The 57671-nt window shown below is 55.1% G+C and carries 55 protein-coding genes (2 of these 55 running past the window's edge); 26 read left to right on the top strand and 29 right to left on the bottom strand.

Translation table 11 applies throughout. From position 1 onward, the window contains the following. From M0Q23_00540 to M0Q23_00605, 14 genes are all read right to left on the bottom strand, one after another. Positions 1-473 carry the start of a dihydroorotase gene (locus M0Q23_00540; GenBank protein ID MCK9527135.1) on the bottom strand. It extends 832 nt beyond the left edge of the window, so only the first 473 of its 1305 coding nucleotides appear in the window; its start codon is at positions 471-473; its stop codon lies off the left edge, out of view. Beyond that, complete coding sequence (locus M0Q23_00545; GenBank protein MCK9527136.1) at positions 470-1396, bottom strand: aspartate carbamoyltransferase catalytic subunit; 927 nt, start codon at positions 1394-1396, stop codon at positions 470-472. Before M0Q23_00545 ends, M0Q23_00540 begins: the two co-directional genes overlap by 4 nt. A 101-nt stretch (positions 1397-1497) precedes the next feature. Then, a complete protein-coding gene (gene pyrR / locus M0Q23_00550) occupies positions 1498-2031 on the bottom strand; it encodes a bifunctional pyr operon transcriptional regulator/uracil phosphoribosyltransferase PyrR (GenBank protein ID MCK9527137.1) in 534 nt (177 codons plus the stop codon). Positions 2032-2398: 367 nt separating this feature from the next. Next, complete coding sequence (lepB, locus tag M0Q23_00555; protein ID MCK9527138.1) at positions 2399-3025, bottom strand: signal peptidase I; 627 nt, start codon at positions 3023-3025, stop codon at positions 2399-2401. A gap of 10 nt (positions 3026-3035) precedes the next feature. Next, a complete protein-coding gene (locus M0Q23_00560; GenBank protein MCK9527139.1) occupies positions 3036-3548 on the bottom strand; it encodes a DUF456 family protein in 513 nt (170 codons plus the stop codon). Positions 3549-3555: 7 nt separating this feature from the next. Then, the gene (gene secF, locus M0Q23_00565) at positions 3556-4479 is read right to left on the bottom strand and encodes a protein translocase subunit SecF (GenBank protein ID MCK9527140.1); all 924 of its coding nucleotides are present in this window, start codon (positions 4477-4479) and stop codon (positions 3556-3558) included. Positions 4480-4488: 9 nt separating this feature from the next. Next, positions 4489-6093 carry a protein translocase subunit SecD gene (secD, locus tag M0Q23_00570; GenBank protein MCK9527141.1) on the bottom strand — a complete coding sequence of 535 codons (1605 nt, stop codon included), beginning with the start codon at positions 6091-6093 and terminating at the stop codon, positions 4489-4491. Positions 6094-6126: 33 nt separating this feature from the next. Beyond that, entirely contained in the window at positions 6127-6477 is a 351-nt protein-coding gene (gene yajC / locus M0Q23_00575) for a preprotein translocase subunit YajC (protein ID MCK9527142.1), read from the bottom strand. Continuing rightward, positions 6474-7652 carry a tRNA guanosine(34) transglycosylase Tgt gene (gene tgt, locus M0Q23_00580; protein ID MCK9527143.1) on the bottom strand — a complete coding sequence of 393 codons (1179 nt, stop codon included), beginning with the start codon at positions 7650-7652 and terminating at the stop codon, positions 6474-6476. Before tgt ends, yajC begins: the two co-directional genes overlap by 4 nt. Before the next feature lie 41 nt (positions 7653-7693). Beyond that, positions 7694-8722 carry a tRNA preQ1(34) S-adenosylmethionine ribosyltransferase-isomerase QueA gene (gene queA / locus M0Q23_00585; protein MCK9527144.1) on the bottom strand — a complete coding sequence of 343 codons (1029 nt, stop codon included), beginning with the start codon at positions 8720-8722 and terminating at the stop codon, positions 7694-7696. Positions 8723-8800: 78 nt separating this feature from the next. Beyond that, positions 8801-8986 (bottom strand): DUF2065 domain-containing protein, encoded by a 186-nt coding sequence (locus tag M0Q23_00590; protein ID MCK9527145.1) that lies wholly within the window; start codon positions 8984-8986, stop codon positions 8801-8803. Then, complete coding sequence (gene mazG, locus M0Q23_00595) at positions 8983-9795, bottom strand: nucleoside triphosphate pyrophosphohydrolase (protein MCK9527146.1); 813 nt, start codon at positions 9793-9795, stop codon at positions 8983-8985. Before mazG ends, M0Q23_00590 begins: the two co-directional genes overlap by 4 nt. A gap of 193 nt (positions 9796-9988) precedes the next feature. Continuing rightward, positions 9989-11299, bottom strand: coding sequence for a histone deacetylase (locus tag M0Q23_00600; GenBank protein ID MCK9527147.1), 1311 nt, complete (start codon positions 11297-11299; stop codon positions 9989-9991). Beyond that, complete coding sequence (locus M0Q23_00605) at positions 11296-12969, bottom strand: hydantoinase/oxoprolinase family protein (protein ID MCK9527148.1); 1674 nt, start codon at positions 12967-12969, stop codon at positions 11296-11298. Before M0Q23_00605 ends, M0Q23_00600 begins: the two co-directional genes overlap by 4 nt. 335 nt (positions 12970-13304) lie before the next feature. On the opposite strand from M0Q23_00605, the gene gdhA reads away from it, so the two are divergent. Both gdhA and M0Q23_00615 read left to right on the top strand, forming a co-directional pair. Then, complete coding sequence (gdhA, locus tag M0Q23_00610; protein MCK9527149.1) at positions 13305-14654, top strand: NADP-specific glutamate dehydrogenase; 1350 nt, start codon at positions 13305-13307, stop codon at positions 14652-14654. Positions 14655-14699: 45 nt separating this feature from the next. Continuing rightward, the gene (locus M0Q23_00615) at positions 14700-15152 is read left to right on the top strand and encodes a YajD family HNH nuclease (protein MCK9527150.1); all 453 of its coding nucleotides are present in this window, start codon (positions 14700-14702) and stop codon (positions 15150-15152) included. Positions 15153-15189: 37 nt separating this feature from the next. Here M0Q23_00615 and M0Q23_00620 read toward each other — a convergent pair whose 3' ends face one another. The 5 genes from M0Q23_00620 to M0Q23_00640 form a co-directional block, all read right to left on the bottom strand. Beyond that, the gene (locus M0Q23_00620; GenBank protein ID MCK9527151.1) at positions 15190-15357 is read right to left on the bottom strand and encodes a zinc ribbon domain-containing protein; all 168 of its coding nucleotides are present in this window, start codon (positions 15355-15357) and stop codon (positions 15190-15192) included. Between the two features lie 132 nt (positions 15358-15489). Further along, positions 15490-15693 carry a hypothetical protein gene (locus tag M0Q23_00625; GenBank protein ID MCK9527152.1) on the bottom strand — a complete coding sequence of 68 codons (204 nt, stop codon included), beginning with the start codon at positions 15691-15693 and terminating at the stop codon, positions 15490-15492. After that, entirely contained in the window at positions 15690-17762 is a 2073-nt protein-coding gene (locus M0Q23_00630) for an NAD(+) synthase (GenBank protein MCK9527153.1), read from the bottom strand. The genes M0Q23_00625 and M0Q23_00630 overlap by 4 nt, the downstream gene beginning before the upstream one ends. 101 nt (positions 17763-17863) lie before the next feature. Further along, positions 17864-18415 (bottom strand): hypothetical protein, encoded by a 552-nt coding sequence (locus M0Q23_00635; protein MCK9527154.1) that lies wholly within the window; start codon positions 18413-18415, stop codon positions 17864-17866. Next, entirely contained in the window at positions 18415-19017 is a 603-nt protein-coding gene (locus M0Q23_00640; GenBank protein ID MCK9527155.1) for a recombination-associated protein RdgC, read from the bottom strand. The genes M0Q23_00635 and M0Q23_00640 overlap by 1 nt, the downstream gene beginning before the upstream one ends. 398 nt (positions 19018-19415) lie before the next feature. Between M0Q23_00640 and M0Q23_00645 the strand changes: the two genes are divergently transcribed. The 4 genes from M0Q23_00645 to M0Q23_00660 are packed head-to-tail and all read left to right on the top strand — an operon-like array spanning position 19416 to position 23697. Beyond that, entirely contained in the window at positions 19416-20261 is an 846-nt protein-coding gene (locus M0Q23_00645) for an NAD(+)/NADH kinase (protein ID MCK9527156.1), read from the top strand. Continuing rightward, positions 20243-21958 (top strand): DNA repair protein RecN, encoded by a 1716-nt coding sequence (recN, locus tag M0Q23_00650; GenBank protein MCK9527157.1) that lies wholly within the window; start codon positions 20243-20245, stop codon positions 21956-21958. Before M0Q23_00645 ends, recN begins: the two co-directional genes overlap by 19 nt. 16 nt (positions 21959-21974) lie before the next feature. After that, a complete protein-coding gene (locus M0Q23_00655) occupies positions 21975-22433 on the top strand; it encodes an N-acetyltransferase (GenBank protein ID MCK9527158.1) in 459 nt (152 codons plus the stop codon). A 10-nt stretch (positions 22434-22443) separates the two neighbouring features. Next, positions 22444-23697: an MltA domain-containing protein gene (locus tag M0Q23_00660; GenBank protein ID MCK9527159.1), complete on the top strand. Its 1254-nt coding sequence runs from the start codon at positions 22444-22446 to the stop codon at positions 23695-23697. Between the two features lie 48 nt (positions 23698-23745). Here M0Q23_00660 and M0Q23_00665 read toward each other — a convergent pair whose 3' ends face one another. Further along, the gene (locus M0Q23_00665; protein MCK9527160.1) at positions 23746-25269 is read right to left on the bottom strand and encodes an AMP-binding protein; all 1524 of its coding nucleotides are present in this window, start codon (positions 25267-25269) and stop codon (positions 23746-23748) included. A 606-nt stretch (positions 25270-25875) separates the two neighbouring features. Between M0Q23_00665 and M0Q23_00670 the strand changes: the two genes are divergently transcribed. Then, positions 25876-26148: an HU family DNA-binding protein gene (locus tag M0Q23_00670; GenBank protein MCK9527161.1), complete on the top strand. Its 273-nt coding sequence runs from the start codon at positions 25876-25878 to the stop codon at positions 26146-26148. Positions 26149-26261: 113 nt separating this feature from the next. Here M0Q23_00670 and M0Q23_00675 read toward each other — a convergent pair whose 3' ends face one another. Next, positions 26262-27752, bottom strand: a complete 1491-nt coding sequence (locus M0Q23_00675; GenBank protein MCK9527162.1) for a DegQ family serine endoprotease — start codon at positions 27750-27752, stop codon at positions 26262-26264. Positions 27753-28298: 546 nt separating this feature from the next. Here M0Q23_00675 and M0Q23_00680 point away from each other — a divergent pair. From M0Q23_00680 to M0Q23_00690, 3 genes are all read left to right on the top strand, one after another. Then, positions 28299-30086: an ATP-binding protein gene (locus tag M0Q23_00680; GenBank protein MCK9527163.1), complete on the top strand. Its 1788-nt coding sequence runs from the start codon at positions 28299-28301 to the stop codon at positions 30084-30086. Next, positions 30083-31435 carry a sigma-54 dependent transcriptional regulator gene (locus M0Q23_00685; GenBank protein MCK9527164.1) on the top strand — a complete coding sequence of 451 codons (1353 nt, stop codon included), beginning with the start codon at positions 30083-30085 and terminating at the stop codon, positions 31433-31435. The genes M0Q23_00680 and M0Q23_00685 overlap by 4 nt, the downstream gene beginning before the upstream one ends. 225 nt (positions 31436-31660) lie before the next feature. Next, positions 31661-32059 (top strand): secondary thiamine-phosphate synthase enzyme YjbQ, encoded by a 399-nt coding sequence (locus M0Q23_00690; protein MCK9527165.1) that lies wholly within the window; start codon positions 31661-31663, stop codon positions 32057-32059. Positions 32060-32294: 235 nt separating this feature from the next. On the opposite strand, the gene M0Q23_00695 is transcribed toward M0Q23_00690, so the two are convergent. The 7 genes from M0Q23_00695 to M0Q23_00725 form a co-directional block, all read right to left on the bottom strand. Further along, entirely contained in the window at positions 32295-33002 is a 708-nt protein-coding gene (locus M0Q23_00695; GenBank protein ID MCK9527166.1) for an endonuclease III domain-containing protein, read from the bottom strand. Beyond that, positions 32999-33817 (bottom strand): fumarylacetoacetate hydrolase family protein, encoded by an 819-nt coding sequence (locus M0Q23_00700; GenBank protein MCK9527167.1) that lies wholly within the window; start codon positions 33815-33817, stop codon positions 32999-33001. Before M0Q23_00700 ends, M0Q23_00695 begins: the two co-directional genes overlap by 4 nt. Next, entirely contained in the window at positions 33814-34563 is a 750-nt protein-coding gene (kdsB, locus tag M0Q23_00705; protein MCK9527168.1) for a 3-deoxy-manno-octulosonate cytidylyltransferase, read from the bottom strand. Before kdsB ends, M0Q23_00700 begins: the two co-directional genes overlap by 4 nt. Beyond that, the gene (gene rfaD / locus M0Q23_00710) at positions 34551-35525 is read right to left on the bottom strand and encodes an ADP-glyceromanno-heptose 6-epimerase (GenBank protein MCK9527169.1); all 975 of its coding nucleotides are present in this window, start codon (positions 35523-35525) and stop codon (positions 34551-34553) included. The genes kdsB and rfaD overlap by 13 nt, the downstream gene beginning before the upstream one ends. Before the next feature lie 17 nt (positions 35526-35542). Further along, positions 35543-36745: a DegT/DnrJ/EryC1/StrS family aminotransferase gene (locus M0Q23_00715; protein MCK9527170.1), complete on the bottom strand. Its 1203-nt coding sequence runs from the start codon at positions 36743-36745 to the stop codon at positions 35543-35545. Between the two features lie 202 nt (positions 36746-36947). Next, a complete protein-coding gene (locus M0Q23_00720; protein MCK9527171.1) occupies positions 36948-38105 on the bottom strand; it encodes an iron-containing alcohol dehydrogenase in 1158 nt (385 codons plus the stop codon). Positions 38106-38314: 209 nt separating this feature from the next. Beyond that, positions 38315-38677 carry a hypothetical protein gene (locus tag M0Q23_00725; protein MCK9527172.1) on the bottom strand — a complete coding sequence of 121 codons (363 nt, stop codon included), beginning with the start codon at positions 38675-38677 and terminating at the stop codon, positions 38315-38317. A 192-nt stretch (positions 38678-38869) separates the two neighbouring features. Here M0Q23_00725 and rsmG point away from each other — a divergent pair, with 192 nt between their 5' ends. The 16 genes from rsmG (at position 38870) to M0Q23_00805 (ending at position 57017) form a co-directional block, all read left to right on the top strand. Beyond that, the gene (gene rsmG, locus M0Q23_00730; GenBank protein MCK9527173.1) at positions 38870-39538 is read left to right on the top strand and encodes a 16S rRNA (guanine(527)-N(7))-methyltransferase RsmG; all 669 of its coding nucleotides are present in this window, start codon (positions 38870-38872) and stop codon (positions 39536-39538) included. A 97-nt stretch (positions 39539-39635) separates the two neighbouring features. Next, positions 39636-40406, top strand: a complete 771-nt coding sequence (locus M0Q23_00735; protein ID MCK9527174.1) for an AAA family ATPase — start codon at positions 39636-39638, stop codon at positions 40404-40406. Beyond that, the gene (locus M0Q23_00740) at positions 40406-41266 is read left to right on the top strand and encodes a ParB/RepB/Spo0J family partition protein (protein MCK9527175.1); all 861 of its coding nucleotides are present in this window, start codon (positions 40406-40408) and stop codon (positions 41264-41266) included. Before M0Q23_00735 ends, M0Q23_00740 begins: the two co-directional genes overlap by 1 nt. 171 nt (positions 41267-41437) lie before the next feature. Beyond that, on the top strand, positions 41438-42793 hold the full coding sequence (dnaA, locus tag M0Q23_00745) for a chromosomal replication initiator protein DnaA (GenBank protein MCK9527176.1): 1356 nt from the start codon (positions 41438-41440) through the stop codon (positions 42791-42793). A 126-nt stretch (positions 42794-42919) separates the two neighbouring features. Then, on the top strand, positions 42920-44053 hold the full coding sequence (dnaN, locus tag M0Q23_00750) for a DNA polymerase III subunit beta (protein MCK9527177.1): 1134 nt from the start codon (positions 42920-42922) through the stop codon (positions 44051-44053). 12 nt (positions 44054-44065) lie between these two features. Then, positions 44066-46474, top strand: coding sequence for a DNA topoisomerase (ATP-hydrolyzing) subunit B (gene gyrB / locus M0Q23_00755; protein ID MCK9527178.1), 2409 nt, complete (start codon positions 44066-44068; stop codon positions 46472-46474). A 117-nt stretch (positions 46475-46591) separates the two neighbouring features. Continuing rightward, positions 46592-49117, top strand: a complete 2526-nt coding sequence (gene gyrA / locus M0Q23_00760; protein ID MCK9527179.1) for a DNA gyrase subunit A — start codon at positions 46592-46594, stop codon at positions 49115-49117. A gap of 13 nt (positions 49118-49130) precedes the next feature. Further along, positions 49131-49556, top strand: a complete 426-nt coding sequence (locus M0Q23_00765) for an archease (GenBank protein MCK9527180.1) — start codon at positions 49131-49133, stop codon at positions 49554-49556. A gap of 1 nt (position 49557) precedes the next feature. Next, positions 49558-50991, top strand: a complete 1434-nt coding sequence (locus M0Q23_00770) for an RtcB family protein (protein MCK9527181.1) — start codon at positions 49558-49560, stop codon at positions 50989-50991. Between the two features lie 73 nt (positions 50992-51064). After that, the gene (gene trxB, locus M0Q23_00775; GenBank protein ID MCK9527182.1) at positions 51065-52030 is read left to right on the top strand and encodes a thioredoxin-disulfide reductase; all 966 of its coding nucleotides are present in this window, start codon (positions 51065-51067) and stop codon (positions 52028-52030) included. Positions 52031-52102: 72 nt separating this feature from the next. Beyond that, positions 52103-52342, top strand: coding sequence for a zinc ribbon domain-containing protein (locus M0Q23_00780; GenBank protein ID MCK9527183.1), 240 nt, complete (start codon positions 52103-52105; stop codon positions 52340-52342). 70 nt (positions 52343-52412) lie between these two features. Further along, entirely contained in the window at positions 52413-53249 is an 837-nt protein-coding gene (gene lgt, locus M0Q23_00785; protein ID MCK9527184.1) for a prolipoprotein diacylglyceryl transferase, read from the top strand. 154 nt (positions 53250-53403) lie between these two features. After that, positions 53404-54603 carry an FAD-dependent oxidoreductase gene (locus M0Q23_00790; GenBank protein ID MCK9527185.1) on the top strand — a complete coding sequence of 400 codons (1200 nt, stop codon included), beginning with the start codon at positions 53404-53406 and terminating at the stop codon, positions 54601-54603. A gap of 127 nt (positions 54604-54730) precedes the next feature. Continuing rightward, entirely contained in the window at positions 54731-55198 is a 468-nt protein-coding gene (locus M0Q23_00795) for a ferritin family protein (GenBank protein MCK9527186.1), read from the top strand. A gap of 65 nt (positions 55199-55263) precedes the next feature. Then, positions 55264-55659, top strand: coding sequence for a hypothetical protein (locus M0Q23_00800; GenBank protein ID MCK9527187.1), 396 nt, complete (start codon positions 55264-55266; stop codon positions 55657-55659). A 65-nt stretch (positions 55660-55724) separates the two neighbouring features. Next, positions 55725-57017, top strand: a complete 1293-nt coding sequence (locus M0Q23_00805; GenBank protein MCK9527188.1) for a 6-phosphofructokinase — start codon at positions 55725-55727, stop codon at positions 57015-57017. Between the two features lie 70 nt (positions 57018-57087). On the opposite strand, the gene M0Q23_00810 is transcribed toward M0Q23_00805, so the two are convergent. Next, on the bottom strand, positions 57088-57671 hold the 3' portion of the coding sequence (locus M0Q23_00810; GenBank protein ID MCK9527189.1) for a glycerol-3-phosphate dehydrogenase/oxidase. The gene runs 988 nt beyond the window's last position; 584 of the gene's 1572 nt are visible here — the last part of the coding sequence; its start codon lies beyond the right edge, outside the window; it ends in the stop codon at positions 57088-57090.

The raw sequence follows: 57671 nt of genomic DNA on the forward strand, positions 1-57671 counted from the left end.
TCATCTGAAAGGGCAACGGCACCGGCATCCTTCAAATCGGCGAACTCCGTAAGCTGCGTACCTTCAAGATTCATGCTGATGGCCGCCACGGGATATACCCGAGCCTTGTCCGCTCGGGCGGCCTGACGAAGAATAAATTCCGTAACGGACCTGTTGTCGTTGACGGGTTTCGTGTTCGCCATGCATGCAACGGCGGTGAAACCGCCGGCCAGCGCCGCCTCTCCTCCGGACAGGACCGTCTCCTTGTACTCAAAGCCCGGCTCCCTGAAATGGGTGTGCATGTCGATGAGCCCCGGGACAACTGTTTTCCCTTCCCCGTCATAGACTACGGCAACACCCTGACCGGATCTTCGGGGAGCAGGAATAGCCCGGGCGATTTTCGTGACGAGCCCATCTTCGATAAGCAGGTCCAGGGTTTCATCCATATCCTGGGAGGGATCAACGATTCTGGCGCCCTTGATAATCAGTTTCATTGGCTTCCTCCTGCCAGCAGATAGAGAAGGGCCATCCGGACGGCGACACCGTTTGTAACCTGGTCAAGAATAACCGACCACGGCCCATCGGCCACTTCAGGCGAAATTTCAATACCCCTGTTCATCGGACCGGGATGCATGACGATAACGTCTTCGGAGGCATGGTCGAGCATGGAGCGGGTCAGGCAGAAAAGCCTGGCGTATTCCCGGGCTGAAGGGAAGAAGGTCACCGCATGTTGCCGCTCCACCTGCATGCGGAGCATCATCACCACATCGGCATCCCTGAGAGCTTTCTTCATGTCCGTTTCCACCGTGACCCCCATGTTTTCCACTGCCCGGGGGATCAGCATGGCGGGTCCGCAGAGGGTAACCCGTGCTCCCATGGTCGTTAAACCGTAAATATTCGAGCGGGCCACGCGGCTGCAGGCGATATCGCCCACGATGACCACTTTGAGGCCTTCTATGCCCCCCTTTTTCTGCCGGATGGTAAGCATGTCGAGCAGGGCCTGGGTGGGATGTTCGTGGGATCCGTCGCCGGCATTGATAATGGACTGACTCAACAGACGCGCGAGAATATGGGGGGCTCCCGCACAGGCATGCCGGATGACAATGATATCCGGGCTCATGGCTTCAAGGGTTTTCGCCGTATCCACAAAGGATTCGCCTTTAACCACGCTGCTGGTTGAGCTGGATATGTTCACTGCATCGGCACTGAGACGTTTAGCCGCTATTTCAAAGGATGTCCGGGTCCTGGTGCTGGCTTCATAAAACAGGTTGATGACGGTGATCCCCCGCAGTGTAGGAACCTTTTTGATGGTTCGAGTTGATATCTCCCTGAACGATTCAGCTGTTTCGAGAACAAGATTGATTTCATCGGCAGAAAAATCTCTCAATCCCAGAACATCTTTTCTCGCGAGTTTCATCTGTTCCCCTGTTCGGCTTTGCCGACACCCGGAGAATCCACCTCCGGGACGGCTGTCAGGACCGTTTTCGTTTCAACGCCCCGTTCAATAAGATAATCCACTCAAAGGATAACGACTTCGTCGGATAAACCCGATTCAGAAAGGTTGACACTCACGTCTTCCCACAGGGCCGATGGAAGTCTTTCCCCGACGTAATCGGGTCGGATGGGCAACTCCCGATGACCCCGGTCAATCAGGACAGCCAGGCGCACGAGTTGCGGTCGGCCGAAGTCCATGAGCGCGTCCATGGCCGCCCGGATCGTTCGGCCTGTAAATATAACATCGTCCACGAGCACCACCTTTTTGCCGTTCAGAGAACAAGGTATATCTGTTTCTCCCATCTTCGGCATTTTCCCGGTCATGACGACGTCGTCCCTGTAGAGTGTTATGTCGAGTATTCCTGTAGGAATTTCAATGCCTTCAATACGGATTATTGCTTTCTGTATCCTCCCGGACAAAAGAATACCACCGGATCGTATGGCTACGAGAATCAGGTCCGAGGCGCCTTTGTTGTCCTCCAGCATCTCGTAGGCGATTCTCGTCACAGAGCGGTCTATAGCTTCCGCATCCATGACAACGCGCTTTGTGCCCCCCATGTATTCACTCCTGTTGCTTATAAGCCCCGGTCGACAACTTTCAGAAAATCATCAAAGATCAAAAAAAACCTTCCCGCCGACAGGGGGAAGGCTCACCAGGCTGGTACGAAGATGCGTGCCACAGACATGATTCCTATCGCTGTTACCTGTACTGACGGCTTCGATAGTTTTTCAAAGGTCTCCCTCCGGCCTTCGTCACTGCGGCGTACCCACAGGTACGCCGTATTTTCAGGGATGTGCGCGACCCACCTTAAGGAATTTTTTACAAAGCCGCCTAAAGTCGGACGTTTGTCCGAGTTTTTACGAACTCATCGACACTCGATTACATTGCTTGATGTATAACAACGGGACCCGGCTCTGTCAAGATTTACTTCAGTATGGTACCGATCCTGTTCCAGCGGACGCTGCTTTCTTCTCCGTTCCAGGACCAGTATATGAGGAAGGCCTTGCCGTGCAAGTCGTCGAGACCGACGAAGCCCCAGAAGCGGCTGTCGTAGCTTTCATCGCGATTGTCTCCCATGGTAAAGACGTGACCTTCGGGTACCCGTACGGGACCGAAGTTATCCCGGGGCTGAACCGACCGCGGGTAGACGATCTCATCCCGGTAGACGCCGTGGTTGTCCCTATAGGGTTTACCGTTGACAAAGATTTCCTTGTTCCGGATTTCCACCAGGTCTCCCTCAACGGCAATGACACGCTTGATGAAATCCTTGCTCCTGTCTTCAGGATAGATGAAGACGGCTATGTCGCCCTGTTTCGGCGTACCGAAAGGAATCAAGGTTTTTCTTATCAGGGGAAGTTTCACCCCGTAGCTGAATTTGCTGACAAGTACATGGTCTCCCACCAGCAGGGTGTCTTTCATTGAACCGGAGGGAATCTTGAAGGCCTGCACCACAAAGGTTCTCACAAAGAGTGCAATCAGAATGGCAATGATGAAAGTTTTCGCGTATTCCCTGAAAATGCTTTTTTTGTTTTTTCCCGTGTCGTTTCCCATGTTCTTTCCACTATGAATACAGGCGCGCCAGCATGAATACCGCCATCGCCATCGCCGCGGTACCTTTCCCGCATGTCGCCGCGATCCTGACGAGCATGGCCTTCGTGGGCTCCCGAAAAACCGGCTTTAATGTGTGTTGTTCGATCCGCTGCATCACAAACAGGCCTGCCAGGCCGCCGAGGAACATTCCCAGGAACGTCCCCGGAGCAAGAAGCAGGGGCGTCAGGACCACGGCGCCAATGGCCGCCCCGGCACCGGAGGCTACGATTCCGGCCCTGGAAACCGCGGGCCGCTTCGTGTTGGAAAGGCCTATGAGGGCATCGGCTGTTTCCACGGACAGAACGATAAGAGCGATGCACACCAGGTGCTTCCATTCGATTATGCTGAACCCGGTGGCGGCGGAAAAAACCAGGGCATCGATGAAGATGATGACCGTCCCCGGAAAACCGTAAATTATGGCGTAAACTCCCAGGAAGAGAACCAGTATAAACACCGTAAAACCTAACGTTTCAAAGGGAGACACGCCGGGATTACCTCTTTTTTTTCTTCGCCGACAAAGGCCACAGACGCTCCCAGGCAAGAGCGACGGGGCTTGCGATAAATATCGAGGAATAGGTACCCACAATAATGCCTATCATGAGCGCGAAGGCAAAATCATGAATAACGGCGCCGCCCAGGAAAAAGAGGGCGATTACGACCAGAAGCGTCGTGAAGGACGTGAGCAGGGTTCTGCTCAAGGTCTGGTTGATGCTGAGATTGACCACCTCGTGAAGCTGCTTCCCGCCGACGCCTTTTGCGTTCTCCCGTATCCGGTCAAACACAACGATGGTATCGTTCAGGGAATACCCGATGATGGTAAGCAGGGCCGCGATAACGGCCAGAGAGAATTCTTTGTCCAGGAGAGAAAATGCTCCGACGGTGACAAGAATGTCGTGAACCAGGGCCGTGATGGCCCCCACGGCGAAACGCAGCTCAAAACGCCAGGTGATGTAGATGAGCATGCCGATCATGGCGTACACGATGGAAAGCATGCCTTTCTGGCGGAGATCCTTGCCCACGGCAGCCCCTACCACTTCGACACGCCTGATATCCACATGTTCAGCTCCGAAATGCGCGGCCAGGGCACCTTCAACGAGTTCAGCAAGACCCTCGAGTTCAGTACCCGACATCTCGGTTCGAATGAGAAACTCGTTTTCATGGGCGGTGCCGAACTGCTGAATGAGGCTGCCGGCCATGTCGGTCTGCCTGAGGGCGCTTCGTATGTCTCCCGCCGTGGTGGACGTGTCGAACTTCACCTGGATCAGGGTTCCTCCGGCAAAATCGATACCGAGTCGTGGGCCGCCTTGAATGACGAGGGAAGCCGCGCCGATAACGATCATTACCAGGGAGGCGATGATGGCGATCCGCGAGTGGCGCAAGAAATCAAATTTCGTGTCGGGCCTGATGAATTCCATCGCCTGCTCCTATATGCTGACCCGCTGAACTTTGCGGTACCAGATGAAATAATCGAAAATGATCCTGGTGACGAAAATTGCCGTGAACATACTGCAGATAATACCCAGGCTGAGGGTCACGGCAAATCCGCGAACGGGTCCCGTACCGAACTGGAAGAGAACGAGGGCCGCGATGAGTGTGGTTACGTTGGCGTCCACAATGGTTAACAGGGCTTTCCCGTAGCCTGCCTTAACGGCGGCCCGGGGCGACTTGCCCAGGCGAAGCTCTTCCCGGATCCTTTCAAATATGAGGACATTGGCATCAACCGCCATACCGATGATCAGAACGATCCCTGCCACACCGGGCAGGGTCAGTGTTGCCTTGAAGGCCGCCAGGGCCCCGAAGATCAGAATGAAATTCATCAGAAGAGCAACGACGGCGATGATGCCCGAGTAATTGTAGTAAACGATCATGAGTGCCAGCACCAGGAGGGTTCCCACGACAACGGAAAGAAATCCCTTGTCGATGGAGTCCTGACCCAGCGAGGGTCCAACTCTTCGTTGTTCCAGTATGACGACCGGCGCCGGCAGTGCTCCCGCCCGCAGGACGATGGCGAGATCCCGCGCATCTTCCATTGAAAAATCCCCGGTTATCTGCGCCTGGCCTCCTGAAATCCGTTCCTGTATCACCGGCGCCGAGTGCACCACGCCATCCAGAACGATGGCAAGCCGTTTCCTTACATGCTGTGCCGTAATTCTTTCAAAATCACGGGCACCCTGGGTATCGAATTTGATCGACACGTAGGGCGCTCCGAAACGTCCTTCAATTGCCACCCGGGCGTCTTCGAGGGCATCGCCCGTCAGCAACGCGCGGGAATAGAGGAGGTAGGGGGTTCTGGTCCGCGCACCGGAAACGCGGTCAACCCCGGTTCCGTAGAGAATTTCATTGCCGGGAGGAACAGCACCCCGCAACGCCTCGTCCAGGCTGAATTCGTCATTGACCAGCTTGAATTCCAGGAGGGCCGTTTTCCCGATCAGGTTTATGGCGCGCAGCGGATCATCGATGCCGGGAAACTGGATAAGAATGCGGTCCCTGCCCTGGGGAATGATTTGAGGTTCGGTGACACCGAACTGGTCCACCCTGTTTCTGATGGTTTCGAGACTCTGCTCCAGGGCGAATTTTTTTATCGCTTCAACCTGTTGGGCATCAACCTTGAGCGTAACTCGCTCGACACCGTCGGCGATTTGCGACGAATCGATTTTAAGCGTGGGGAATTGGTCCGTGAGGATGATTTTAAACCGTCGCGCCGAGTCCTCATCGGGCAGGGCGAACACCATGGCATCGGCGTCCCGCGACTCAAGTTCCCGGAAACGGACCCGTTCTCCCATGAGCGCATCCTTGAGATTGCCTCCCATCCGTTCAAGGGAACTTTCCACGGCCCGATCGGTCTGGACTTCCAGAATAAGATGCATACCGCCCTGCAGGTCCAGTCCAAGGCGGACCGCTTCGCTGGGAAGGTTGTTTTTCCAAAAGGCGGGGAGACGGTCCGTCAACGAGGGCATCATGTAGAAGATCGCTACGAGGCTGACCACGACGGCAATGACTATCCTCAGCCTGATATTCTTGTCAAACATGGACAGGATCCTTCCTCAACAGACACAACGACTTCAAGAAGCCTTCGGGGTGACAGGCGGCTCACCACTGCGCTCGACAACGGCACCGATGGCGTTGCGGGCAAGCTTGATTTTCGTTTTTTCAGCAATTTCAAGCGTTACGGTCTGATCCGTCAGAGCTGTGATTTTACCATACATTCCGCTGGAGGTGATCACCTGGTCGCCGTGCTTGAGATTGGCGATCATTTCCTTCAGCTCTTTCTGCTTTTTGTGCTGGGGCCGGATCAAAAGAAAATAGAAAATGACGAACATCGCCACCATAAGCAAGATAAAGCTGAAATCCGCACCGCCCTGGGCCCCCCCGCCCTGGCCTGACGCGCCCATCGCATAGGCTAAACTGGTCATTGGACTGGATCCTCCTCGTTGTGTGTTCTGCAGCTTTCAAGAAAGGTCCTTCGAAAGGCCTCGTATGTTCCTCTCTGAATCGCCTCTCTGATTTCTTTCATGAGCGTCATGTAAAACGTGACATTATGGATCGTATTCAAAACAATCGCCAGGATTTCCCTGGCGATAAACAAATGTCTCAAATAGGCCCTGCTGTAATTGCGGCAGGTATAGCATCCGCACTGATCATCCAATGGGTTGCCGTCATCCCGGTATCGGGCGTTTTTTATAACAAGCTTTCCCTGCTTTGTAAACAACATTCCGTTACGGGCATTTCGCGTCGGCATGACGCAGTCGAACATGTCCATTCCCATGCCCACACACTCCAGGATATCTTCCGGCGTTCCCACGCCCATGAGGTAGCGCGGTTTGTCGGGAGGAAGGTACGGTGCTGAAAAATCAACGGTTTCGTAAAGAAGCTCCTTCGGTTCCCCTACGCTGAGACCTCCCAGGGCGTAACCGTCAAAGCCGATTTCCTGGAGTGCTTCGATCCCCTGCTTTCTCAATGCAGGGTAAACGACGCCCTGCGATATGCCGAAGAGCGATCTGCTGTGGTGCCGGCGTGCTTCGGCGCAACGCTTCGCCCATCGGAGCGTCATACCCAGGGATGTCTCGGCCTGCGTGAATGACACCGGGTACGGCAGGCATTCATCGAGACACATCATGATGTCCGATCCCAGAGCTTCCTGAACAGCGATGCAGATTTCGGGCGTCATGACATGGGATGAGCCGTCGATATGAGATTGAAAGGCATAACCTTCTTCCGTCCGCTTTCTGAGGGACCCGAGGCTGTATATCTGGAAACCACCGCTGTCGGTCAGAATGGGACCATGCCAGTTCATGAAGCGGTGCAGGCCGCCGAGCCTTCTGATACGATCATGGCCCGGCCTGAGGAACAGGTGATAGGTGTTACCAAGTATCATGGAGGCACCCGCTTGACGCACCATTTCCGGTGTGAGCCCCTTGACGGTCCCCTGGGTTCCAACGGGCATGAACACAGGTGTTTCGACGAAACCATGGGGCGTGCGGATGCGGCCCGTTCTGGCCCGCGATGAATGATCCACCCCGGTCAACTGGAAGCGGAATGTGTCCGGGGGTTGACCGTCCGCCCGGCGGCAGGTTCCCGGTTTATTCATGATAGCAACGCGCCCCCGTGACCACGATTGTCGTGCCGATGTTACAGGATGAGCATACAGTCCCCGTAACTGTAGAAACGGTAACCCTCATCGATGGCCTTCCTGTAGGCCCGCTTCATCAGTTGGGTCCCCCCGAAGGCACATATGAGAAGAAAGAGGGATGAAGCGGGGAGGTGAAAATTAGTCAGCAGACCCCCCGTAACCCTGAACCGAAATCCCGGGTAAATGAAGAGGCTCGTTTCGCCTGTCGCCGCGGTGACGGAACCGGTTTCAAGAGCCGCTGTTTCAATGGTTCTCACCGACGTGGTGCCTACGGCAATGACGCGGCGCCCCCGATGTATGGTCCGGGCGACCTTTTCGGACAGGGAGTACCGTTCCGCTTCCATAACGTGATCTTCCACCTGGGCTGTCGTCAGGGGTAAAAATGTTCCGAACCCGACGTGGAGCGTTACGAATACGATGGTAACCCCCCGGACCCTGAGCTCGTCGAGAACGTTCTCGGAAAAATGCAGCCCCGCTGTGGGAGCGGCTATGGAGCCCGGCTCGGAGGCGTAAATCGTCTGGTATCGCTCACGATCATTGACCGACCCGGGCCGGGCCGGATTCCTTTTTATATAGGGGGGGAGGGGGACGGATCCGCATTCCGTGAGAAAGTCATTAAAATCCCCCGCCACATTAAAATCAATGATCCAGGTCTTGTCGGTCGTCCTGCGGGCAACATCACCGTACACCCCGTTATCAAAGAAAATCCTCGTGCCGGCTTCCACCCGTTTCGCGGGCCGGAGCATCACGCGCCAGGAATCCGTCTCGTTCCACCGTTCCAGTAACAGTATTTCCACGCGGCCTCCGGTGGATTTCCGTCCCGTCAGGCGGGCGGGTATCACCCGGGAGTCATTCACCACCAGAACGTCACCGGGACCCAGAAACCCCGGAAAATCCGTGAAACGAAGATTTTTGATGGATTCCTCGTTTCTGTCCACCACCATCATACGGGACTGGTCCCGTGACGGGGAGGGCTCCTGGGCGATGCGATCCTCGGGCAGACTGTAGATGAAATCCTTAATTCTCATGGTGAAAAGTGGTCGAAGATAACCAAAAAGATTCTGTAATGTCAACGATAATGTGGAGGAGACCGTCGGCAGGCTCCGTCAGATCCGCCCAAAATAAACCAGGACCGCGCCGATAATTATGGAAAAAAAACCGACAGTCCGAAGCGTCGACGAAGGTGTTTCAATGATTCTGGTAAGATAGACCTTGATGCGATCAGGAAAGGTAAAGTAGGGAAGTCCCTCGATGATCAGAATCAGCCCGACGACGCAGAGTAGTAACTTCATGGAATGTCTCCAAGTATACCGTTCTCTTTTGATAACTTCCACAGCCGCTCCATGTCGTCCATGGTTGCGGTTTCCGGAGTTTTATTTTCCCGGGCGAGGCGGTCGACAATAAAGGAGAAACGGTCTTCAAACTTTCGAATGGAACCCCGCAGGGCACGGTCGGGATCGACCCGGGCATGGCGGCACAGATTGACCAGGGAAAACAGAAGATCCCCCAGTTCTTCTTCGATTCCACGGGCATCCCGATCTGACAGAGACGCTCCAAGCTCATCCAGTTCCTCCCTGATCGTGTCAATTACACCGTCACGGTCGCTCCAGTCAAACCCGACCCGTGCCGCTTTGTCTGTTATTTTCAAGGCTCGTCTCAGGGGAGGAAGGGAACGGGGAACACTCTCAAAGAAGGATTCCCTGTCACCTCTGCCCCGGCCTTCCCGGCGTTTTATCGCCTCCCAGTTTTCCCTGATGGCGCTTACCGTGTCCGCCTTCAAAGAGTCGAACACGTGAGGATGACGGCGAATCATTTTATCCCCGATACCGACCATAACGTCGGCCATGTCAAAGGCCCCCTCCTCTTCGGCAATACGGGCAATGAAAATAATCTGGAAGAAAAGATCTCCTAACTCCTCCTTCAGGTGATCCGGGGACCCTTCGTCTATGGCATCCAAAACCTCGCAGGCTTCGTCCATGAGATATCCTCCCAGGTCCGCCATGGTCTGCCGCCGGTCCCAGAGACAGCCTTCGGGGGAGCGCAGTCGCGCCATAATTCCCTGTATCCGTTCGAATGCCATCAGGGTGCGACTGGTTGTCACAGCATATTCCTTCCTGTATGAACACGTTATAAGATGCCGGGAACGGGTATCCTGATAAGCTGCGTGTGCATCAGGCAGTCTGATGCCGGTGCCGTCTCACGCAACAGGTTTTGCTCAGAAGGATTTGTTGTTACACGGCATTAGCATAAAGAGAACGTCCTGTCAAAATCATCGGGGGAGGGAGGCAGAGGGATCAGCGCCGCAGGAAGATGTCCCGGTCACGGTCCTGGAAATAGAGATAATTGTAGATGCCGCCATGGTGCGTCGACGCGAACATATCCTCACCTCTCCGCCTGCACTGTTCACATCCCCTGCCCGGAACGATAACGGCAAAAATGCGGGTACCCGTGTCCGCCATCGAGTCAATGGTGAGCAACCCTCCACATTCATCACACAACCTGACTCGTTCGATCTGCTCTTCGTGAATGTTGTCCGTGTCGTAAAAAATGACTCTTTTTCGCTCTTCGAATGAATCCGCCGCGGCTGACGATTCCTTTCGGGAGCGGATTTCCTTCCACTGGTTATGGAGAGCCGGAATGAGCCGTTCTATGTATGCCGTAACGTCGGCATCCTGTTTCAGCCGCTGCGGGTCATAGTCGGGCTCCCTCACAAATCCGTAGTCCACACCGGCCAGGGCCAGTATGATGCCCACGTTGATATAGGGAAGTGCCGTTTCAACAGAATATCCGCCCTCCAGAACGGCGATTTGGGGCTTCAGGCGGTCTGTCAGCATCGCGTAGCCCCGGGCGGTGAAGTTCATGTTTGTAATGGGATCGCTGTAGTGATTGTCCTGCCCGGCGGAGTTGATGATCAGGTCGGGCTTGAAATCATCCAGAATCGGCATAATGAGATTGTTCAGGGCAAACAGAAACCCTTCGTCCGACGTTCCCGGGGGCAGGGGAATATTGACGGTCAGCCCCCGGGCGTTCGGCCCGCCTGTCTCACGGGGAAACCCCGATCCCGGGTAGAGGGTTCTGCCGTCCTGGTGCATCGAAATGAAGAGCGTGTCGGGGTCGTGCCAGAATATATCCTGTGTTCCGTCCCCATGATGACAGTCCGTATCGACTATGGCTATTCTCCGGTGGCCATGGTGTTTGCGTATGTATTCCACCATGACGGCTTCGATGTTGATATTGCAGAAGCCCCGGGCACCGTGGACGACCCTCATGGCATGATGCCCCGGCGGCCGGACCAGAGCGAAGGCGTTGTCCGCATCGCCCCGAAGCACCCGTTCCGCGGCGGTGATGGCTCCACCTGCGGAAACAAGATGAGATTCGGTAGTGACGGCTTCAGAGTCGGGCACACAGATATGCACCCTGTTGATGTCATTGACCGTCGCAATCCCCGGTTTATATTCCGTTATGTTCTCAAGATCCAGCAGGCCCTCTTCAAAGACCTGGTCCTGCGTGTAGAGGAGTCGTTCCTCCCGTTCCGGGTGGGTGGGCGATATGGCCCAGTCAAGGGCGGGGAAAAAAACGAGCCCCGTTCTCCCGGCCCTGTTCATGAGCTCCTCCTTTGCTCGACACTTGCAATGAGTCCCGGTTTTATCTGGGCCCGTATCCGTATGTTGCGGCCCGTGGTGACAAATCCGCGAATCATGTTAAAAGACTGGTCTTCCGTAATCTCCATCACAAGGTCCTCTTTGCGGGCACCCATGGCCATGGCTCTCTTTTTCAGATGGTCCAGGCACAGGGAACGTGCCTCCTCCCTGCTGAAATCTGCCGGTATGGAACGCCGGATGCCCTCCTCCACGATCGTCAGGATTCTTTTTTCCGTATCCGCCAGCAGCGTCAACTCCGTCGTGGTTCGAGCCAGTGCGGCTCCGACGGCATTGGCCACCTCGGCATCGGGGGGAACGACGGCGGTACAGCTGATTAAGGCTCCGATACGCGGTGCCATGGCTGCCGCGGGCCCGCCTGCGACATAAAGCACTTTCGGTGCCAGAATCCGGCCCTCCAGGAGCTCATGAACAGTGTATACGGGCTGATTATTAACGGCACCTATCATTTCGGTCGCAGCAACGGCAATCTTCCTGCAGGCTCCGTCAAAGATTCCTTCAGCTGTTTTCTCCACAGAACATCCCGCTTTTTCGGCCAGGGGGCGAAGGGCATCCACGGCCTTCATTCTGTCGCCTCTGGAAACAAGACCCAAAACGATCATCGCGTCCGTGGGAGTCGGACCGGGGCCTCCGAAAGCGGCGGCAGGTCCGAGCCGTTCCGGACCAATGACGAACGTTCCCTGTTCATAGACGACGGCACTGTCTCCACCGACACCTATGGACCGCGTTCGAAGCCCTCGAATGAGCGTTTTGTGGTTCGCGATGGTGACGCCTTGAGGTTCCAGGAGAGGAACACCGTCGGCAAGGAGGGCAATGTCTGTCGTAGTGCCGCCGATATCAAGGGCAACGGCATCGTCCCGGCACTCCGAAAGGCTGAGAATTCCCATGATGCTCGCGGCGGGACCGGACAGGATCGTCTGTACCGGGTAATGCAACGATTGGTGTATGTCAAGGGTACCCCCGTCCGCTTTCAGAATATACAGAGGAAACTTCCTTGCGAAACGGCCGACAGAAGCGGTGATTATGGATATAAACTCCCGACAGATGTTCCAGACGGCCGCATTCAGGAAGGTTGTGGCGATCCGGCGGGGATAGTTGAGATTTCCCGACATGCGGTGACCAAGGGACACGTGCTTGAATCCCGATCCCGCGATTGCCTCTATGTCAAGCTCAATTCCCGGGTTCCGGGGAGAAAACTTGCCCACAATGCCGACATGGTGGATCCCCTGCTCTTGAAGATCACAAACGATGCTTTCCACCTCGCTCCGGTCGACGGGAACCACGGAAATACCCCGGTGGTTCACGTAGCCGGAAATGAACCGGCTGTGCTCGCCGACGGCAAGAAGCGACGGCGGGATCCCGGGACCATGAGCCAGAATCATGGCCACGGGACTTATTGTGTTTTCCACGATCGCGTTCGTCGATATGGTGGTGCTGAGGACCGCTCGCTCCAGGCGTGCCGGTTGCGCGGCGTCGATAATCAGGGTGGCCGCGTGAACAAGAGAACGACCGATATCCTCCCGGTCGGTGAGAACCTTCACCTTGTGGAGAATCGTCCTGCCCTTGATGAGGACGGCATCGGTATGCGTTCCACCCACATCGATCCCCAAGATCATGACTTTTCTCCCTTACCCCCTGATGCCGGGTACCGGCTGACTCTTCGGATCAAAACCGGCCGCGTGAAGCGCCCCGTCACGCTGTCCGGGGGAATAATAAAGCGCGGCACGGCAGGTCGCCCCTTTCCGACAGCACATCCGTTACCACAGGAATGACAGGTGAGTCAATGCGCTCCGCGAGGGACCGGGAAGAAACGACGCGATGGAACGCCGGCACGAAACAAAGTGTTGACCGGGTTTTGTTTCCTGTGATAGTTTCAATAGTTAATTTCTGTTGCCGGCGCAATCAGGCGCCCCGACGCTGATCAGGCACACGAGGGGGAGTGGGGGGAACAATGCTTGATTTCATTAAAATGTGCGAAGAATGTAACCCGGGAGAAATTGAATTTTTACAAGCCGTCACAGAACTTGTCGAGTCGGTTCAGCCTGTCCTGGAACGGCATCCCGAATATCGCAAGGCCAGGATACTGGAACGGATGGTTGAGCCGGAGCGGATGATCATATTCCGCGTTCCCTGGATCGATGACCGGGGAGAGGTGCGGGTAAACCGCGGTTACCGCATCCAGATGAACGGTGCCATCGGACCCTACAAAGGAGGATTCCGGTTTCATCCCACTGTCAACGCGAGCATTCTCAAGTTCCTCGCCTTCGAACAGGTCTTTAAAAATGCCCTCACTACCCTTCCCATGGGCGGCGGTAAAGGAGGCTCAAATTTCGACCCCAAGGGAAAATCAGACCTTGAAGTCATGCGATTCTGCCAGAGTTTCATGAACGAACTGTTTCGACACCTGGGAGCCAATACGGACGTCCCGTCCGGTGATATCGGCGTAGGGGCCCGGGAAATCGGCTACCTTTTCGGGACTTACAGAAAATTGAGAAACGAGTTCACCGGCGTTCTCACAGGCAAACGCGTCGAATGGGGCGGCAGCCTGATCCGTCCTGAAGCAACGGGATACGGGGTCGTCTATTTCGCCGCAGAAATGCTGGCAACACGCAACGAGACCCTGGAGGGAAAGGTGTGCCTGGTATCCGGTTCCGGCAATGTGGCACAGTACACTGTAGAAAAACTCATCACTCTTGGAGCAAAGGCTGTCACTCTGTCCGATTCGTCGGGATACATCTACGACGAGGCCGGTATCGACCGGGCGAAGCTGGACTTTGTAATGCGCCTGAAAAACGTGGAACGGGGTCGCATCAGGGAGTATGCCCGGCGCTACCCCGAGGCGGTCTATACCCCCCACGACGGAACTTCCGGCTTCAACCCTCTCTGGAACCACAGGGCCCACTGCGCGTTCCCCTGCGCCACGCAAAACGAAATCAACGCCCAAGACGCCCGAAATCTTCTCAATAACGGCGTCTATCTCGTCAGCGAGGGAGCGAATATGCCCACCGTCCCCGGCGGAGTTGATCTGTTTGTGGAAAACAGGATTCTCTACGGGCCGGGCAAGGCGGCCAACGCGGGAGGTGTTTCCGTGTCGGGGCTCGAAATGACTCAAAACAGCCTCCGTCTGAGCTGGTCCCGGGAAGAGGTCGACAACTACCTCCGGCGGATCATGACCGCCATTCACAAATCCTGCCTGGATGCCGCCGAAACATACGGCACGCCGGGCAACTATGTGGACGGTTCCAATATAGCGGGATTCGTCAAGGTTGCCGGAGCCATGCTTGACCAGGGTGTCGTATGACCCATCGGCACCGGAAATGATTTGGTTTTAAAAGGAGAATCTGTCGTGGCCGGAAAATGTTTTGGCCCCGGAAAAAGGGGAAGCCGTCTCCGTCCCGCGGGAAGAGGAGACACAAACAAACGTCCGCTGGACGAGGTCATCCGGGAACTGAAGGAAAACGCCAGAAAAACCGGTGGTTCGGATTACCGGGAACAGTCCCTGTCCATCCACGGTCTTGTCTGCGCCCGGTGCGGCAGGTCCTTCGAACAGAGAGACCGCAGGCTTCTGACGGTGCACCACAAAGACGGAAACCACCACAACAACCCCGCCGACGGCAGCAACTGGGAAAATTTATGCGTGCACTGCCACGACGACATTCACAGCCGGGGCATGCTGGGCGATTACCTTGACGGGACCGGCGTCGGTGCCGAGGGAGAGGTTGTCTATCGGGACAGTGCCGATTCTTCGGGATTCGGAACGCTGGCGGACAAACTGAGAAAAACCCGGAGCAAAGGCTGACTCCGCCGATTCGAGTCCCTGGTACGGAACGGAAGCATCAGCTCTTTCTGCTCGTAATCGCCGTAAAGTTCGATACAAGCTGGGAAACCTGACGCTTTCCCTTGCATTTTGGACAGGCGGGCACCCCCTTGTCACGATCACTGATGCTTCTGGTCACGGTAAATTCTTTCTTGCATTTCCCGCAATGGTAGTCATAGATCGGCATGTTGTATCCCTCCTCGGCATGATCAAGTAACGCGTTATACATCGGACATTTTTCGACGTTGTACGAGTCTGTCAAGTATACCATGTCCCGTAGCCGCTTCAAGAACTATGGAACGACAGGCGGGATCGGGCCTCATCCGTCAAAGATGATGTTCAGCCCGCCACCGTCGCTGTCCTGCCGCTCTCCCACCGACATTCCACAGAATACGCACCTGTAGTCGTACTTGTCCCCCTGGGGCAGAACAAGGAGCAGGTTCTTTCTCACGGGAACGGAACGGCGGCACCGGGAACAGTACAGTTCCGTGGCGTCAAAATTATCGAAACTTTTTCGTCTCATTGCACCTGTTCGTCATCGGTTTCGGGTATCAGAGCGGCATTGTCCAACCAGACTGCGGCTTCACTGTCACTGGGAGCACGGTAATCACCCCGGGGTGACAGGGACCCCCCGGAATGCGTCTTGGGACTGTTGGGTACGCAGGTCCGCTTGAACTGGCTCGTCTTGAAAAAACGGTTCAGATACACCAGAAGCCAGGCTTTGATTTCCCCGATGGAGTACTCGTTTCTCCGGTGTTCAGGGATATCCGGCCATGATCCCCTGTTCCTGTCACGCCAGGCGCAATAGGCCATAAAAGCCACCTTTGTGGGAAGGTAGCCGAAGCGGGTTATGTAAAAGGTATTGAAATCCTGAAGTTCATAGGGACCCACAACGGCCTCCGTCATCTGTGACGGCTCCTGCCCGGCGGAGCCCGGAACCAGTTCGGGACTGATGCCCGTTTCAAGAATTTCTTCAAGTATCACCGCCGTATCCGGCCCGAACCGGTTTGAACCCGCTACCCAGCGGACCAGGTGGATCATGAGTGTCTTGGGAATGCCGGCGTTCACGTTGTAGTGCGCCATGTGGTCTCCAACCCCATACGTACTCCAGCCCAACGCCAGCTCACTCATGTCAGCCGTTCCAACCACCAGCCCTCCGCGGAGGTTGGCTATTCTGAACAGATGGGATGTCCGCTCCCCGGCCTGAATGTTTTCAAAGACGGTATCATAGATTTTTGTGCCGTCCGCGAAGGGATGGCCGATGTCTTTCATCATCTGGAGACAGCTGGGCCTGATATCGATTTCCTGTGCCTCGACACCCAGGGACTCCATGAGACGCAGGGAATTTTCGTAGGTCTTTTGTGACGTGGCGAATCCCGGCATGGTGTAGGCCTTGATATTGGACCGGGGCCGGTGCAGCAGATCCATGGTGCGGGCCGCCACGATCAGGGCGTGGCTGGAGTCAAGTCCCCCGGACACACCTATCACCAGGTTTTCGATGCCCGACGCTTCAAGCCGTTTCGCCAGGCTGTGGGTTTGAATATTGAATATCTCATGACAGCGGATGTCTCTCTTTTCCGGTTCCAGTGGAATGTAGGGGAACCGGGAATACTCGCGGGACAACGTCATGGGTCCCGACGGAATGTCCACGTCGAAGGAAATCGTTCTGAAACGACGGGTATGGTCCCGCCAGGTGTTCCTGCCTGCGGCAAAGCTGTTGGTCCGCATCCGGTCCTGCGACAACCGGTCCAGGTCTATATCAGCGCAGACTACATGGGCTTCCCGGGAAAAGCGCCCTGTCCCGGCCAGGAACGTCCCGTTCTCGTAGATGATCCCGTGACCGTCCCAGGCCATGTCCGTCGTCGATTCTCCATACCCCGCGGCCGTGCAAAGGTAGGCGGCGATGCAACGGGCTGACTGGCCCGCTACCAGGGTGTGATGAAGCTCGGATTTCCCCGCGGTGATATTCGATGCTGACAGGTTGCCAAGAATCGTGGCGCCCGCCAGGGCCGCCACATTCGAAGGAGACACAGGCACCCGGAGATCCTCGCCGATTTCAATGAACATGGTAAAATTCGGGATATTTGAAACATTGAAAAGCAGGTCGGCACCGAAGGGAATGTCCTGCCGGCCGCACAGCGTGATCGATGCCGACAGGGCCCCTCCGGCCGGCGAGAACTGGCGCGCTTCGTAATATTCCCTGTAGTTCGGAAGGTACGATTTCACGGCCACGCCCAGGATGTTTCCCCGGTAGAGAACTATGGCGCAATTGAAAAGAAGGCTGTCAATTTTAAGGGGCGCTCCCAGGACAAGCACCAGGTTCAGGTCTGCCGTTTCTTCCATGGTACGGTGCAGAACGGCAACTGTTTCGGTAAGGAGCGCTTCCTGATGGAAAAGATCCTCGTTCGAATAGGCCGAAAGCCCCAGTTCGGGGAACAGCGCCAGCAACGCCCCCTCTCCGGCTGCCCGGCGGGCGAGCATCACCGAGGCGGCTCCGTTGAAGGCCGGATCGGCAACACGCACTTCGGGCACGCAGAGAGCGGCCCGAAAGAACCCATGGCGGTACAGATTGAAGAACGTGTTCCCGTTCATGTCCTCCCCTCCGATTACGGCATATAAATACTTGATCTGACTGTTGTTGTCAACAGCATTGACGTGGACTTCCGTCGGTCTTCATGGGAAAGGGATCGCGGTCAGCGGGCAATCCATTTTTTTATTCGAGGAACTTCCAGAGATAACCAGGCATCGGACCGCCTGAGTTCAACAAAAGACAGGAAGAGTCGTTCCATGGTGGTCACGACCAGGTCCATGGAACCTACCCGGTCCAGGATATTACTTTCCTGTTCTACTTCGTCGTCGACACTCTCAAAACCCGACGGCATTTTCATGGACTGAAAGTGAAACCCGTCGGCCTTGAATGTGAATTCCCATTCGTCGTTGCCGATTCCCATCCTGATGCGGGCTTCTTTTACTTTCTTGCCGGTCCTCAGCGCCTCCCTGCCTTCGGAAAGATCGGCATGGAGTCCGCTGCAGACAACGGTTTCAGAGTATTCTCCCCGGCCTGATTCCAGGACGATTCTCCGAAGAAACAGTATGTGCACATCGCCGGAATTCGGAAGAGCGATCGCCCCGTTGCGCTCTTCGCTCTTGAACCAGAGCCAGGTAAGAAATTCCCTGCCCAAAAAAGCCAGATCACGGTGATCCGTATTCCTGGGGCTGTTTTCTTCCGGAGTGCTGGAAATCATCAGGCGCGGCCTCCTTCCTGCCTGAGTGCCGCCAGTGAACGGACAACGGCGTCATCGAGGAAAACCGGATCCCATGGAAGGAAGGGAAGGAGCTTCAGCGAAAAAGTACGCTTGAAGAGATCCTCGAACTCTTCGGCCACCTTCTCCGAAAGGGAGCCGAACAGAAGCCAACCGCCGTAAGCGTTCCAGCAGACCTCGTAAAAAGAAGGAACGGGCTGGGCTGTCTGAAGGAGGTTTCCCCGTATGGTTTCCTTTATTTCGAGGCGCTGTTCTCGAAAGAGTCTTTTGAGTCCCTTTTCTCTGAGGCAGTGCTGCTCCGCCTCCATGGTTTTGACGCGAACCAGGGAAGGGGGCAGTATTTTCCGGTCGATCCGGAGCGAGAAGAGAATGTACTCACCATACAGGTAACCGGCGTATTCGAAATCAGTATCGAGAACATTATCGATACGCGTCCAGCCCAGGCTTTTGTCTTCCGGTCCGGCGGGAAGCCCTCTGAACGCGTGAAGTTTGATCTGCCTGTCCAGAAAGGTGCTGAAGTCGGAGGGCAGTTCCCCCACGACTCGATATCGTCGGAACGTTGCCGTTCCCTGTAAAAAACCCATGGCACGCTGTCCTCGCTGTTATTCGTGCGGTCCGGCGGGAGTACCTGAACCTGTGTGAAATGCGGTTGCCGGTTCCCCCAGCCTGAGCAAAGGAAGCTATCCCATCGCTTCCGGTCTTGTCAAGTCAATTGCCGAGACGGAGGGGATTTGCGAATAGACAGCACTTCTGTTTTGTGATAGAAATTTTTCGTTCCCCCGAGGCAGGATCCAACCGGTAGACGGAATATCACGGGAAGGTACCCTTCTCGGCCGTAAAGGAATGACACCCTCGTAAGAGTCGAAAAATAGCGAATTTTGAAAACCGATCTCAATATTTCCGGTGAGTTACAAAGTTGCTTTTGGAACATTTGGACTTTTTACGGGACCATCGGGAATGAAGTGTACCGTGGGGAGAGAAAATGAATGTCAAGCGGGTGGGAATCATAGCCAACACGGGAAAGAACAGCGCCGCCGCCGATTCGCTGAAGCTGGGAACCTGGCTCACACAAAGGGGGATCAGGGTGGCCTACGAAGAAGAGCTTGCCAGGATTCTGGACAAAGAGAGTGTTCCCCCGGCGAAGCTTCCCGGTCTCTCTGATATGATCGTCGTCTTCGGCGGCGATGGAACGCTGTTGCGGGCAGCCCGCATCGTGCAGGGACACAATGTCCCCCTCCTGGGAATCAACCTGGGGGCCTTCGGCTTCATGACCGTGGTGAACCTCCATGAAATGTTCGACACCCTGGAGCGTATTCTCGCGGGCGACTATGAACTATCCAGACGCATGATGCTGGACGCCGAAATCAGGGACCACCATTTTTCAGTCCTCAATGACGCCGTCATAAACCGTGGCAATCTCTCACGCATGGTGAACCTGGAAACGTTCGTGGACGACCGGTACCTGGCGACCTTCAAGGCCGACGGCCTGATCATTTCCACCCCGACGGGATCAACGGCATACTCTCTTTCCACGGGAGGGCCCATTGTTTTCCCGGAACTCGATTCAATGATCATCACGCCCATCTGCCCCCATACCCTGACAAACAGACCCATCGTGGTACCTCCCGAATCGAAGGTAACGGTGATGCTGTTTTCCCGTGAGGAAGGGGCGACGGTCACCCTGGACGGCCAGGATTCCCTGGTCATAGCGTCCGGCGAGACGGTGACAATCAAAAAGTCGGAACACTCCGTTGAACTGTTTGATTCACCTAACCGCGACTACATGCAGGTGTTGCGCGGAAAACTTGGATGGGGCGGCATACCCTGAACGCGATGCTGAATGAACTGTACATCGAAAATTTTGCCATCATCGACTCCCTGCACCTGTCATTCCCGAACGGCATGACCGTCCTCTCAGGGGAGACGGGCGCGGGAAAATCGATCATCGTGGGGGCAGTGAGCATCCTTCTGGGAGACCGCGCTTCCAGTGACCTGATACGGTCTTCGGCGGATTCGGCCGTGGTGGAGGCCCAGTTCGATATCAGCGCCAACGAGGCGGCACGAAACGTGCTGACAGAACTTGACATGTATGACGATGACGACCTGGTCATCAAGAGAATGCTCAGCCGCTCCGGCAGGAACAGGATTCTGGTAAACGGGAGGCTCGCCACGGTGAGCATGCTTGCGACAATCACCGAGACCCTGGTGAATATCTGCGGCCAGCACGAACACCAGGTCCTGCTCCAGCGGGACAGCCACATCGATATCCTCGACGAGTTCGGAGAATTGATGGAGGAGAGAGCGGAATATTCCTGTCATTTCAATACATATCGCTCCATGGAAGAGGAACTCGCGTCCATGAAAGCCGCCGCCCGGGACCGGTTCCAGCGGGAAGAACTGATCCGGTTCCAGATCGATGAAATAGTGACGATCGCTCCCGTGAGCGGCGAGGACCTTCAACTGGCTGATGAGAAAAGGATCCTCGCCAATGCCCGGAAACTGCGGGAACTTTCCGAGGACGCCTATGGAAACCTCTACGGAAACGAAGGGTCCGCACTGGAAAAGCTGGACCGGATCCGGAGCATGGTGGCCGAAATCAAGGCCCTGGACCCGGGACTTCCACTGAGCAAAGAAATCCTGGCCTCCATCTATTTCAGCCTCGAGGACGCGGCCCTGAACCTGCGCAATTACCTGGGCGGCATCATCCATGATCCCCGCCGGCTTGAGGAAATCGATGACCGCCTGGAACTCCTGGGCATACTCAAGCGTAAATACGGGGGATCTCTGGAGGCGGCCCTGGAAAAAAAGGAGAGCCTGTCCCGTGAGCTGGCGACCATGGAGCACCTGGAAGAAACCATCGAAGCCGCAACGACTGCTCTGGGCGAAAAGAAAGAGGTCCTCCGGGGATTGGCGCGGACCCTTTCGGACAAGCGGAAAAAAGCGGCCCGAACCCTGGAGCAGGTCGTCATGACCGAATTGAAAGATCTTCGCATGCCGGGCACCATCTTTGCCGTTGTCTTCTCTGACGACACGGGGCCTGAAGGTGACATACCGCCGCTTCACGGGAAAGGATTCGACCTGGTGGAGTTTCATCTCTCCGCCAACAGGGGAGAAAGTCTCAAACCGCTGCATCGCGTCGCTTCCGGGGGCGAGTTGTCCCGTATCGTTCTGGCGCTTAAAAAAGTACTTGTCCATAACGCTTCGGCCGAAACAGTCATCTTCGACGAAGTGGACAGCGGGATCGGTGGGGCGGCGGCGGAGATGGTCGGCGCCAAGCTCCGGGACATAGCACGGCGCCACCAGGTGGTCTGCATAACCCATCTTCCCCAGATAGCCAGTTTTGCCGAGACGCACTTCCTGGTAACCAAGGACGTTGCAAAAGGCCGGACAATGGCGGGGGTACGAAAGATCAGCGAAGGCGAGCGCGTCGAAGAAATAGCCCGCATGCTGGGTGGCGTCGAACTGACAGACACAACACGGAAACACGCCCGGGAAATGATGCACCGGGCATCCCGGGAAGGATAAGAGAGGAATCAGGTACATGCTTCGTAAAGCAAAAATCAGTGACGTCAAAGATATTCACAAAATGATCAACGAATCGGCCATTCGCGGCGAAATGCTGCCTCGATCGCTTATGGAGCTTTACGGTTACCTGCGTGATTATTTTGTTTATTGTCCTGACGATGGTTCAACCGTCGTCGGCGTGTGCGCCATGCATATTTTCTGGGAAAACCTGGCCGAAGTCAGGTCCCTCTTTGTACTTCCCGAATACCGGCGGCGCGGCATCGCCACAAAGCTGGTAGAAGCCTGTGTGTCCGACGCCATTACCCTGGACCTCTACCGTGTCTTCACCCTGACTAATCAGGAACACTTTTTCAAGCGTATCGGATTTGTCGATGTGGAGAAGACCGCCCTCCCGGAAAAAATATGGACGGAATGCATCAAGTGCCCGAAATATCCTGATTATTGCGATGAAATTCCTCTGATCATAGAGCCATGAAGGAGGCGGTGTGAAGATTCCGGGGAACTACAGAGACGGCGCGCGAGGAGGAACACGGACGTTCCGGGTCCCCGTTCTGTCGGGGCTCTTCCTCGCTCTCATCATCGTGGTCGGCTGCGCGACAAAGCCGGCTCCTCTACCTCATATCGATGAACCCGAACGGAGTCACCTTGTTCTCGTTGACGAAGACCGGTGGCCCGATTTCACGGACGATATGGGCGGGGATTCTCTCAGGACCGCCATCGATCGTTCTCTTATATATTACAACCGCCTTCCGGAGGACCGGATTTTTCGCATGGGCGACGCAACCTACAGTCTCGAGGAGATGAAAGATTCTCTTCTCCTGCTTCGGAACATGCTGGAATCGGACCCCACACCGACGGAATTGCGGCATCGCCTGCGGGAAACCTTCGACCTTTACCAGAGCCTGGGGCAGGGCGGTGACGGAAGCGTCCTCTTCACGGGCTACTACGAACCCATTCTCAGGGGATCCCGCGAAAAAACCGATGTCTATCGCTATCCCATTTACCGCACGCCTGATGATCACAGGGTGATTCACCTGGGCCGATTCCACAGCAAGTATGAGGGTGAACGGATTATCGCCCGCATTGAAGAAGGAACTGTCCTCCCCTATTTCACACGGGGGGAAATCGATATTGAAGGCCGCCTCGAAGGTCGTGAACTGGAAATCGTCTGGACCGACGACCCCGTGGACCTCTTTTTCATGCATATCCAAGGTTCCGGAACCATCGTCCTCGACGGCGGGGAAGTGATCCAGGTCAGCTACGACCAGGCCAATGGGCGCGCCTACCGGAGTCTGGGGCGGCATCTCGCCCGGCAAGGAGTTCTGACTCTGGCCGCCGTATCGCTCCAGGGTATCAGGGACTACCTTCGCTCATCGAACGATATGATGACGTTGATGGCCCATAATGAAAGCTACATTTTCTTCAGAGTTGTCGACGACGGTCCCCGGGGTGCTCTCGATGTCACCATAACGGCGGGCCGCACCATAGCCACGGATCCCGCGCTTTTCCCCCGAGGGGGTCTCGCCCTCGTAACATTGAAGAAACCGGTCATCAACAGGGCGGGGCGTATCGACGCCTGGGTACCCTTTTCGCGGCTCGTTCTGAACCAGGACGCCGGTGGTGCCATCAAGGGCCCCGGGAGGGTGGATCTTTTCTTTGGAACCGGCGACGAGGCAGGCCTCATGGCGGGATACATGAAAGAATACGGAACACTCTACTTCCTGGTGAAAAAGCGCTGACTGTCTAGACGGGGCGTTCATTCCCGCAGGAGTCGCCGATGGGCTCAGTCAATACTCCCCCCCGTGATCCCTCTTGACCTGCTCCCTGTCGATTTCTCCCGCTTCCGTCCTGGGCAGGGCATCAACAAAAATAATGTCCCCGGGCTTCTTGTAGCGGGCGATTCTAGACGCCACATGATCAATCAATTCCCGGGGCGTGGTCACAGCACCCGGCTTGAGGACACAGACGGCTTTCACCGCTTCGCCCCAGGTTCTGTCCGGAACGCCGATAACGCACACCTCGACGAGACTTCCATGGCTCATCAGGGCCAGCTCGACTTCAGCGGGATACACGTTTTCTCCCCCCGGCTTTATCAGTTCTTTATGAGACTTGCGCTTTACATACCAGAGATACCCGTCGCTATCAAAGCGGCCGATGTCGCCCGTATGGTGCCAGCCGCTTCTGAAGGTCTGCGCCGTTTCTTCCTCACGTCCCCAGTATCCCTGGAACACTGTGGGTGAACGGACACAAATTTCCCCCGTTTCGCCCGGGGACACGTCCCGGTCATAGTCATCGAAGAGAGCGACGCGTGTAAGAAGGGACGGGCGACCGGCGCTCCCCGGCCGTTCTGCCCTGTTGCACCCGGTCACGGCCATTGCCTCTGTCTGGCCATAGGCGCTGAAGAACGAGGCATGCGAGGCATGCTCGAGAAAGCGGTCGATTGATCCGGGATCTTCCAGACCGCCTATGGCCCTCAGGCTTGAAAGGTCACGGGGATTCCTCTCCTGCTCCTCAAGGAGCATGGTGAGAATGGGGGCAAAGGACCCGAAACCGGCAACGCGCTCCGATTCGATCAGTCGCAGGGCCTGAACCGGATCAAAGCGCTCCATGATGACATTCTTTCCTCCGCAATGGAGAACCGTCAGGACCGAGGCCAGGGCGGCGATATGGAAGAGAGGCAGAATACATAGATGACTCGCCGTCTCGTCACGGTTCTGTTCAGCCAGGGCCTGGGTCGTGATGGCGATGACGTTTCTTTGGCTGAGCAGGGCACCCCGGGGCCTTCCGTCAACGGCGGCGGTATGCATGATCACGTAGCCCGTTTCCCCTGAAACATCCCGCTCCGCAGTGTCCGCTTCATCGCTCAAGAGTTCCTGAAAGGGGGGAAGATCGTCTTTTTCGTCCCGGGGACCTATGGTATACAGGGCTCTGATGGAAGGGACAGCCCGCGACGCGTCACGGGCAACCTGACGGTATTCGCTCCCGGTGAAAAGTAGCGTGGGCGTACAGTCCTGAAGCACATACTGTATTTCGTCTCTTTGAAAACGCCAATTTACGGGAAGTACGATGGCGCCTATTCCTGCAGCGGCCCCGTAGAGTATGACATATTCGTCGCTGTTGCCGGCGATCACGGCCAGACGGTCTCCCCTGCCGACCCCGGCCCTGACAAGTCCCGCGGCGCAGCGGTCACAACACTCCTTGTATTCCCCGTGAGTTATCCGTTTATTCCTGAATACCAGGGCGTCACGCCCGGAGCAGACCAGGGCGTTCCTGCGAATGATATCGTACACGCCGAAATCGCGAAGACCCATGGTGATTTCACCTCCTCGATGCAGCCGCTTGCGCGGCGGTATTCTTGACGAACTCATACAAAGTCGAAACACATCCGGGAGAGGACGGTCTTGTAAAAAGCTCCTTGAGACACGGCGTGCACATCCTGAGGAATGAAGCGTACTGCGAGGTACGCCGCAGCGACGAAGGAAAGAGCGCAATCGAGCCTCCGGTACCATCGTACGAAGCCGTCAATCTTCACCCGTGGTGCATGGTACCGTTCCTTCCGCCTCCCTGTCAAACGAAGAGTCTATCTATTTGATTATATTGGCATACCACGGAGCATGCCTCGACTTCTGCGGCTTTTTCGTCTTTCCGGCACAGGGATCAGCCTTTTTCAGCGCGGTCGATCTGTGCAAACCTTGGAAGAAAGGGGTGATTTTTACCCCAGGATAGCTACTTTTTTGTTGATTGTTGACTTTCTTTGTGTTAGGAGTAGCGGAAATGCTGTTGTGACTGTCTTTCCGGAGACAGGGGGTTGCAAGAAAACGGCCCCGGAGATACACGATGATATCGACCTTCAATCCCGCGGGGGAGGATCGTCGATTGTCGGCATAACACTACACAGCGAAAGGGGGACAGGGATCATGACAAAGGCTGAGTTGATCACAGCCATGGCGAAGGACGCGGATGTAACCAAGGCCGTCGCCGGCAAAGTTCTTGAGTCGTACGTAAAGAACGTTCAGACGGAACTCAAGAAAAATGGAAAAATCGGACTTGTTGGTTTTGGTACATTCTCGGTAGTGAAGAGAAAAGCCAGAATGGGCCGCAACCCCCAGACGGGCAAAGAAATCAAGATTAAGGCGAAAAAGGTCGTGAAATTCAAGCCCGGCAAACAGCTTCAGGAAAAAATAAAATAACATCGATCTTACGTGTACAAAAAGGCCTTTCGGCAACTGATGCCGAAAGGCCTTTTTGATGGGCAGTTCTCAGTACGCGGCATGGGAAAGATACTTTCGTCTTCCCCCGTCCGTCAGGGTTTTATAACCACAAAAAAACGCGTGTCATCCCGCTTTATCAGAAGGAGGAGGCTCTTGTGTTCGTCGGCCCTGGTCAGAGCCTCATGATAATCCTGTATGGAATCAATCCGGGCATTGTTTACGGACACAATGATATCCGCGGTCCGTATGCCGGCCTCGGCGGCCTTTCCCGCGGGATCCACGGCGGTGATAATAACTCCCGACGTATCGGTCAAACCGAAATGCTGTGCCATGTCGGCTGTTATGGGTTGAACCGTCATGCCGAACCGATCTTCACTCCTTTCTGTAAAGGCCATGGCGTCCGGATCGGGACGCTCCTTGACGGTGACCGTAAATTTTTTCTCAACGCCCTGGCGGATGACGCCAAGGGGTACCTTGGTTCCCACGGGAATCGACGCGACAACGCGGAGAAGCTCCTGGGTATCCTTGATGGGTCTGCCGTCTATGGAAACAATGACGTCACCGCTCTTAATACCCGCGGCCGCGGCGGGATCCCCTTCAAAGGCATGCGCCACCAGGACGCCCTCCGTCGACTTCAGGCCCAGGCTTTCTGAAATCTCGGCAGTCACATCCTGAACGGAAATACCGAGCCACCCCCGGGTCACCCGTCCCTCTTTTTTCAGGGCGGGAAGAATCTCCTTCGCCATATCGATGGGAATGGCAAAACCGATTCCCTGTCCCTGAGCCACGATAGCCGTATTGATCCCGACAACCTCTCCGGCCATGTTAAAAAGTGGACCGCCGCTGTTTCCGGGATTGATCGAGGCATCGGTCTGAATAAAATCGTCATAGGGACCCGCCCCGATGACTCGCCCGGTGGCACTCACGATACCCACTGTCACCGTCTGAGACAGGCCGAAGGGGTTCCCGATAGCCATGACCCACTCACCCACGCGGAGTTCCGACGATGTGCCCAGCGTCACCACGGGAAGATCCCCGTCGGCTTCGATTTTCAGCAGGGCTATATCCGTGTTTCTGTCACTGCCCTTCACCGTAGCCCGGTATTCATTTCCATCGGACAGGCGAACCAGTATCTCCTCGGCCCGTTCAATAACATGGTTGTTGGTGAATATATAGCCGTCGCTGCTGATGACAAAGCCGGAACCGAGACTTCTTTGACGGTATTCTCTGCCGGGACGGTCTCCGAAAAACCGCTTGAAAAAATCCTCTCCGCCGAAAAACCGATCAAAAGGGGATCCCCGGAAGGGCGTTCCGAAAGGATACATGTCCCCGCCGCTGACAATCTTCGTGGTTCTGATGTTGACGACACCGGGCTTGAGATGTTCCGCAAGATCCGTAAAAGAAGACGGCACATAGGCAACCACCGGGGCCGGAACCGATACGGCACCGGACTTGGCTTCCCGGGCAACGGCGTCTCCGGCCGGTGCCGTCACCGTCAGAGCGACGAGAATCGCAAGACCGACGACTCCGGGAATCACAGATTGCACAAACCGGCCTTTCCTGCGTTGTTGTAACAGGTCCATTCTTACCTCCTTCGCAGCATTTTCTATATTCCCTTTCCTTTCAAGGTACGCAAAGGGCGTGCCGCGGTCACGTGTATCGCCTATTCTTACGCTATTACAAGGATCTGAGCGAGCAATACGCAGACACCTCTGCCGGATGACACGGATTGCCTGGTTATTTTGTATCCATTTGTGGTATACGATTGGCTACTCTATATACAGCAGGATCGACCCGCTGGATGTGATCACCTGCCGATTGACTGTTCTGCCGGCATCGACAGGTCAATCGGCATCGGCTTTGCACCATAAACAGGAAGCAGCCGGTTGTAATCACGCAGGATTGACGAAGTCGTGTATGGTATTGAGAAGTCGTACAACGTCCGATAGAGGGCGGCCTTGCAGAAGGTACCGGAGGCTTTGCTGCGCTTTCTCTTTCGTCACCGCGGCTTATTCCACAATACGCTTCATTCCTCGGGATGTGCGCGCCGTGCCTCAAGGAGCTTTTTCCAAAGCCGTCCTTTATCGGACATTGTACGACTTGTTACTATGCTTCAGGGTTCGGGGTTAATGAAGAACAGCAAAAAAGCAGCTCCCGCCGCATCGGTCAGGCGCTCCTGGATCATGCTCTCTCCCTGGATCGTCATAGGGACGGTGATCATCCTGGTCCCCATCGTGATTTTCATGGCCTTGTACAGCATAGAAAAACAGAAAGACGCCATGACACGGCTTCTCGCTGAAAAAGGAGCCGCCCTTATCAGATCGTTCGAGGCGGGCGCCAGGGCCGGGATCCCGGCAACAGGCGGCACGAGTTCCCAGATACAGACGCTGCTCGTTGAAACGGCACAACAGCCCGATATCGTCTATCTCCTGATAACGGACCTGAACGGCTCTATCGTCGCCCACAACAATCCGAAGGAAGTCGGGCGCTACCATGGCAGGGGGCTGGATCTCCGGGAAATCGCCGCGACGGAAGCCCTGTACTATCGGACGCTCAAAGATCAGGGACAGAAAGAAATCTTTGAAGTCTTCAGATACTTTGCCCCTTCACAGGCGGTTATCCCCGCGCCGCTCGAACGTGCCATACCGGACGACGTTTTCCGCGGCGACCCGTCACGGCATCCTGCGCTCATGATATTCATCGGACTTGACCGGGAACCCGTCGCATCCGCCCTGAAGGCGGATTTCCGCATGACCGCGACGTTGGCCCTCATTCTCCTGTTGATCGGTTTCACCGGCGTTATTTCCCTTCTCGTTGCCGAGGGATACCGGCAGGCCCGCTCATCACTATCCAGGGTAAAAGTATTTTCAGACAACCTTGTGGAACACATGCCCATAGGTATTATCGCCACGGACAGCACGGCGGTCATTACGTCTTTCAACCAGGTCGCCGAGGAGGTCCTGAGAATTCCGGCGGCGGATGTCCTCGGCCGGCCCGTCCGGGCGGTTCTTTCCCCGGCGCTGGCGGATGTCCTGGACCGCTTCGAGGAAACGGTGACATTCTTTGAAGAGGAAATAACCTGTCTTCTACCCGACGGCCGCCCAGTGCCGCTCGATGTCGTCGCAACCACTCTCATGGACGAAAAATCTTTCATGGGACATGCTATCCTCATACGGGATCTTACGGAGGTCAAGCGCCTCAGGAAGGAAGTCGAGCGCAGCCGGCACCTGGCTTCACTGGGGAGGATGGCTGCGGGCGTGGCCCATGAAATACGCAACCCTCTGAGCTCCATCAAAGGCTTCGCGACCTATTTCCGGGACCGCTACCCGGACGTACCGGAGGATCAAAAGACCGCCGACATAATGATCAGTGAGGTGGAACGCCTTAACCGTGCTATCGGTCAGCTTCTGGAACTCTCCCGCCCCCTGCGGGTAAGGCGGAGTCCGGTCTCTCCCGCGTTCCTGGTCAAAACGTCGCTCGAAACCATTTCTTCCCGGGCCGGGGAACAGAACGTTGAGATAGACCGGGATCTTCCGGAGGTGGATTATACCCTTGAAGCCGACGCCGACGGCCTGAACCAGGTGCTTCTCAACCTGTATCTCAACGCCCTGGATTCCATGCCTTCCGGAGGTCGGCTGCTGGTTCGCCTCGTACGCGACGGCAATTTCCGTACCACCCTTTCAGTAACGGACACAGGGGGCGGCATCGAAGACGCCGACCTGCCGAAAATTTTTGATCCCTACTATACGACAAAGAGCACCGGAACGGGACTCGGCCTGGCAATCGTCCACAAGATCATTGAAGCTCACGGAGGTGACATCCATGTGGAGAGCACCCCCGGACAGGGAACGACGGTCTCGGTCACCATACCCGCCAAGCCACCGCCGACCGGGACGAACAGGGGAGATGAACCATGAAAAACGACCGGTCGATCCTTGTGGTCGATGATGACAGAGCCCACAGGACCATGCTCAAAACCTTACTTTCACGGTGGGGTTATACCGTCGAGGATGCCGACGACGGCGATGTCGCAATCAGCCTGGTCCGCGAGCGTCCCTGGGATCTTATCCTCATGGATGTCCGCATGGCCCGTCTTTCCGGTCTCGAAGCCCTTCCTGAAATCCGGTCCGTGAATCCCTCCATACCGGTTATTATCATGACGGCTTATTCGTCGGTGGAATCCGCCGTCGATGCCCTAAAAAAAGGGGCCTATGATTACCTGACAAAGCCCCTTGATTTCGATGAACTGCGGATTGTCATGGAGAGGGCAACGGAACACCGGCGGCTCAAGGAAGAAAACACTCTGCTCAGGCAGACTCTCGGTGCTCATTTCGACAGCGGGTCCATTGTAGGGCGAAGCGCTCTCATGAAGGAGCTCCTTGATACGGTATCTCAGGTGGCGCCGTCGGACGCCACCGTGCTCATCACGGGGGAGTCGGGAACGGGCAAGGAACTCGTCGCCGGAGCTATTCATTTCAACAGCCGCCGTCGGGAAGGTCCCTTTGTCAAAATCAACTGCGGAGCCCTGACGGAAACACTTCTTGAATCGGAACTGTTCGGCCACGAAAAGGGAGCCTTTACGGGAGCGGACCGTCGGAAAGAGGGTACCTTCCGCCATGCCGACGGAGGAAGCCTGTTTCTTGATGAAGTGAGTGACATGACACAGGCCATGCAGGTAAAACTTCTGCGCGTGCTCCAGGAACGCGAAATCGTGAGGGTCGGCGGCAATGAACCGGTTCCGGTAGACGTGAGAATCATTGCCGCCACCAATCGGGACCCCCGGCGAGAAGTCGAACGGGGACGGCTTCGGGAAGACCTGTTCTTTCGTCTCAATGTAATCCAGATCACGGTACCGGGGCTTCGAGACCGCCGTGAGGACATCCCGTTGCTGGCCCAACGCTTCCTCGATGATTTCGCCGAAAAAAACCGGCGGCCCATCAAGGGCTTCACACCGCGCGCCATGGACCAGCTGGTCAAGCATTCCTGGCCGGGCAATGTCAGGGAGCTGATGAATGTCATCGAACGGGCCGTTGTGCTGTCCCGAAAGGACTTCATCGATACCGAAGATCTGTCCCTGTTGTCCTGCGCCGACAGGATTGTCTCCTCCGATTCCACGCCGCCGGTTTCCCTGGAAGAGCTGGAGCGACGTGCTATTCTCGAAACCCTGGACGCGGCGGGGGGAAACAAAAGTGAAACGGCGCGCAGGCTTGGCATCACACGGAGAACACTGCACAAAAAGCTTAAAAAATACGGTGCCATGACCTGACATGAACGCCGGAAGATTCAGACCCGGAAAGGACCATTGGTGACCGCATCAGAAGAAGTCCGGCCCCTGGTTGAGCCACACCCTTCATCACCGCGGCATACCCTGCGGACGTCTCATCCCTCAGGATGTGCCCGCCACTTGTTCGAGGCTCTTCTGAATCCGGCTATTTTCGACTCATTTCGATGCCGTCATCATTGAAACAGAAAGGAGAATGAAAGAAGGGCCATGAGAACTGTTTTCACCGTCACCACGACACAGCGGGAAGAGCTTGTGGACATAACCGGTCCCATCCGGAAGATCGTGGGAGAAGCGGATCACTCCTCGGAGCTCTGCTGCCTGTTCGTTCCCGGAGCTACTGCCGCCATCATGATCCAGGAAAACTGGGACCCCAACATTACCTCTGACGTATTGAGCTGCCTTCGGCAATTGATCCCCCAGGGTGCATGGCTTCATGACCGCATTGACGGGAATGGAGACTCCCATATAAAGGCGGGAATTATCGGACCCTCGGAGACCATTCCCATACAGGAGGGAAACCTTCTGCTGGGCACCTGGCAGAACATCTTTCTCTGTGAATTTGACGGTCCCCGCCAAAAACGGGAGATTATCGTCACTCTGCTGTGACTCTCATGCGTGACGGCTTCGTACAATAGTACCGGAGGCATCCCTTCGGTACTACAGCCGGATGCTTGATTGCGCTCCTTCCTTCGTCACTGCGGTGTATCCCAAAATATGCCTCTCTCCTCAGGATGTGCGCGCCGTGCCTCAGGGAGCTTTTACACAACCGTTCTCTATAAGAATAAGACATTTTTTGATTTTTTACGGGATCATCATGTTTCACGTGAAACATTTTTCCCCGTTACATGCCCTGAAGGGGGCATCCCTCGCAGCGGGCCGTCGCACGGCAAAAGTGCTTTCCCGTCGAAACGATAAGCGCGTGGTACTGGTTGTACAGGGTCCCGTCAAGAGGGAGATTATCCATGAACATCTTCTGGATATCGCCGTATGACCAGGACTGACTCAGGATTCCGTGCCGCTCCAGGATACGCCGCGTATAGGCGTCGACGACAAACAGCGGCCTGTTGTCTCCGTACAGGAGAATGCTGTCCGCCGTTTCCTGACCGATCCCCCGGACAGAGAGAAGCTCCTCCCGAAGAACGTCGGTTTCTTCGGTGAACATGTTCTCCATCAGACCGCCATAGCGCTCGTGGAGAAACCCGAGGAAGGCCCCCAGACGTTTTGCCTTGAGATTATAAAACCCTGCGGGGCGGATTGCCTCAATCAACTCGGGAAGGGAAGTTTCGTAAAGCCGGTTCTCGTCCATGAGGCCGGCGGTCTTTAACCGCTCTAGAGCCCGTTCAACATTGGACCAGGCCGTGTTCTGGGTGAGAATTGCACCGACGGCGACCTCGAAGGCTGTCTCGCCGGGCCACCAGTGAAGCTTTCCGAAGTGGTGCTCCATCTTTTCGTAAGCCGTCGTCAGCCAGGCGCGCACATTCTGCCGCATCGGGATACCGCGAGATCCACCTCTACTGACGTCCCGGCCGGTATGGGTGTTTCCACTCATGTTTCCTGCAGACGCTCCATGGCAACGGGGTTCGTCAACGTTCCCAGACCGTCGATCTCGACAGAAATCTCGTCTCCCGGAGCAAGATAAATGGGCGGTTTTCGCGCGAACCCTACTCCTTCGGGCGTTCCCGTAAGAATCACCGTTCCCGGCAGCAGCGTGACGGAGCGGCTCAAATCACATACGATATCACGTACGCTGAATATCATGTCAGCCGTCGTGGAATCCTGCAGGGTCCGTCCGTTAAGGCGGGTCGATATTCGAAGGGCGTCAGGGTTACCCACGTCATCGCCGGTTACTATGGCAGGACCCAGGGGGCAGAAGGTGTCGAAGCTCTTGGCCCGTACCCACTGTCCCTTCTGTTTTTTCAACTGCCAGTCACGGGCACTGATATCATTGGCACAGCAATATCCGAATATATGGTCGTCCGCCTTGTCGCGGGGTATGTTTTTCCCCGTCTTTCCGATAACAATAGCCATCTCCGCTTCGTAATCCACTTCATCGGGTCCCGCCAGGGGAAGAAGCACCGGTTCGCCGTGACCCACAATGCTGGTGACGGCTTTCATGAAAACCACCAGGCTGTCGGGAGGGGACACCCCCGTTTCGTCGGCGTGGCGATGGTAGTTGAGGCCCACGGCATAGATTATGGCAGGCGACAGGGGAGCCATCAGTCCGGCGATGGGCACGACCCTGTCGGTATATGTCGGGTTGAAAAAGAGATCCCCCTCGATGATGCGGGCACTGTCCGCCGACTCACCGTCAAGCACTCCCCGGTACACCGCCCCGTCTTCCCCCCGGAATCGCACAATTCTCATTCCTCGCCCCTTCCTGCTGATGAGAGAATCCGCCTTACCCGTTCCAGCTCCTCCCGGGTATCAACCTCCACTGAATCGTGGGCGCTCACAACCACCTTTATTCTGTAGCCGTTCTCAATAATCCTCAATTGTTCCAACGATTCACAGCGCTCCAGGATCCCCGTTTCCAGACTTGAAAAAACAGGAAGAAATGACTTCCGGTAGGCGTAGATGCCGTGGTGCTTGTAGTGGACGGCCTCTCCGGCACGGACAAAGGGAATGACGGCGCGGGAAAAATACAGGGCATAATCATCCCGGTCAACAACCACCTTTACCACGTTGGGATGGGTTATTTCCTCCTGCCGCTCGATAGGGTATATGAGGGTCGACACCTGGAGTGAGAGATCGGACAACAGTGGGGCCGCGACCTCCTCGATCTGCGAAGGCTCGAACAGCGGCTGGTCTCCTTGGACGTTGACAACGATATCCCCGTCGGCAAGCCCCATGCCGGCAATCGCCTCGGCGATTCGGTCCGTGCCCGTTCGATGATGACCGGCCGTCATGAGGACATTTCCTCCGAAGCGTTGCACGGTTTCAACGATACGCTCGTCATCCGTGGCGACGGCGGCGGAAGAAACACAGGAGCAGCGCGCAACCCGTTCATAGACATGCTGAATCATGGCTTTGCCGGCGATGTCCGCAAGGGGCTTACCGGCAAAACGGGATGATTCATAACGGGCGGGAATAATGCAGATTATTCGAGGCACCGTTCGCCCCTTTCCAGATAATTGACCACATAGTCGGCCACGGCATCCTCGAGGGAAGAAAAAGGCGCTTCGTAGCCGACATCCCTGAGCTTGTCGATGACGGCCTCCGTGTAGTACTGATACTGGTCACGAAGCGACAGGGGCATATCAATGTAGTCTATGCGGGGAGTCGTTTTCAGGGCCTTGAAAACGGCTTGGGCCAGGTCGTTCCAGCTGCGGGCGAGGCCCGTGCCTAGGTTAAAAATGCCCACCGCTTCGGGCCGCTTTATAAACCACCGGAGTACCTGGACGCAATCTTTTACGTATATGAAATCCCGCAACTGCTCTCCGTCGCCATAGCCTTCCCGGTGGGACTTGAAGAGCCGTACCGCCCCGGTGTCGCGGACTTGTTCGACTGCCTTGTGTACCACGCTTCTCATATCAGCCTTGTGATACTCGTTGGGACCGAAGACGTTGAAAAACTTTATACCCGTCATTCGAGTATTCAGGCCTTTGCGCAAAACCCAGAGATCGAAGAGCTGCTTCGAGTAGCCGTACATGTTGATGGGGCGGAGGCGGCAACTGACATCGTCGGCATCGGAGAACCCGAGTGAACCGTCGCCATAGGTGGCGGCACTGCTCGCGTAAATGAAACGCGCCTTTTTCCGAAGCGCCCACTCGGCAACAACCCGGCTGTACCGATAATTGTTTTCCATGAGGTAATCGGCGTCCCGTTCGACGGTGGACGAGCAGGCACCAAGGTGAACAACGGCGCTGACGTCGGCATCGATCCGGTCCCTCTTGATCATTTCCAGGAAACGGCTTTTGTGGATGTATTCTTCAAATCGAAGATTGACGAGGTTTTTCCACTTTTCAGATTCGCCCAGGTTATCCACGATCAGGATATCCCGAAGTCCCTCGCCGTTGAGCTTCCAGACCAGAGCGCTTCCTATGAAGCCGGCCCCTCCTGTTACAACGATCATATGCCGGGATCCTTTCTCTACATCGCCTTCGCGGCCGTTTCTATGCCTTTCAGGACGGTTTCCCTGTACTCCTCCGACATTTTGACGGGAATGGCCATGAAAAGGGATCGTCCGAGCAGGTTATCGGCGTAGGGAACATGATCGGCGGAATAATCCACGGCGCCCTTGTATATCGGATTCGTAAAGGGATATCCTTTTGAATTTGCCGTGGCACCGGCGATGAGGTGTTCCCAGCGCGGGGCATAGTGCCAGGCGTTCTCTTTATAGTAGGTAGCATCAACCCTCTGTTCCGCGAGGGCCTTTTGAAACCGTTTCGCCTCAGGAGCACCGGAAAAAGAAAAGCCGATGAAGGTAGCCGCATCTCCGGCAGGATCGACGAGATGCCTGAAGGAAATACCCGGCACTCTGCCCAGGGCATCCTTCAGCAGGGCTTTGTGTTTTCTCTGCTCCGCGAGGATGAAATCCAGTTTCCTCAGCTGTGCCAGCCCCAGGGCGCCCTGCAGCTCGTTCATGCGGTAATTGAAGCCGAGGATGGTTCTCCCCTCAAGGGCCCGCCCCACAGCGGGATTATGATCGTGCCCGTGATCGTGGTACCAGTCGGACCGTTCATAGAGGTGCTTGCTGTCGGTGACGATCATGCCCCCTTCGCCGGTTGTGATGGTTTTGTAAAAGTCAAAACTCATGATTCCCATGTCCCCGAAGGTTCCAAGTTTTTTCCCCTCTATGCTCCCACCGCAGGCCTGAGCGTTATCCTCAAGAACCAGGAGATTGTGTTTGCGCGTGACGGCCAGTATTTCTTCCATCCTCGCGGCCGCGCCGCACATGTGTACCGGTATGACCGCCTTCGTAGCGAGTGACAACCGGTCCTCGATTGCCCGGGGATCAAGGTTGAAGGTGTCGTCAATATCGGTCATGACAGGAATGGCCCCTACCTCAAGAACGGCTTCATAGGTGGCGATAAAATCAAAGGCCGGTACGATCACCTCATCACCGGGCCCTACGTCAAGCGCCGTGAGGGCCACTTTCAGGGCCGCCGATCCTGACGTCACACCCAGGGCGTGGGCCGATCCGAGATAGCCCGCGAAAGCCTTTTCAAATTCGGCAACTTTATAGATGCCCTTCCTCTGGTCATGAAACTCGTAGCGCATGAGAACCCCCGTCTCCATGACTTCCATGACCTCCTGTATTTCCTCCTGTCCAATCAATTCGGCTCCTGCCATTTCTTCCTCCCTGTTACTTGTGATGGTTCCGTAAAAAGTCCAAATGTTCCAAGGGCAGCTTTGTAACTCATTGGAATTGGAAATATTGGGCTCGATTTTCAAAATTCGCCATTTTTCGACTTCTACGCGGACGTCACGTGGGACAAACTCATAAAAATGTTAAAAACGTCCGTGCACCTGCCGGAGCGGAGCATCCCGCGCCTTAATACGCGTCGTGGTAAATCTCCATCGCATCCTGCACTGAAAGGTTCCGAGGGTTATTCGCCAGCGGTCTCGCGACCGTCATGGCCTCCTCCGCAAGTCCCTGGAAATCATCTTCCCCGACACCCAGCGTTTCCAGGCTGCTGTCGACACCACAGTCACATATAAGGTCTTCCACCGCGGCAACGGCACAGAGCGCGGAATCCCGCAGGGTAAGTTCATCAACTGCCTCTCCCATAGCTTCGGCAACGGCGGCAAATTTCTCCAGGGCTCCGGGCAGATTAAAGCGCATCACCGCTGGAAGCAGTACCGTGTTCGCAAGACCGTGGGGAACTCCGTAGCGACCACCGAGAGGATAGGAGAGGGAATGGACGGCCGTGACCCCCGCGTTCGCAAGGCCGAGACCGGCATAGAGGCTTCCCAGCAACATCGCCTCTCGGGCGTCGATATCGGAACCGTTGTGAACACAGGTCCTGATATTGGCGGCAATAAGCCCGATCGCCTCCAGGCTGAACATCTCGCTCATGGGACTCGCCTGGATGGAGGTCAGGGACTCTATGGCATGGCAGAGAGCGTCGATTCCCGTGGTGGCCGTTACATCCGGGGGAACGGAGAGCGTCAGCAGAGGATCCAGGAGCGCCATATCCGGATAAAGGAAAGGGCTGTTCATGCCTTCTTTTTTCTTCAGGTCCTTCCTGATAAAAACAGAGGTGAAGGTAACTTCGCTACCCGTACCCGCCGTGGTGGGCACCATGATTTTCGGAAACCCCGGCCCCGGAACGCGGTTTAAACCAAGATAGTCAACGGCCTTCCCGTTGTTTCCCGCCACAACCGCTATGGCTTTGGCCGAGTCCAAGGCACTTCCGCCGCCAATGCCGACGACGATATCCGCCTTCGCCTTTTTGGCCCGCTGTGCTCCTCGGTCGGCTGTTTCAAGAAGAGGCTCGCCGTCTATTTCGCTGTAAACGACAGCCTTCAGACCATCACGTCCCAGGATTTCACGAACCCGGTCGGCAAGCCCCGCTTCGGCAAGACGGGCATCCATGACAATAAAGGGGCAGGAACCGCGCAGTTCCCCAACGGCGCCGGCGAGGCCTTCAAGGGAGTCCCTTCCGAAGACAATTTTTTTCGCTCCACAAAAAGTAAACAGTCCACTCATGGTTTTCCCCCTCGTTTCCGTGATACTATGCGCCTCGATAGTGTAATCACTATCGTGCCTGTGTAAGATTCCCCCCGGCGAATGTCAAGGTTTTTGTTCTTTCAGTATCCCCGAGGCTCTGCCCCGGCCGTACAGTTCGACCCGGCGGCATATGACCCGTATGATATTCACGTCCCGGGCAAAAAGCCCGGTCCGGGAAAAGAAATTCCTCAAACCCGGACAATCCGGTTGTCGGCCGGCAGGGGGGCAACAATTTCGGCAAGTTCCGTCGAGGGCACCATGGACTGCCGAAGATGTGAACTGCCGACCCCGGCTGTGGTCCCCAGAATGAACTGAAACGAGGCACGTGCCTCTCTGAGGGACGACACGTACCGGATGCGCTCGACCACGTCGAGAGCGGCATGAATCGCCATCTTTGCACTTTCTTCCACATCGATGTCGAAGGGATCCATCACGATAAGTTTTTTAATGGCCATATTCTTCGCGCAACATGCGACGGAACCGATGTTTCCCGAATACGTGGGCCGGTTCAGGATAATCTTGATATTGCGCATGGTTACACCTCCTTTCATTGTTCTTCTCCCGTCCCGGTTTTTCTTCGGTTGCCACGGAACTTCCTGTAGCTTATTATCACCTCCGGGACAATGAAGTCCGGAGGTGCTCCGTCTCCCGCCCGTGTATCGCGCACGCGTCGGGAATCGATCGGCGCCACGCCTGTACCGCATTGCGAGTACCTGGAACATGTCCGCAAGGAGGACGGAACTGTGGAATCCTGGGAAGACATCTTCAAACAAGCCGTTCAGGCCATTGCCTGTCCTCTCACGGAGGACCGGCTTCGCCTCTTTAAACTCTTCCGCACAGAGCTTCTTACATGGAACAGGAACATGTCCCTTCTTTCCCTGAAAACCCCCTACGATCTCCCGGTAAAGCATTTCGCCGACTCGCTCACGGTACTCCCCCTGCTGAATGACACCGGCGAGGAAAGGACGCTTCGTCTCCTCGACCTGGGCACAGGTGCCGGTTTCCCGGGAATTCCTCTAAAAATAATGAGAGAATCGCTCTTTGTAACCCTCGTTGACGCCTCCCGTAAGAAGACGTCCTTCCTGAAGCACGTCCTGCGCACGCTGGACCTGGAACGTGTGACGGTCATCAATGCCCGGATCGAAACCATTGTCGAGGGCCGGGCCTCCTATGATTACGTTGTTTCGCGGGCAACCTTCTCCCTGGCGGAACTGATTACCGTGGCCCACTCCTTCCTGTCGCCGGGAGGAACGCTTATCAGCATGAAAGGAAGCCCCTCCGGCGATGAAGTGCAGCGTGCCTCCGAGGTGCTCTCGGAACTTGACATGGAGGGTATGGAACGACGAGAAATCACGCTCCCGCTGGTCAACGGCAAAAGAACACTGTTTCTTATAAGGAAAATAAGGACCTGAGGGAGCGGGAAATTTGACCTTCTCTTGGGGGCCGTTTTGTGGTAGTATCTGTTATCATTTCCGTCTTACTCAAGCAACGAAAGAATGTTTCTGAAACGTGGGAAAAATCATAGCCATCGCGAACCAGAAAGGCGGCGTCGGAAAGACAACGACGGCGATCAGTCTGGCGGCCGCCCTGGCGGCATCTGACAAGAAAACGCTCCTTATCGACGCGGATCCCCAGGGAAATGCCACGAGCGGTGTGGGTGTCAACAAGAACGAGATCAAAAACAACAATCTGTATCACGCCCTTATCGGCAGCATAGATCCCCGGAGAGTGGTTACACCCACCGCCGTTCCACTGCTTGACATCATGCCTTCAAACCAGGATCTGATCGGCGTGGAAGTGGAATTTGTATCTTTGAAAAACAGGGAACATAAACTCAAAAACATACTCAGAAACATTGACAGCCTTTATGATTATATTATAATCGATTGTCCACCATCCTTGGGGTTTTTAACGGTAAACTCCCTTGTGGCGTCCGACTCTCTTATTATTCCACTGCAGTGTGAGTATTTTGCCCTGGAGGGGTTGGGTCAGCTGTTAAACACGGTCAGACTTGTTCAGCTTCGATTGAATCCTTCTTTGTCACTGTCTGGAATTCTGCTGACGATGTTCGATGTGCGCAACGGCATTTCCCATCGCGTTGCGGAGGAAGTCAGGAAATATTTCGGTTCGAATGTTTTTTCCACGATAATTCCGAGGAACGTACGGCTTTCGGAGTGTCCAAGCCACGGTTTGCCGATAACGCTTTACGACAGCACATCCCGCGGGGCCCGTTCCTATGTCCGGTTCGCAGAGGAACTCCTCGCTGACGGGAGAGCATGATGGCACGACGAAACACGCTGGGAAAAGGCCTTGGAGCCCTGTTTTCCGATCTCATGGAGGAGGGAGCACCCGGACCGCGCTTTTACATGTGCGGTATAGAGGAATTAAAGCCCAACACCTTCCAGCCCCGCCGTTCCTTTAACGGAGACGAGATCGGAAGCCTTGCCGATTCGATCAGAACGAGCGGTATGATACAGCCCATCGTTGTCAGAAAATTGTCACGGGGTTACGAAATTATCGCGGGAGAGCGCCGCTGGCGCGCCGCGCAGAAGGCAGGACTCCGGGAAGTTCCCGTTATTATCCGTGAGGCGACGGATCGAGATCTTGCCGAATGGTCGCTTATCGAGAACCTGCAGCGGGAGGAGCTGAATCCCATTGAAGAGGCCGATGCCTACAACCGGTTGATAACTGCCTTTCGGCTGAGCCAGGAAGAAATCGCGCGGCGGGTGGGAAAAGACCGGTCAACCATAGCAAATGCTCTCAGGTTGCTGAAGCTTCCCAGCCGGATCAAGGAAGCCCTGGTGGACGAATCCATATCGGCCGGACATGCCCGGGCGCTTCTTACCCTCGAAACGGCCGCCCATCAGATGAGTCTCCTCAAGGAAATCATCGACAAAAAACTGTCCGTACGGGAAGCCGAGCAGCGGGCGAGGCAGAGGCAGAGACAGGGAGATACGGACAAGAAACAGGACCCGAAGGATTCCGCGCTTCAGGACCTGGAAACGATGCTGTCTCAAAAACTCATGGCCCGGGTTACCATAAAACCGAAAAAGCGGGGCGGTTCACTTGAAATTCGATATCTGTCAACGGATGAACTGAACAGAATCATCGATTTCATAGCCTCCATGGATCCCCAATAGCGCCGTGTAGCAACTGATTCTTCGAAGAAAAACCCGCTGCCTGAAGCGCCGGGGTCGTGCTGTCCGGAAGAACCATAACGCTGGACACGACGCGAGAACAGGCATCAGAACGGATAGAACGACCACGTATCAACACCTGTTGATAAGACTGTTGATAGGATTGCAGGAACATTGGAAACCATCTGGCTTGAAAGTATCAAAATTATTAAGGAAAATATAACGAAGCAAAACTTCGAAACATGGATAAAACCAATCAAAATCGTTTCTCTCGAAGACAATACGGTAACTCTGTCGGTGCCAAATAAATTTTTCCGGGACTGGATCGTCGATAATTACTATCCCATCATATCTGACGCGATTTCGACCGTAACCGCCACGGCGGCATCTGTTTCATTCGCCATACAGAAATCCTTCAAAGGCGATAACGCTCAGAAGATTACACCGGTTTCCGAGGAGGGATCGTCACCTCAGGACAGATCCCCCGCACACCAGAGAATGCTGTCGTCCCTGAATCCTCATTACAGCTTTGAGCGGTTTATTGTTGGAACATCAAACCAGTTTGCCCATGCGGCGGCCCGCTCCGTAGCGGAACAACCAGCCCACAATTACAACCCCCTGTTCATCTATGGAGGTGTCGGTCTTGGGAAAACCCATCTTATCAACGCCATCGGCCTCCTTACAGTCGCTCTTTACCCGAAAAAACATGTTCTCTATGTTTCAGCCGAGGAGTTCATGAACGAACTTATCAACTCTATACGGTATGACAAGATGCCCGAATTCAGGGAAAAATACCGGAAGATTGATTGCCTTCTCATCGATGATATACAGTTTATAGCCGGGAAAGAACGGACCCAGGAGGAATTCTTCCACACCTTTAATACCCTTCATGACTCGGGTAAGCAGATTGTTGTTACAAGCGATAAGTTCCCAAAGGAAATTCAAAACCTCGAAGCCCGCCTCTGTTCACGTTTTGAATGGGGCCTCATAGCCGATATCCAGCCGCCCGAAATGGAAACACGGATTGCCATCATACGAAAAAAGGCCGCTGAAAATGCTATTGTCATTCCCGATGACGTTATTCATTACATCGCCTCTGTGGGTGATTCAAACATACGGGAACTGGAGGGTATCCTGACGAGGATAGCCGCTTTTTCCTCCCTGACGGGAACTGAAATAACGAGCGAGACCATACGGGATGTTATGAAAAAACTCCTGAAGCATACGAAAAAACAGGATCTGACCGTTGAAGATGTGGTCAAGGTAGTGGCTTCAAAATTCAACATAAAAATCGCCGACTTGAAATCACAGAAAAAAAACAAGGATGTCGTGCTCGCTCGCCAGGTCGCCATGTTTCTGTCCCGCAAAATAACGAGCGCATCCTTTCCTGATATCGGTTCAAAGATAGGAGGTCGTGATCACTCAACGGTCATATATTCAAACAACAAAATTAAAAATCTGCTCACCCGCGATGGATCTCTGAGAAGCATTGTTGAGGATATTGAGGAAACACTACAAAGAAAGCACTGAACCATCAACAGAACAGGAGATAGGAAAAAACAGTAATTTCGCGTGAGAGAGACGGTTTTCAAGGCTATCAACAGATTCTACTACTATTACTATTTTTTTTAAAATTATAAAGAATAGGGTGATGAAATGGAATTTACTGTGGATCGGCATGTGTTTCAGGAAGCTGTTCAAAGGACCCTGGGAATTGTTGAACGGAAGACGACCATACAGATTCTCAATAACATTCTTATCAAAGCCGGTGACAGCATGATTCGAATTGTAGCGACCGATCGGGAGATAGGCCTTGTCGCCGACTATGAAGCACGCATCCTGTCGGGGGGAGAGATTACCCTGAATGCTAAAAAACTACATGAAATGGTTCGTGAAATGGATGGTGACACGGTTTTTTTCAAAACAACGGAAAACCATCAGGCCCATATCGTGTCCGGTAACGCCGAGTATCGCATGTCGGGAATATCGGCTGAGGAATTCCCGGAAGTTCGCCTGGAGGACGATGTGTCATTCTTTACCCTTCCAGCGAAATTTCTCCGGAATATGATCCTTCAGACCTTTTATGCCGCGTCTGCCGACGAAAACAGGTCGAGCCTCAACGGAGCTTTTTTTAAGAAAGAGGGCAAGACCTGTGAGATGGTTGCCACCGATGGCCACCGTCTTGCCCTGGTGCGCCGGGACATCCCTTCTGATCACGAGCGGATTGATGATGACAGTACTGTTGAGGGCGTTATAATCCCGAGAAAAGGTCTGAATGAAATTCGAAAGATGGTCGAGGATGGAGAAGGAACCGGTACGGTGGATGTGGGGATCCGGAATCATGTCTGTGTGGTCAGGCAACAGGGCTCCATGTTACGGGTCAGCCTTGTCGATGCCCAGTATCCTGACTACAGGCGCGTTATACCGAAGGACAGGGGCGTTTCCGTTCGGATAGAGAAGAAAAAAATGATGCAGTCGCTGAGGCGGATGGCCGTTATGTCGACGGAACATTTCAGCGGTGTCGTCATAACACTTCGTGACGGAAGCATGAAGCTGAATTCAACAAATCCTGATCTGGGGGAAGCGAATGAGGAACTAGACGTCGATTTCAAGAACGGAACCTTTTCAGTAGGTTATAATATTCGATACCTGATCGAGAGTATCGAGGGTATCGACAGTGATGTGGTTACCTTTGAAATGAGGAGTACGGGAGGGCCGGGCGTTGTCCGGATTCCCGATGATGAGACATACCTGGGCATCATCATGCCTATTACAATACAAGGAAAATAAGAGGAAAACGGCGTGTCTGAAGGATATCTTGCTGATAATATTAAAGTACTTGGAGGACTTGAGGCGGTTCGCAAGCGTCCCGCCATGTATATCGGAAGTACATCGAAAGATGGACTCCACCATCTTGTCTACGAAGTCGTGGATAACAGTGTTGACGAGGCTTCGGCGGGGTACTGCGACAGTATCGAAGTCAAAATCAGGATCGACAACAGTATCATGGTGAGTGACAACGGACGAGGCATCCCTGTCGATAGGCACAAGACTGAAAACGTCTCAGCCGCGGAGGTTGTCATGACGAAACTTCACGCGGGGGCAAAGTTCAGTAACGACAGCTATAAAATATCCGGTGGCCTGCATGGTGTCGGCGTCTCTGTGGTGAATGCCCTGTCCAGTTCACTGGAACTCGAAATCTGGCGGGATGGCAAGGTGTACCGCCAGGAATACGAGCGGGGTGTCCCGCGGGCGCCACTGAAAGAAACGGGCACAACTCGCCGGCGGGGAACGAAAATCACCTTCACGCCGGACAAAGACATATTCGATAATATTGACTACAGCTTTGATGTATTGTCCAACCGTTTGAGAGAACTTGCCTTTTTGAACCGAGGAGTAAAAATTGTTCTGAAGGACGAACGGAGCGAGAAGGTAAACGAGTTTTTTTACAAAGGAGGAATTGTCTCTTTTGTTGATTACCTGAACCGAAACAAAAAACCGCTTCACAAAAAACCGATCTATATCAGTGGGGAGCGTGAAGACTTCCAGGTCGAACTGGCTCTTCAATACAACGATTCCTACATGGAAAATGTGTTTTCCTATGCCAACAGTATCAATACTACCGAGGGCGGGACACACCTTATAGGATTCAGGTCTGCCCTGACGCGGGTGATCAATTCTTATGCTTTCAGTGCGGGACTTCTGAAAAACGGAAAGATGTCTCTCAAGGGTGAGGATGTGAGGGAAGGCCTGGCCTGTGTTATCAGCGTCAAGTTACGGCAACCACAGTTCGAGGGTCAGACAAAGACGAAACTCGGAAACAGCGATGTCAAAGGTCTCGTTGAAGCGGTCGTGTATGAGAAAATGAGCGTTTTTTTTGAAGAAAATCCAGCCGTGGCCCGCCAAATCGTTTCGAAGTCAACCGAGGCCGCCCGTGCCCGTGAGGCCGCCCGCCGCGCCCGGGAGCTTACACGAAGAAAATCGTCTCTCGAAGTATCGGCCCTTCCGGGAAAACTGGCTGACTGCCAAGAGAAGGACCCGGCTCTCAGTGAACTGTATATCGTGGAGGGTGATTCGGCAGGCGGATCGGCAAAACAGGGCAGGGATCGCCGGAACCAGGCCATTCTTCCCCTTCGAGGTAAATTACTCAATGTCGAAAAGGCACGATTTGACAAAATGTTGGGAAACAATGAGATCAAGGTCATCATCACCGCCCTGGGAACGGGTATCGGTGAGGATGATTTCGATATAAGCAGGCTCAGGTATCACAAGGTAGTTATCATGACCGACGCCGACATTGACGGGCTGCACATACGAACACTGCTGCTCACCTTCTTTTTCCGGTACATGAGGGAACTTATCGAACGGGGTTTTCTCTATATAGCCCAACCGCCTCTCTTTCGGGTCCTGGACAACAAAAAAGTCATATATATCGGAAACGAGGAGGAAATGGAGCGGTATATTCTTGAAAACGGCGTCCGGAAAGCACACCTGGAGAATGAAAGCGGCGTTCGCTTGGCCGGTTCCCGGCTTCTTGCGATACTCAGAAAGGGAATGCGGATCGATACTATTCTCGACAAGTTCCACCGCACGGGAAAAAACAGGAGGGTCGTTGAACTCCTGGCCGGAGACCCCATTTTTTCTGTAACGGATTTTTCCGACCGCGATGTTCTGATGAAACTGGGAAAAAGAATAGCCGGCGCTATCGGCGACGAGGTCCGGACATACTGGACAGAGGATGATCTCGAACATGGCGGCTGGAGACTTCTCTTCAACATCAGGGAAAACGGAAGCGACAACATGACCTGGATAGACAGGGATATTTTTGCGCAGCCGAAATTTGCGGAAACGCGAGCCCTCCTCAAACAGACGGAACCGCTTGGCGAACCTCCCTACCGCGTCTTTGAAGGAACGCGAGCCGACGATGCTTCAGGGACTCCTGTTCACACGATGAAACAGCTCATCGACTCAATTGTCCGGATCGGTAAAAAAGGATTCTCCCTCCAGCGCTACAAAGGTCTTGGTGAAATGAATCCCGAGCAATTGTGGGAAACCACGATGGACCCCGAGCGTCGAACCCTGCTCCAGGTAAAGATTGAAGATGCCGTGGCGGCGGATCTGATTTTTTCAACCCTCATGGGAGATCAGGTCGAACCGAGACGAGAGTTTATTTACGAAAATGCCCTGAACGTGTCAAATCTTGATGTGTAAATGCCTGAGCGGGGTTGAGCGTCGAAGGCAGGCCCCCCGACGGATGGGGGGTGTCCGACCTTCGGGCACGCCCCCCTGTACCGTGGGGAGGAACAAGGAGGAGAGGAAGAAAAAGGAATGGATCAGTTAAAGCAGCGGAAACTTCCGGTAAACATAGAAGATGAGATGAGAAAGTCCTACGTGGACTATGCCATGAGCGTCATCATCGGTCGGGCCATCCCCGATGTGCGGGATGGATTGAAACCCGTTCACCGCAGGGCGCTTTTTGCCATGGCTGAACTGGGGAACCGATGGAACAGACCATACAAAAAATCGGCTCGTATTGTCGGTGACATCATTGGTAAATATCACCCTCACGGTGATTCCGCCGCCTATGACACCATTGTCCGGATGGCCCAGGATTTTTCCATGCGTTACCCCCTCGTCGATGGCCAGGGAAATTTCGGTTCCATCGACGGCGACCCACCGGCGGCCATGCGCTACACGGAAATCCGGATGGCCCGTATCGCCGAGGAAATGCTCGCCGATATTGACAAGGACACGGTAGATTTTAATCCTACATACGACGAAGCATTGGAGGAACCAACGGTTCTTCCCGCCAAAATCCCCGAGCTTCTTCTGAATGGTTCTTCGGGAATCGCCGTCGGTGTCACCACAAATATTCCCCCTCACAATCTGGTTGAGGTCTGCGACGGTCTCATCGCTCTCATCGAGAATCCGGCACTGACCGTCGAGGAACTGATGCGGTACATACAGGGTCCCGATTTTCCCACCGCCGGTTTTATCAATGGCCGGGGGGGGATTGTTTCCGCCTACCGGACGGGCCGGGGCATAATCCGCATACGGGCCCGCGCTCTCGTTGAGAGGAACGCCAGGAGCGACAAGGAAAGTATCGTTGTCACGGAACTGCCCTACATGGTCAACAAGGCGTCACTCATAGAAAAAATTTCCGCGTTGGTTAAAGAAAAGAAAATCAACGGTATAACCGACCTTCGGGACGAGTCCGACCGGGAAGGCATGCGGGTGGTCATCGACTTGAAGCGGGATGAGATGTCCGGTGTGATTCTCAACCAGCTCTACAAGCAGACCTCCATGGAGTCCACCTTCGGCATCATCATGCTGGCCATCGATCAGGGAAAGCCGGCGGTTCTTAACCTCAAGGAAATACTTCAGAAATTTATAACATTCCGTAGAGAGGTGGTGACGAAGCGAACACGTTTCGACCTGGCCCGGGCCCGGGAACGCCTTCATATACTGGAAGGTCTCATTATTGCCCTTGACGCCATCGACGAAGTGGTGGCGGCCATACGGGCATCCTCGAGTCCACAAGAAGCACAGACACGCCTTATAGCAGGCTTCGGTCTCACCGAAACCCAGGCCAAGGCCATTCTTGACATGCGCCTGCAACGGCTTACCGGTCTTGAACGAGATAAAATCAGGGAAGAACACAGGGATATCGCGGCTCTGGTACGCGATCTCGAAGGTATTCTGGCCGATGTCGGAAAAATAATGAACATCATAAAGGAAGAACTGGAAGATATCAAAAAGCGCTTTGGTGATGCCCGGCGAACGGAAATTGTCCACGACAGTGAAGAAATCGATATCGAAGATATGATTGTCGAAGAGGACATGGCCGTTACGATTTCTAACCAGGGGTATATAAAGCGCAATCCCATCAGCCTCTACACAAGCCAGCGCCGGGGCGGCAAGGGGAAAATGGCTATGGGGACGAAGGACGACGATTTTGTTGAGCGGATATTCATTGCCTCCAGCCACAGCTACATTCTCTTTTTCACAAATCAGGGCAGGGTGTACTGGCTCAAGGTATACCAGATTCCTCAAGCGAGCCGGGCGGCAAAGGGCAAGGCCGTGGTCAACCTTATCGACATCGCCAAGGATGAACGCGTTACGGCGGCTCTTCCTGTCAGGGATTTCGTCGAAGACAGGTATGTAATCATGGCAACCCGCCGGGGCGTGGTGAAAAAAACGGATCTTCTCGCCTACTCGAACCCGCGGGTCGTCGGTATTATCGCCCTCACGCTGGATGACGGCGACGAGCTCATCGATGTTCATCTGACCGACGGCGAGCGGAATGTTTTCCTTGGGACGCAACAGGGGTATTCCATCCGGTTCAAAGAGACCGATGTGCGACCCATGGGAAGGACCGCCCGTGGTGTGATGGGTATTCGCATGGATCCCGATGACCAGGTGGTGGGAATGGAAATTCTGTCCGGCGGCAAATCGATCCTTACCGTTTCAGAACGGGGGTTCGGTAAACGGACCGACGTATCTAAATATCGGCTCCAGCGGCGGGGAGGCAAGGGAATCATAAACCTCAAGACGACGCCCCGGGTCGGCCCCGTAACCCGTGTCCTGCAGGTTGCCGACGGCGAGGATGTCATGCTTATCAGTAATGCCGGCAATATCATTCGATTGAAGGTAGAGGATATTTCACTCCTCCATCGGAGCACCCAGGGAGTGAAACTGATCGATCTCGATCCCGATGAGCGGCTTGCGGGCCTGGCCAGTGCGGAGCGGGACGAAGAATCAGACATCGATTCTGAAGAAACTGACGCCGGGGAGGATACGGAACTGGAAGAAGACTTTCCCGGCGCCGATACGGGACCTGACGAGACGGAGTGACAAGGGATGTGACATGGCGCACCCTCCTTATACAATCACAGATCATACGGCGGACCTGGGCCTGGAGTTTTACGGAACAGACCTGGAGGATCTTTTTGAAAATGCCGGGGCCGCCCTCACGGCCTGCATGACTGATCCGGAAACCCTTTCTTTCAGGGAAGAATATTTTTTTTCTGCGGAAGGGGGAGATCGGGAGGAACTCATGGTCAATGTTCTGCGAGAACTTCTTTATCTCGCCAATGGCCGTGGTTTTTTGACTAAACGGGTTATCATCGACCACCTGGATGAACACCGTTGTTCCGGCCGGGTCCTGGGGGAGACCTTTGACGCCGACCGCCATGCTATCACACAGGAACTCAAAGCCGTCACCTACCACGGGGCCCGTGTCACCGGCGGCGATGCGGGTGGTTTGAAAGGGCAGGTGATTCTTGATGTCTGACATTACCATCGAACAAATAGATGAATTCCGGTGGAAAATACCGGCCCGGGGAGGTATGCGCGTTCCGGGGCTGCTCTATGCGAGCGAACGCCTGATGCGGGACATACGAAAGGAAGAAAGTCCCCGACAGGTGTCCAATGTGGCCCATCTTCCCGGTATCCAGGGCGCCTCCATGGCCATGCCCGACATGCACTGGGGATACGGGTTTCCTATCGGCGGCGTGGCAGCCTTTGACCTGAACGAAGGAATCGTATCCCCCGGCGGGGTGGGATATGATATCAACTGCGGAGTTCGGCTTCTGGCGACTAACCTGAAGTACGAAGAAATTCAGCACGATCTGAAATCCCTCGTTGTGGCGCTCTTCAACACCGTTCCCAGCGGCGTGGGTTCCCGGGGAACTATCCGCCTGACTCGGGGAGAAGTCAAAAAGGTTCTTCGGGAAGGCGCCCAATGGGCTGTCGGACACGGCTACGGAACACCGGAAGATCTCACGGCCACGGAAGATGGAGGTGTCATGGAGGGCGCCGATCCGGACTGTCTCAGCGACCGGGCCCTCGAGCGTGGGCTGGACCAGCTGGGCACCCTGGGGTCGGGGAATCACTTTCTTGAGATAGAAGTAGTCGATCAGGTATACGATCGTGAAGCGGCCCGGGCGTTCGGTATCGAACCGGGACAGGTTGTGGTCATGATCCATTCGGGATCACGGGGACTCGGCTATCAGATCTGTGACGAATACCTTGCGCGGATGGTAAAGAAAAGGCAGTCACGGGACTTCGACCTTCCAGACCGCCAGCTTGCCTGCGCTTACATCCAGTCCGGGGAAGGAAGGGAATACCTTGCGGCAATGGCCTGCGCCGCCAATTATGCCTGGGCCAACCGACAGGTTCTCATGCACCTTGCGTCCAAAGTATTTCAGAGCGTTCTCGATCGCTCACCCCGGGATATGGGCATGCGCCTGGTCTACGATGTGTGTCACAACATCGCCACCATCGAGGACTGTCTCGTCGAGGGTGTTGAAAAGCGTGTGTGTGTTCACCGTAAGGGAGCAACCCGGGCCCGTCCCCCGGGGCATCCCGCTCTCCCCGATCGCTACCGGTCGGTGGGTCAGCCCGTTCTTATACCGGGAGACATGGGGTCCGGCTCCTACCTGCTTGCCGGAACCGAACAGGCCTGGCGGGAAACCTTCGGCAGCACCTGCCACGGGGCGGGGCGGGTAATGAGCAGGACTCAGGCGAAAAAAGTGAGCGCCCGAAGGTCCGTGGCGGCTGACCTGGAGAAACAAGGCGTTATCGTCATGGCCTCGGGTAGAGGAACCCTTCGGGAGGAGATACCGGAAGCCTATAAAAACATTCATGAAGTCATCAATGTCGTTCATGAGGCGGGACTTTCACGGAAAGTCGCCCGCATGAAGGCCGTAGCCTGTATCAAGGGCTGACCGGTTCGCGCAACGACAAAGGTCACCGACAATAGCCGGCGAAAGCGGAACCACGCAAAAGAGGAGTGGATACATGAATGATAGCACAATACCGGATGATGTGTTTGACTGTCTCATTATAGGAGCGGGGCCGGCGGGCTTGACGGCGGCGCTGTACACCTCGCGGTCGGCCATGAAAACACTGGTTCTGGAAGGATCATCCACCGTGAGTCAGGTTACCGTCACCGATATAGTGGAAAATTATCCCGGCATTCCCGAGGTGAACGGTTTTGAACTTCACCACAGGCTCCGGACGCAGGCCCTGAGCTTCGGCGCGGAGGCGAGGGCGGAAGATGTCCTTTCGCTTGAAAAAACGTCTCTGGGAGCCGTGGAAGGGTGGACGATCAACACCAATCTCGCGTCATACCGGTCTCTGTCGGTCATTGTCGCTTCCGGGGCCCGGTGGAGATCCCTCGGCGTTCCCGGCGAAGAAGAATTCATCGGCAGGGGTGTGTCCTACTGTGCCACCTGTGATGGTCCCTTCTATCGAAACCGGTCCGTGGCCGTTGTGGGAGGGGGTAACACGGCTGTCCAGGAGGCGCTGTATCTGACGAAATTTGCCGACAGGGTAACCATCGTGCATCGTCGAGACCGGCTTCGGGCGTCGGCGATTCTTCAGGAACGAGCATCCGCGAACAGCAAGATCGATTTCTGCTGGGACGGTGTTGTGGACAGGATCGAAGGAGATACCGGTGTCACAAGGCTTCGGGTGAAGAAGCTCAAAGGTACCGATGCATACATAACTCTTCCCGTGGAAGGAGTATTTATTTTTATCGGCCTGGATCCCCTGACAGATTTCATCAGGGGACTTGTAACCACCGACGGAGGTGGTTATATTGTTACCGACAGTCAGATGCGAACGTCTGAGCGGGGACTTTTTGCGGCCGGTGACTGTGTAGTCAAACCGTTTCGGCAGATCGTAACCGCCTGCGGAGACGGAGCCACGGCCGCCTACCAGGCGGAACTCTACGTGGATGAACTCCGGGACCGGTCATATTGAAATCCCTCTGAGGAAGAAGACACGGTGCTTGTGACAGGACTGTCCATACTGTTTCGGGAGGGGAGAAGGGCCATGCCAATTTACGAATATCGATGTGAAGCGTGTAAAAATGATTTTGAACGGCTCGGGTCGATGCGGGATCGGGACTGCGACGTTGAATGTCCTCTCTGCAGCCATGTAGGTGCGGAAAAACTGATGTCCCGGTGCAGGTCGAAAAGAGAACCGTCATACTCAGATTTTTCGGGGATGAGTGGTTCAGGAGGCGGCGGATGTGCCGGTTGCGCCGCAACGTCCTGCGGTACCTGCAAGTAGGTCCCACACCACGATGCCTCGTCATCCGCCCCTCACGGAGAGGGTGGGGAGAGGCTGTGAGTGACGTCTGATGGACGAACTCCTGCAACGCTGGCAGAACCTTCCCGCGTCGATCGATCCGGTCCTGATCAGCGTCGGCTCCTTTCAGCTTCGGTACTACAGCCTCATGTACCTGGCAGCCTTTCTCTGTACTTACCTGCTTGTGATGTACAGACTCCGGACAGAAAGGTACGGATACTCAAAGGAAACAATTCAGGATTTTTTTATCTGGGCAATTGTGGGACTCCTGGTTGGAGCACGGCTGGGCTATGTTCTTTTCTATGACGTGTCCTATTTTGCCGTCCGTCCCCTGGAGATAGTTCTGCCTTTTACATGGTCCGGCGGGTTCAGGTTTACCGGTATAAGCGGGTTGTCGTATCACGGTGGAGCGCTGGGTGTTTTCCTGGCGACTTTTTTCTTCTGCCGCCGCCGGAAAGTTCGGTTTTTCAGGTTCATGGATCTCATTGTATCCGCCGTTCCCTTGGGATATACTTTCGGGCGGGTCGGGAATTTCATCAACGGGGAACTCTACGGAAGGGTCACCACCGTTCCCTGGGGCATGTATTTTCCCGCGGACGTGACGAAAAGCCTCCGTCATCCCTCACAGCTCTATGAGGCTTTCTTCGAAGGCCTGCTTCTTTTTGCTCTTCTCTGGTCAGTGAGGAAGAGGGACTGGAAGGAGGGTTCGATCCTTGCCCTCTATGTGGCAGGGTATGGAACCGTTCGCTTTTTTATTGAATTCTTCAGAGAGGCCGATGCCCATCTCGGATTGTTGTTTGGTTTCCTGACCATGGGCCAGGTTCTGTGCCTCGTAATGGTTGCGGGAGCCACTGTATGGATTCTGATCTGCAAGCGACAGAAAACATAACGTAAGGGAGGAACAAACCATGGGGAAACGACTGGTTATTATCGGAGGAGCCGCCGGTGGCCCTGCAACGGCGGCTGAAGCGAGGCGGCGGGACCCATCGTTGGAAATACAGATATTTGAGGCGGGAGAGTTCGTTTCGTACGGGGCCTGACCGATGCCCTATTACATCGGTGATGTAATCAAGGAAGCCGAGGGGCTCGTGGCCAGAACACCGGAGGAATTTGCCGCGTCGGGCATTCATGTGCACCTCAAAACAGCCGTTGAAGCGATCGAACCGGACAGGGGTGTCGTCAGAACATCGAATGGAAAATCCGTAGCCTATGACACGCTCGTTGTGGCAACGGGAACCAGGGCGGTCATGCCCGGTATACCCGGCGAGAACCTGGAGGGAATTTTTGTTCTCAAGAATCTTTCCGATGGTATCGGGATCAAAACCTGGCTTGAAAAAAGACAGTGCAAAAAGGCGGTTATCGTGGGAGCCGGGTTCATCGGCATGGAATTGGCGGAGGCCTTTCGCATGAGGGGAATCGATACCACCGTGGTTCACCGAGGTACCCTGCCCGTCAACCGGTGGGATGACGAGTTGTCCCGGTATGCCCTCGATGAACTGTTGCGCCACGACGTGTCATTCATAATGGAAACCATGCCCCGGGCCGTTGAGAAGGAATCGGACGGAAGGCTTCGACTGCTGACTACAGATGGGGAACTGACGGCGGATATCATTATCTTCGGCCTGGGTGTCAGGCCTGAAACAACCCTGGCTGCGGAAGCCGGTCTCGCCTTGGGATCGTCGGGCGCCCTGAAGGTCAACTTCTCACAGAGAACGGCCCGGGAAGAGATATTCGCCGCCGGTGACTGTGCCGAGGTTTTCCACAGGATCAGTAAAGAATGGATCAACGTTCCCCTGGGGGACGTCGCCAACAAACAGGGCCGTGTAGCCGGGAGCACCATAGGCGGTTATCCCATGCGTTTCCCCGGTGTGGTAGGAGCGCAGAGCTTCAAGCTTTTCGGGTTGGAACTGGCTGCCACGGGCATCGATGAAAGCGAGGCTCGCAAGAGCGGCTATGATCCTGTAAGCAACATCACCTGGGAGACTTTCAGCTCTCCTACTATGGCCGGCCGGACACGGATGGGCCTGAAACTGACGGCGGACCGCTTTACGGGACAGCTCCTCGGGGCCCAGGCTGCGAGCAACGGCGGTGCGGTGGGCAGAATCAACACCCTGTCGGCCTGTCTCTGGGCCGGGATGGATTTAGACGAAATAGGGTACCTTGATTTCGCCTATTCTCCACCCTACGGTGGCGCCTGGGATATAATTCACCGGGCCGCCCAGACATTGAAACGAAAGCTCTGACATCGTGCCGGCTGGGGTATGACGGTTCCAGCGTCCGGAAGCGGCTGGAGGACCTCTTTAACAAAGGACCGGCTTGATTGCCGCCGCTTCCTACACGAACATCAACCGAGGAGAAAGGAGCATTGTGATGAAAAACAGGAAGCTGGATGACGTCATCGACATCGCGATTGAGAGAGAAGAAGAAGCCTGCGCATTTTACCGGGATCTCTACAGCCGGGTCGAGGACGAAACGGCACGGGAAACGCTTGACTTTCTTTCGAAGGAGGAAAAAAAACACAAGGAGTTCCTCATGCAGTACAAGGCCGGTACAGCTGGAAGCGGCGGTCTCAGAATGGTCGAATTCATCGACTACAAAATAGCCGAACACCTCGATGCTCCGGATATTGAAAAGAACATGGAAAGCAAGGATGTCTACCTCGTCGCGGCCCACCGGGAGCTCAATTCCTATACCTTCTACCGGTCACTCGCCGACTTGCATCCCCGGGGAGATGTGAAGAATATGCTGTTGCGGATCGCTTCTGAAGAGATGAAGCACAAGGAGAAAGTAGAATACCTCTACAGCAATACAGCCTTTCCCCAGACTGCGGGAGGGTGATTTTTGTCAGAAAACGGAAAGGAGCACTCCCTGAACAGCGGAACGGTGTTTCAGGTGAAACAACAATGACATGGGGGGGGGATAACGACGAAAGACACGCCTGGGAAAGCCAGTTTCGGCACACCGTTTCCCTCCTGCTCGGGCAGGAGCTTCCGACTCTCTTTGAAGCGCTTGACGGGCGATCGAAGGATTTGAACCTCCCAGTGACGTTCGGTGGCGCCCGGACCGAGGAGTGGGCCTTTGTATGCCGTATGTTCCGTGTCTACCTGGAGCACATGACCCTGATGGGAAGGAAGGGCTACAGGGCCATGACGGCGGGAACCAGACGGTCTGTAAATACCCGGTTCGCCGACGGTTTGGTAGTGACCGAAGACTACCATGGTCACTCCATGGACGACACCATCCTTGCAATGTCCCTCGCGGACAACTGGATGAGGACCTCTGCCGCAGGGAAACCGTGAAGCGTGACACGGTAACGGCGGCCGTGCCGCTGTGTCACGCGTTATACACGATAGGAGGATATACCATGGCAACCGTTCCTGCCGTTAGTACCGATCCGGAACATATCACTCCCGCCATACAGCGGCTCCGCTCAGGAGGTCTGAGGGTGGGCATACTGCATTCGGGCGGCCCGGCCCCGGGTTCGAACCGGGTTCTTGCCGGGGCTGCCAAACAGTTTCTGGACCGGGGTGTCCAGGTAACAGGATTTTATAACGGCTTCGAATTTCTCCAGGAGGTGGACCCCTTTAAGCTCGTTCCGGGAAAACATTACGCTACCCTTACCCGGGAGGTGATTTCCGATGTTCTCGACGTGAACAGCTTTTATCTGAAAACATCCCGGGCCAATCCCGGCAGAGGCATCACCGCCCCCGACGACCTGAAGAATCCGACAAAAACAGAAAAACTTGTCAACGTCCTCAATGCGTTTGAATATTTGAAAATAGGCGCCGTCATTTCCATCGGCGGCGACGACACCCTCAAAACAGGAAATTATCTCTATGAAATAGCACTGTTACGCCAGGAGAACATGCCCGATATGTGCTTTCAGGGCTCCATAGTCCATGTTCCCAAAACCATCGACAACGACTATTTCGGCATTCCCTGGACCTTCGGATTCTTAACCGCCTCCGAAGCGGCGGGCAGATCGGTACGGGGCCTCTATGACGACGCGAAAGCCACGAACTGTTATCATGTGGTGGAACTCATGGGACGAAGGGCCGGATGGTACACCGCGGCGGCCAGCATCTTCGCACGGGGAACCAAGGCCGTTATCCCCGAGGACTACGAGGGCCGGGCTTTTGTCATGGCCCATGAACTGGCGTCAGACCTTCTGGAAATCGTCCTGAAGCGGGAAAAAATAGGTAAAGGGTACGGTGTGTTCTGTATCGCCGAAGGGCTGGCCGACATGTTGCCGCCGGAAGACAGGGAGCACATTGAACAGGATCGCCACGGCAACCCGCGATTGGCGGAGGCAAAAATAGGCGACCGCATCGCCCGGGAACTCAGCCGCCTCTACAGGGAGACGGGCAGGGAAAAAAGCTTCAAACCCCAGCTGGTGGGTTATGAAACCCGCCAGCATTCCCCGTCGCTGTACGATGTCCTGCTGACGTCCCAACTGGGAGTGGGCGCCTTCCGTTTGATCGAACAGGGACGGAAAGGTGAAATGGTGACCGTGCGAGACAACCTCGAGATCGACGGCATACCCTTCAGCGAGCTCATAGAACCTGATTCCCTGCTCGTACGAAACAGGAACATCGACAGGAATGGCGATTTTTACAGACTGCTGAGATCTCTTGAAGAATCGTTTTCGCAGGATTGACGGCATCCTGCGGGAAGTACGGCCCTGCACCGGTTCTCCGGGCGCGACCGGGGCGGAAACGACGGATACGTCATGTCTCACCCGGAAGATATCCCCGGGCGAGGTCCGTATATTCCCTGACCTGGTTTTTCTGCCACTTCCTGGAGAGCTTCAACTCTCCGGCCATTATTTTGGCCGTTTCCGGCGCCATCCTGATGCTGGCCCTGGCGTCGAGAATCAACGCCCTGGTTCTCCGGGAGAGAACATCCTCTACGGTCCGTGCCATTTCTTTTCTCACCGCCCAGACCACCTGAGCTTTCAGTACAGGTAACGCGGGGTCAAGCGGGTCGGCGAGAGCTGGATTACCCTGAATCATCCGTCGAAGGGCAATAATGTCGGATCCATATGAACTCAAAGGATCCAGGGGATCGAGATGCTTCAGCCAGCCATGAATCCGCAGATTCGTCGTTGCGCTCGGGCGTTCCTCCAGACCCGCCACGAGAGCGGCCTTGTTGATGGTATCCTCTCCCATTTTGCGATAGGTGGTCCATTTTCCCCCCGCCAGGGTTACCAGACCCGAAGGTGAAACGAGCACCTTGTGGCTTCGGGAAATTTCTCTCGTCGGTGTGCCTCCGTCAGGCGGGGCGGCCAGAGGCCGCAGACCGGCGAAAACGC

This window comes from Syntrophales bacterium, from assembly GCA_023228425.1.
GTDB lineage: Bacteria > Desulfobacterota > Syntrophia > Syntrophales > UBA2210 > MLS-D.

Coding starts and splice junctions, on each gene's coding strand:
- lgt (MCK9527184.1), top strand. CDS start 52,413: ATGGACGAACTCCTGCAACGCTGGCAGAACCTTCCCGCGTCGATCGAT.
- M0Q23_00725 (MCK9527172.1), bottom strand. CDS start 38,677: ATGAAAGGAGGTGTAACCATGCGCAATATCAAGATTATCCTGAACCGG.
- M0Q23_00795 (MCK9527186.1), top strand. CDS start 54,731: ATGAAAAACAGGAAGCTGGATGACGTCATCGACATCGCGATTGAGAGA.
- pyrR (MCK9527137.1), bottom strand. CDS start 2,031: ATGGGGGGCACAAAGCGCGTTGTCATGGATGCGGAAGCTATAGACCGC.
- M0Q23_00665 (MCK9527160.1), bottom strand. CDS start 25,269: ATGGGTCTTCGCGATTTCGGCGTGTACGATATCATTCGCAGGAACGCC.
- M0Q23_00670 (MCK9527161.1), top strand. CDS start 25,876: ATGACAAAGGCTGAGTTGATCACAGCCATGGCGAAGGACGCGGATGTA.
- lepB (MCK9527138.1), bottom strand. CDS start 3,025: ATGGGAAACGACACGGGAAAAAACAAAAAAAGCATTTTCAGGGAATAC.
- M0Q23_00695 (MCK9527166.1), bottom strand. CDS start 33,002: ATGAGTGGAAACACCCATACCGGCCGGGACGTCAGTAGAGGTGGATCT.
- secF (MCK9527140.1), bottom strand. CDS start 4,479: ATGGAATTCATCAGGCCCGACACGAAATTTGATTTCTTGCGCCACTCG.
- M0Q23_00640 (MCK9527155.1), bottom strand. CDS start 19,017: ATGGGTTTTTTACAGGGAACGGCAACGTTCCGACGATATCGAGTCGTG.
- M0Q23_00690 (MCK9527165.1), top strand. CDS start 31,661: ATGAGAACTGTTTTCACCGTCACCACGACACAGCGGGAAGAGCTTGTG.
- M0Q23_00545 (MCK9527136.1), bottom strand. CDS start 1,396: ATGAAACTCGCGAGAAAAGATGTTCTGGGATTGAGAGATTTTTCTGCC.
- secD (MCK9527141.1), bottom strand. CDS start 6,093: ATGTTTGACAAGAATATCAGGCTGAGGATAGTCATTGCCGTCGTGGTC.
- M0Q23_00780 (MCK9527183.1), top strand. CDS start 52,103: ATGCCAATTTACGAATATCGATGTGAAGCGTGTAAAAATGATTTTGAA.
- gdhA (MCK9527149.1), top strand. CDS start 13,305: ATGCTTGATTTCATTAAAATGTGCGAAGAATGTAACCCGGGAGAAATT.
- trxB (MCK9527182.1), top strand. CDS start 51,065: ATGAATGATAGCACAATACCGGATGATGTGTTTGACTGTCTCATTATA.
- M0Q23_00700 (MCK9527167.1), bottom strand. CDS start 33,817: ATGAGAATTGTGCGATTCCGGGGGGAAGACGGGGCGGTGTACCGGGGA.
- M0Q23_00715 (MCK9527170.1), bottom strand. CDS start 36,745: ATGGCAGGAGCCGAATTGATTGGACAGGAGGAAATACAGGAGGTCATG.
- M0Q23_00625 (MCK9527152.1), bottom strand. CDS start 15,693: ATGAGACGAAAAAGTTTCGATAATTTTGACGCCACGGAACTGTACTGT.
- rfaD (MCK9527169.1), bottom strand. CDS start 35,525: ATGATCGTTGTAACAGGAGGGGCCGGCTTCATAGGAAGCGCTCTGGTC.
- queA (MCK9527144.1), bottom strand. CDS start 8,722: ATGAGAATTAAGGATTTCATCTACAGTCTGCCCGAGGATCGCATCGCC.
- M0Q23_00805 (MCK9527188.1), top strand. CDS start 55,725: ATGGCAACCGTTCCTGCCGTTAGTACCGATCCGGAACATATCACTCCC.
- M0Q23_00675 (MCK9527162.1), bottom strand. CDS start 27,752: ATGGACCTGTTACAACAACGCAGGAAAGGCCGGTTTGTGCAATCTGTG.
- tgt (MCK9527143.1), bottom strand. CDS start 7,652: ATGAATAAACCGGGAACCTGCCGCCGGGCGGACGGTCAACCCCCGGAC.
- M0Q23_00645 (MCK9527156.1), top strand. CDS start 19,416: ATGAATGTCAAGCGGGTGGGAATCATAGCCAACACGGGAAAGAACAGC.
- M0Q23_00680 (MCK9527163.1), top strand. CDS start 28,299: ATGAAGAACAGCAAAAAAGCAGCTCCCGCCGCATCGGTCAGGCGCTCC.
- M0Q23_00635 (MCK9527154.1), bottom strand. CDS start 18,415: ATGATTTCCAGCACTCCGGAAGAAAACAGCCCCAGGAATACGGATCAC.
- M0Q23_00765 (MCK9527180.1), top strand. CDS start 49,131: ATGGCGCACCCTCCTTATACAATCACAGATCATACGGCGGACCTGGGC.
- recN (MCK9527157.1), top strand. CDS start 20,243: ATGGGGCGGCATACCCTGAACGCGATGCTGAATGAACTGTACATCGAA.
- M0Q23_00630 (MCK9527153.1), bottom strand. CDS start 17,762: ATGAACGGGAACACGTTCTTCAATCTGTACCGCCATGGGTTCTTTCGG.
- M0Q23_00800 (MCK9527187.1), top strand. CDS start 55,264: ATGACATGGGGGGGGGATAACGACGAAAGACACGCCTGGGAAAGCCAG.
- dnaN (MCK9527177.1), top strand. CDS start 42,920: ATGGAATTTACTGTGGATCGGCATGTGTTTCAGGAAGCTGTTCAAAGG.
- M0Q23_00600 (MCK9527147.1), bottom strand. CDS start 11,299: ATGAACAGGGCCGGGAGAACGGGGCTCGTTTTTTTCCCCGCCCTTGAC.
- M0Q23_00590 (MCK9527145.1), bottom strand. CDS start 8,986: ATGAAGTTACTACTCTGCGTCGTCGGGCTGATTCTGATCATCGAGGGA.
- M0Q23_00685 (MCK9527164.1), top strand. CDS start 30,083: ATGAAAAACGACCGGTCGATCCTTGTGGTCGATGATGACAGAGCCCAC.
- yajC (MCK9527142.1), bottom strand. CDS start 6,477: ATGACCAGTTTAGCCTATGCGATGGGCGCGTCAGGCCAGGGCGGGGGG.
- M0Q23_00655 (MCK9527158.1), top strand. CDS start 21,975: ATGCTTCGTAAAGCAAAAATCAGTGACGTCAAAGATATTCACAAAATG.
- M0Q23_00620 (MCK9527151.1), bottom strand. CDS start 15,357: ATGCCGATCTATGACTACCATTGCGGGAAATGCAAGAAAGAATTTACC.
- M0Q23_00720 (MCK9527171.1), bottom strand. CDS start 38,105: ATGAGTGGACTGTTTACTTTTTGTGGAGCGAAAAAAATTGTCTTCGGA.
- gyrA (MCK9527179.1), top strand. CDS start 46,592: ATGGATCAGTTAAAGCAGCGGAAACTTCCGGTAAACATAGAAGATGAG.
- M0Q23_00790 (MCK9527185.1), top strand. CDS start 53,404: ATGCCCTATTACATCGGTGATGTAATCAAGGAAGCCGAGGGGCTCGTG.
- M0Q23_00605 (MCK9527148.1), bottom strand. CDS start 12,969: ATGATCTTGGGGATCGATGTGGGTGGAACGCATACCGATGCCGTCCTC.
- M0Q23_00740 (MCK9527175.1), top strand. CDS start 40,406: ATGGCACGACGAAACACGCTGGGAAAAGGCCTTGGAGCCCTGTTTTCC.